The sequence below is a fragment of the Enterococcus sp. FSL R5-0957 genome, assembly GCF_038008005.1.
GTDB classification, from domain to species: domain Bacteria; phylum Bacillota; class Bacilli; order Lactobacillales; family Enterococcaceae; genus Enterococcus_B; species Enterococcus_B faecium.
The window spans coordinates 2,477,843-2,532,500 of record NZ_JBBOYG010000001.1 but is presented as its reverse complement, the minus strand read 5'-3'; the positions used below and the strand labels follow the sequence as shown (position 1 = coordinate 2,532,500).

Genomic DNA, 54,658 nt, shown 5'->3' with positions numbered 1-54,658 from the left:
ACTAATCGATCGAGGACTTAACCAATAGGTTAAAAGAAAAGAACTCGGAAAAAAACTTATGTGACTTCAAATCCAGTTTTGAGTGAACAAAATTTACTCAATAAAAGATAACACCACAGTGTGGTGGCGATAGCGAGAAGGATACACCTGTAACCATGCCGAACACAGAAGTTAAGCTTCTTAGCGCCGATTGTAGTGAGGGGTTGCCCCTTGTGAGAGTAGGACGTCGCCACGCTTAAGTTATCCATGGAGGTTTAGCTCAGCTGGGAGAGCATCTGCCTTACAAGCAGAGGGTCAGCGGTTCGATCCCGTTAACCTCCATATGAGCCGTTAGCTCAGTTGGTAGAGCATCTGACTTTTAATCAGAGGGTCACAGGTTCGAGCCCTGTACGGCTCATATTTTTGCGGGTGTGGCGGAATTGGCAGACGCACTAGATTTAGGATCTAGCGCCTTACGGCGTGGGGGTTCAAGTCCCTTCACCCGCATAATTTAAGTTTTACATGCCGGCTTAGCTCAGTTGGTAGAGCATCTGATTTGTAATCAGAGGGTCGAGGGTTCAAGTCCTTTAGCCGGCATCTTTAAACACGCGGAAATAGCTCAGTGGTAGAGCACCACCTTGCCAAGGTGGGGGTCGCGGGTTCGAACCCCGTTTTCCGCTTTGCCAAAGCAATCGCGCCGGGGTGGCGGAACTGGCAGACGCACAGGACTTAAAATCCTGCGGTGAGTGATCACCGTACCGGTTCGATTCCGGTCCTCGGCATTTCAAATATGCGCCCATAGCTCAACTGGATAGAGTGTTTGACTACGGATCAAAAGGTTAGGGGTTCGACTCCTCTTGGGCGCGTAGTCTTTTTTATTTTTTAAACGGGAAGTAGCTCAGCTTGGTAGAGCACTTGGTTTGGGACCAAGGGGTCGCAGGTTCGAATCCTGTCTTCCCGATTTTTTTTATCTTGCTTTTTGTTTTCAAATGATTTATAATTTTTTTAAATTGAATATGCGCCCATAGCTCAACTGGATAGAGTGTTTGACTACGGATCAAAAGGTTAGGGGTTCGACTCCTCTTGGGCGCGTCGATACGGAATAGTATATTCCGTATTTTTTTTTGTTGATTCTAAAGGATTTATTTAACAAAAAGCGTTCTTCTTTCTTTCTATTACCAAATTCGTTATAATTAAGGTCAATATTAGTCAAAGGGAATGAATAAGATGGCACGTCAGAATACCTCGGATTTAATTGAATCATATATAAAGAAAATTCTGGAAAATAGTGAAATGATCGAGATTCGAAGGATTGAAATGGCAGACCTCTTTAACTGTGTTCCTTCACAAATCAACTATGTGATTAATACCCGTTTTACCATCCAACGTGGTTATCTAGTAGAAAGCAAACGTGGTGGTGGTGGTTATATACGAATTGCAAAAGTAAGGATTTCAGATAAAAAACAATTACTTGAGCAGATAAATCAGTTATTTGATGATACAATCAGTGAGAAAAATGCTTTTGCTATTATTCAAAAACTTTATGAAGACCAAATAATTACAAAAAAAGAAGGAAACTTGATGTTGAGTGCAATTGCAAAAAACACATTGAATTTCAATGAATATGAAGATCATACACGTGCTCGGATTCTCCGAGCATTTCTGGAACGTTTAAGTTATGAAGATGGGAAGTGAGATTATAGATGGAAGAACTTTTTACTGAAAGAGCCCAAGCAGTATTAGAAATTGCACAAGAAGAAGCAAAACGATTGAAACATCAATCAGTTAGTTCAGAACATGTTTTACTAGCCTTAGTGGTCGAGCAAAATGGAATTGCTGGAAAAGTATTACGTGAAATGGATTTGAATGAAACGGAAATTTATGAAGAGATTGAACATCTGATTGGTTATGGTGGTATCCGTTCTTACCCTAAGGGAGTCTTTCTTCCATATTCACCAAGAATGAAACAAGTTTTTGCTTTAGCTAGCAGCGAAGTGAAGAAAACTGGTTCTCAAAAAGTTGGAACAGAACATATTTTGATGAGCTTATTAAAAGATGAAAGTATCATGGCTACTCGAATCATGATCAACTTAGGTATCAGCCTTTCAAAAGCCCGTCAAGTTCTGAAACAAAAAATGGGGCTAGCTGGTGATTCTGCTGGAAAAGGAATGAATCGTCGTAGAAATGTAAATGTACAAGATAAACGGCAAACACCACAAGGAACACCTACGCTAGATTCATTAGCACGTGATTTGACGAAATTAGCAAAAGAAAACAAGCTGGACCCAGTTGTTGGTCGTTCGAGAGAAGTGAAACGGCTTATCCAGATTCTTAGCCGACGGACAAAGAATAACCCTGTACTGGTGGGTGAACCTGGTGTAGGCAAAACAGCCATTGCTGAAGGGTTAGCTCAAAAAATCATTTTAGGTGAAGTGCCAGAAGACATGCAAGAAAAGCGCCTGATGATGCTTGATATGGGATCTTTGGTTGCTGGTACGAAATATCGCGGTGAATTTGAAGATCGAATGAAAAAGGTCATCGACGAAATCTATAATGATGGTCAAGTAATCTTATTCATTGATGAATTGCATACCTTAATTGGTGCAGGTGGAGCAGAAGGAGCAATTGATGCTTCGAATATCTTGAAACCGGCGTTAGCTCGAGGAGAATTACAAACGATCGGAGCAACGACCCTAGATGAATATCAAAAATATATCGAAAAAGATTCTGCATTAGAGCGACGTTTTGCTCGCATTCAAGTAGATGAGCCAACTCCTGAAGAAGCAGAAGTGATTCTTCAAGGATTACGTACAAGATATGAAGAGCACCATGGAGTGGAGATCACAGATGAAGCTGTACGAGCAGCAGTCAATCTTTCTGTTCGTTATATCACTTCTCGTCAACTACCCGATAAAGCAATTGATTTGATCGATGAATCAGCAGCGAAAGTCCGTTTGGATCAAACCGATCACTTAACAAAATCAACTGTGATCAAACTAGAAATCGATGAACTAGTACAAGAAAAGGAAGCAGCGATCCAAAAAAAAGACTTTGAAAATGCTGCTCAATTACGCAGACAAGAAAAAGCACTACGTAAAAAGCTGCAAAAAGTTTCTGCAATTGAAGCAAAACAGGAGCAAGGTTATTCTGATCGTGTAACAGAAGAAGATGTTGCTACAGTTGTATCGGAGTGGACTGGTGTCCCTCTACAGCAGTTGGAGAAAAAAGAAAGCGAACGCTTGTTAGAACTGGAAGGACTTCTGCATGAACGTGTCGTTGGTCAAGATGAGGCTGTCAAAGCAGTTTCACGTGCGATCCGCCGTGCACGAAGCGGATTGAAAGATCCTGATCGTCCAATTGGTTCATTCATGTTCCTTGGACCAACTGGTGTCGGAAAAACAGAATTGGCCAAAGCACTTTCAGAAGTCATGTTTGGAAGTGAAGATGCCCTGATCCGTGTTGATATGTCAGAATTTATGGAAAAATACAGTACAAGCCGATTAATCGGGTCTCCTCCAGGATACGTAGGGTATGATGAAGGTGGACAGTTGACAGAAAAAATTCGTCAAAAACCATATTCAGTGATTCTCTTAGATGAAGTGGAGAAAGCACATCCAGACGTTTTCAATTTACTTCTGCAAGTATTGGATGATGGTCATTTAACAGATTCTAAAGGTAGAAAAGTGGACTTTAGAAATACAATCATGATTATGACTTCAAATATCGGAGCGACACAAATTCGAGAAGAAAAAAATGTCGGATTCAATGTCCAAGATGTTACTAAAGATCACAAAGCCATGCAAAAACGTATCTTAGAAGAGTTAAAGAAAGCTTTCCGACCTGAATTCTTGAATCGAATTGATGAGACTGTCGTCTTCCATTCATTGAGTAAAGATGAAATCCATACAATCGTCCAAATCATGAGCAAAGCGATTATCAAACGATTGAAAGAACAAGATATTCAAGTGAAAATCACACCATCTGCAATCGATGTGATCGGGAAAGCTGGATTTGATCCTGAATATGGTGCACGTCCAATCCGTCGCGCACTTCAAAAAGAAATTGAAGATCGATTGAGCGAGGCGTTGCTTGGCGGAGAAATTCGTTTAGGTGACCACGTAACAGTAGGTGCTTCAAAAGGTAAGATCACATTGAATGTTCGCGGACCTAAAAAGGAAACAGTAGGTTCCCTATAGTTACTTGGCCTGTGTAGCTGAATTTTTATAATAGTAAGACTTGATTAAGAGGTTGTGACAAGATTTTTGTCACAATCTCTTTTTATATTTGGACAGAATATATCGAACTTCATTTTGATTTTTTGTGAAATAATTTTCAAAAATCCGACTTTAAATAGAAGAAGTATTGGAAAGTTTTTAGAGCTATGCTACTATTATGAAGTTGTAGGAGGAGAAAATTATGATCGAACTCATAACCACAGTAGAAACTATTGAACAAGCAGAACAGTTGCTTGCTGCAGGTGCAGATACACTATATTTCGGTGAAGAGCAATTTGGATTGCGTCTGCCTGCTTCATTTACACGAGAAGAACAGCGACAATTGGTAGAATTAGCACACAAGTATGGTAAAAAAGCGAATATTGCTGTAAATGGGATCATTCATCCTGAAAAAATGAAAAATGTACCTGAATATTTGGCTTTTTTAAAAGAAATAAACGTAGATGTGATCACAGTTGGTGATACAGGTATTATTTATACGATGAAAAAAAATCCTGAATTGCGTATACCGTATATTTATGATGCTGAAACATTAGTAACGAGCGCACGTCAAATCAATTTCTGGGCGAAAAAAGGCGCAGTTGGAGCAGTACTTGCTCGTGAAGTTCCTTTTGAAGAGATGAAGGCGATGGAAGAAAAACTCGATATTCCTGTAGAAACCCTTGTGTATGGTGCTACATGCATCCATCAATCCAAACGTCCACTGCTACAGAATTACTATAACTATACGAAACAAGACGAACAAAAAGATCGTGAAAGAGGTCTTTTTATCTCGGAACCTAAAAAAGAAGAGACACATTATTCTATTTATGAAGATAGTCATGGCACACATATTTTTGCCAGCAATGATCTGAATCTCTCGAATGAATTGAATGAACTTTATCAGCATCATTACTGTACATGGAAATTGGACGGATTATTTACTCCAGGCGAAAAATTCGTAAACATCACTCGACTATTCGCCGAAGCAAAAAAACAAATTTTAGAAGGTAGCTGGGATCAAGAAAAAGCGGAAAAAATGACTAGCGAAATCAGTAAATTGCATCCTGAAAACCGTGAATTAGATACAGGATTCTTTTATATTGATCCTTCTGCTATCAAATAAGGAGTATGATGAAAGAAATGACAGTAAAAAGAAAATTGAAACGACCAGAAATCCTAGCGCCAGCAGGAACACTGGAAAAGTTAAAAACCGCGATCCATTATGGAGCAGATGCAGTATATATTGGCGGGAATGCGTATGGTTTAAGAAGCCGTGCAGGTAATTTTACTTATGAAGAAATGGCTGAAGGAGTTGCTTTTGCAAAAGAACATGATGCGAAGGTATACGTTGCTGCTAATATGGTCACCCATGAAGGAAATGAAGATGGAGCAGGGGAATTTTTCCGCAGTTTGCGTGATGTCGGTATTTCTGCAGTAATTGTTTCTGATCCAGCTTTGATCGAAATTTGTGCGACAGAAGCACCAGGTCTGCCGATCCATTTATCCACTCAAGCTTCAGCAACTAATTTTGAGACATTGGAATTCTGGAAAGAAGAAGGGTTGGAACGTGTCGTTTTAGCTCGTGAAGTTTCAATGGAGGAAGTGGCAGAGATTCGTAAAAATACGGATATCGAAATCGAAGCATTTATCCATGGTGCCATGTGTATCTCTTATTCTGGTCGATGCACATTGTCCAACCATATGTCGATGCGGGATGCAAACCGTGGCGGATGTTCTCAATCTTGTCGCTGGAAGTATGGATTGTTCGATATGCCTTTTGGTCAAGAACGAAACAGTTTAACTGATACAGGCGAAGTGGAAGAAGAATTCTCGATGAGTGCAGTGGATATGTCAATGATCGAACATATTCCAGAATTGATTGAAAACGGCGTAGACAGCTTCAAGATCGAAGGAAGAATGAAATCGATCCATTATGTATCTACGGTGTCAAATGTCTATAAAGCGGCTGTAGACAGTTATATGGAAGATCCTGAAAACTATGTCTGCAAGCAAGAATGGATCGACGAGTTATGGAAAGTAGCACAACGAGAATTAGCTACAGGTTTTTACTACAATACACCAACTGAAAACGAACAATTATTCGGTGAACGTCGTAAAATCCCAGTATATAAATTTGTCGGTGAAGTATTATCTTATGATGAGGCAACACAGATTGCTACGATACGTCAGAGAAACTTGTTTTCTGTAGGAGATGAAATCGAATTTTATGGTCCAGGATTCAGTCATTTCAGTCAAACCGTTGAAGTTATGCATAATGAAGAAGGCGAATCCATTGACCGAGCACCAAATCCAATGATGATTTTAACTATGCCAGTCGCACAGCCGGTGAAACCTGGAGATATGATCCGAAAACGTAAATAAGGAAAAAGCTGATATATCCCTGTTTTAAGCATCTTCGCATACAAAATTCAAGAAAAGTGTTACACTTGTTTTCTGTAGAAAAAGGATCGTTAAATAAAGGTTTTGATTGATCTCTTCAATAAGGAGGAACAAAATGCAAATATATGATTACATCGTAATTGGTGGCGGCTCTGGCGGTATTGCTTCAGCAAACAGAGCAGGGATGCATGGCGCAAAAGTTTTGCTGATTGAAGCGAATGAATTGGGCGGAACATGTGTCAACGTCGGTTGTGTACCTAAAAAAGTTATGTGGCAAGCAAGTACGATTTTGGAAACAATTGAACGAGATGCCTCAAGTTACGGTATCCAAGCAGATTTAAAAAATGTTGATTTCGCCGGTCTAGTAGAAAGACGAGAAAAATATATTGATTTTCTACACGGTGCTTATCAAAGAGGATTAGATAGCAATCATGTCGAGGCTATAAAAGGTTACGCTACTTTTATCGATAGTCAAACGATCGAAGTAAACGGTGAAACCTATCGTGCTCCTAAAATCTTGATCGCTACTGGAGGCCGTGCAAGTAAAATGACCATTCCTGGTGGAGAATACGCCATTGATTCAAATGGATTTTTTGAATTAACAGAGTTACCTAAGAGAGCAATCGTTTTAGGTGCTGGATACATTGCGGCTGAACTTTCAGGTGTATTTCGTGGTTTAGGTAGTGAAGTCATGTGGGCATATCGAAAAGAACGACCACTTAGAACGTTTGATAAAATGCTTTCGGACAATTTGATCCAAATGTACCAAGAAGCTGGAATAAAAACTTACGCACATCATATTGCTAAAGAAATTACTAAAAACAATGACGAATATACGGTGCTATTTGAAAATGGTGAAACCTTAACTGGTGATTGTGTACTTTTTGCCGGTGGACGTGTACCGAATACCGAAAAATTAGGTCTGGAAAATACAAATGTGGAATTGGACAAAAAAGGGTTTATCAAAGTAGATAAATACCAAAATACAACGGATGAACATATTTTTGCTGTTGGTGATGTGATCGGTAAATTAGATCTGACTCCTGTTGCAATCGCAGCTGGTAGACGTTTATCAGAACGTTTATTTAATGGAAAGAAAGATTCTTATCTTGACTATAAACTTGTTCCGACAGTCGTCTTTACGCATCCACCAATTGCAACAATTGGTTTGACAGAAGAAGAAGCATTGGAAAAATATGGCGAAAATGAATTGAAAGTTTATCGTTCACGCTTTACCCCAATGTACTTTGCATTAAATGATTATCGCCAAAAATGCGAAATGAAATTGATCTGTGTCGGAAAAGAAGAAAGAATCGTCGGCTTACATGCTATTGGTGTTGGTGTCGATGAGATGCTGCAAGGTTTTGCCGTGGCTATCAAGATGGGTGCAACTAAAGAAGACTTTGACAATACAGTAGCCATCCATCCAACAGGAGCGGAAGAATTCGTAACGATGCGATAATTTAATATTAACAGTTCCAACAGCTTTTTATTGAACAAACCATGTAAAACCAGAAAATCAGTATACTGATTTTCTGGTTTTTTGTTTTTTAGTTATTTATGTAAGATTGCTTCGATAATTCTCAAAACGAAATAAGTAGGGAAGTTGGAGATTTTGATTATCTTCGTAACTGACGAAGAGTAAATGAATACATTTGGTATGCACTCTTAAGTTCAAAATATTGGTATCGATGTTTAAAAGAAATAGAAATGTATCGAAGAACAGATGATTAAAAAAGTGTGACTTTGTATAAATAAATTAGAAGAAGCAAACGAGGATGTTAAAAGAATACCATATAGTTACCAAACCAAGAAAGTTCTCGTCAAGTTCGCTGGTACGAATCAAATCAAGTGAAAAAAGGGACTGTGAAAAAAGTTGTGTCATAGTTAGTCACTTTTTCCGAACAAATGGTGTTCTCCTGCCAACTCCCAATCACAAGACACAATATTCATAAAACATGAGAAGCTGTTTTTTGAACTTGTTCCTTGCGACTCGGAGCTAAACGGCAGACTCACGACCTCTTTCTTAAACGGTGTACAATCAGCTGTCCTTCGGTATTAGCTCAAAAAACGGCAAAATATGAGGGACTATTTTTCCATTTGTTTCTCTAATACTCAGGACAAAACGCTGATTTTACAACCTCTGATAAACGGTGTTCAAAAGCCAGTTTCTCGGTATTAAGCCAAATTTATGCAAAAATGTGGAAAGCCATTTTCACAAAATTTTTCTTAATACTCGAAACTAAGCGACTTTTTCACAACCTCTCGATAAACGGTGTTCAAAAGCTTGCATCTGGGGTAATAAGCCCAACCAAACGAAAAATATAAGGAGCTATTTTTATTTGGCTGTTCTTATTACTTGATGCAGGGCAGCTTTTTCACAACCTCTTCATGCTGTTAAATGGCTTGCATAATGATTGTTAGTAATAGCCCCAATACATAACTGGCATTGAATAAGACCATATTTTTGATGGAATAGCTGAAACTGATAGGCTGGGGTAACGTTTGCTTGAATTGATCCAAATGCTTCTTCACAATTGGCAAAGTCAAGAAGGTGACTAAGATCGGCCATTCATAGATACCACTCAACAGTCCCATCAAAATCACAAAATAACAAGCATACATCAATAGTTGGAATAACACTGTCCCTGCAGGGCGTCCGATATAAAAAACTAGTGTATAGCGATGATTTTCAATATCACGGTCAAGATCCCGCAAATTATTAGCCAACATGATATTGGCAATCGTAAACACCAAGGGTAAGGAAGCTAATACGATTGCTGCTATAGCCCAAAGATTTCCTACCAAAGCAAATTGTCCAGATGAAAAGTTGACTGTCAGATCATAGACATCTGAACCGAATGTATTGACATAAACGACCATGGCAAAAATTCCAAGGCCCATAGTCACCCCACTGAAAATTTCCCCTAAAGGCATTCGAGATAAAGGAATCGGTCCGAATGTATAGAATACTCCAATAAAACAACAGATAAATCCCATCAAAAGTAAAAGCCAACCCGTATTGATCGTTAAAATAACGCCGATAACAAAAACAAATGCAATCATAGCTAAAATCATGTTTCGAATCAATACAGGAGATAGATTTCTGCGGCCAATGACATTTTCTTCATACTTATATACTTCAGAATGAGCCTTTTCATAATCCATGTAATTATTGATAGCGGTAGTCGCTAAATCAAAAACTAGCATTCCAATAAAAAATAAAAAAGTGTTTAGCCAATGTATCTCATGAAAAAAAGCGATAGAGAATAATACCCCTACCGCAAAAGGAAATACACTAGCCACCTTTGTTCGTATTTCAACTACTTCTAAAAAGATTTTTAGTGTCATGGTTCGTACTCCTTATTTTAGTTCAGAACGGTCACCCATCGTGTAATGGGAGTCCTCCGATAATTTGAAGGTGTCTTTGATTGGATCGGTCACATATACTTTATCGTCTTTTGTCACGAAGATCGCTTCCGTCCCGTTATTCAATTCGCTTTCGACGTATTCCAGTCCTTTTTTCACACCCATTGAAAAGACTGCTGTAGACAACCCGTCACCATCAATTGATTTATCTGTTATGATCGTGACACTTGCGATATCATTGTCGAACGGATAACCCGTTTTTGGATCAAACAAATGATGGTATTTTTTGCCATCTACTTCTAAATAACGCTCGTAAATTCCAGAGGTAACTAATGTTTTGTTCCGTTCTTTAATAGAACCTAAAACAGATCCGCGAGCCATGTTCGGATCTTGGATGCCGACTGTCCAGTCTTGGTTTTCGCCTCTTGGGCTGTGGCCTAAGACATAGACATTACCGCCCAAGTCAACGATGGCAGTGGTCACTCCTTGTTTTTTCAAGACTTTCACTACTTCGTCCGTAATGTAACCTTTGGCGATTGCACCTAAATCGATGATCATTCCTTTTTCTTTTAGATAAACAGTTTTTTCTTTGTCATTTAGTTCGATCTTATGATAATCCACTAATTTCAATGCCTGATCGATTTCTTCTTGGGAAGGTTTTCTGGCGTCATCAAAACCGATTCGCCATAATTGTGTGATTGCACCAATCGCCATATCGAATCCGCCTTGAGAATCTTGACTATATTCGTAGGCCCGCTTGACTAACGTGTAGACGTCATCAGAAACTTTTACTGGTTTGATCCCAGCTTGCTCATTCACTTCATCGATCTCAGAACCTTTTTGATTGATCGTGATTTTATCACCAAGTTCTTTTACTCGATCGAAGGCAGGTTTCAATGCTGATTCTTTGCCTTCATCATACACACGGATACGAACGTAAGTCCCTAACAAGAACTGTTCATCAGAATATGGATCTTTCAATATCTTGGTAGCTGCAGAACTTTCAGTGGTTGTTTTATTTGCTGAATTGCTGCATCCAGTTAGCACCATAAAAGAGATGCCCAGTGTGATTAAGGAAAATAATAGTTTTTTCCGCATTTTTTTCCTCTCTTCATTTTGAAAGGTGAGACGACTGCCTAATTTGGCTATCGTCCCACCCTCCAACTTTTATTAGTAAAATTATATGATTATTTTTCTGTTACGATATTATCTACTTCGATTGTTTGAGTGTCGCCTTTTTCAGCTGCATTCACTAATTGTTGTGCGTACATGATGAATGAATGTGAGCTGTGTGTAGCACCTGTAACAACTTCTACATCAGCAGGTGAGCCATCTTCTTCGCCCATTGCTTTGACGAATTCGTCGTTCAGAGTAGGGATGTAAGTTTTTGGTTCTGTACCGCTTTTTGCTTTCATATTTTCATTATATTCTGTATCATCTTGTTTTGATTTACCGTCTTTGTCGATATAATCAAAGTTTGATTCAGTTACTTTGCCGCCAGCAACTGTCATTTCGAATTGCACACGGTAGCCGTTAGAGTAGTTCTTTTCTTCAAGCTTGTAAGTGCCGTCTTTCAAATCAGCACCATTGTCGATTTCGATTGTATCTGTGTTACCAGCTTGAGCAGCTTGGATCAATTGTTGTGCGTAGTTTTGGAAGCTTTCAGATGAGTGAGTAGCTCCAGTTACGACTTCCACACCGCTTGCGCTTTGTGCTTTTAAGAATTGGTCGTTCAACTCAGGCAGGGGCAAGTGCCGGAGAAGCAGCGACTCAAGCTGCACATTTTGGTTTGAGTTATGCATACGGTGAAGAACCAATGGCTGTGATTGAGAAGTCACCAGACTGGTTCACAAAGATCATGCAAGTGATCATGCCAAACAATGATGTAGCAATGTTCTTCCAAAAATTCATGGTATTCTTTGAAATTGCCTTGGCATTAGCATTGATTGCTGGATTATTCACATGGTTATGCAGTGCGACAACGATTGTATTGGTGATCACGTTCTGCTTATCAGGCATGTTTTACTGGGTAAACATTTGGTTCATTTTTGTTGCTTTCGCATTGATGAACGGTTCCGGACATGCGATTGGGTTGGATCGCTGGGTAATTCCATGGCTACAACGTACACTAGGTAATTGGTGGTACGGTAGACCAAGTTCCCAGTACGGCAAGAAATAAATAGACAAAAATAGATGAACAACTTTACTTGAATGCAAGATTTCAATAGAAAGGGGCTGAGACAAACCGTCACAGCCTCCTTTTTATGTAAAATTAAAGGAATAAGATGCCCGAGATAAGCCTCCATGAGCAAGACACAGGTGTCGCAACCTCTGTTACAACCTCTTGTTATAAACGGTGTTCCAGAAGTAGCTTCTTCGAAAAATAAGCCGAAATTTCACAAAAACTTGAAAAGTAATTTTCGTAAATTCCTTCTTATTTCTTGAAGTTGCCCACTTCTGTCACAACATCTTGTTATAAACGGTGTTCCACCTGCTGCTTCTCGGTAATAAGCCCAAAGAATTAGAAAACATGGAAAGCTGTTTTCTATTCTTCGTTCTTATTACTCAAAGCAAGACACAGGTGTCACAACCTCTTGTTTTTATGCTAAAATTGGGTGAGTTAATCTGGAAAAAGGAGAACAAAAATGAGCCTTAAAGAATTTGCTGAAAAAAGTCTGCTCAAACCTTGGGATGTTTTTATTATTTTGCTTTTGACTGTTCTTTCTTTTTTACCAGTCATGATTTTTGGTCTTCAGCAAAACACCGCAACAGCAGAAAAAGAAGCGGTACTGCGTGTGGATGGCACAGAAATCAAAACATTCCCTTTGATGGCTGGAGAAGAGAGCTACACATATACTTACAAAGATGAACACGGAGATTATAACTTGATCGAGATAGATGGCGATCGAGTACGGATAAAAGAAGCAGATTGCGATGACCAGATCTGCGTACGTCGAGGCTGGGCAACGAAAAATGGCGAAACCATTGTTTGTTTACCACATAAATTAGTGATCGAGGTCCGATCAACAGATGGGGGTGACGAAGACAGTCTGATTTATTAGACCTTCACACACCATGAGTAAATTACAAAAAATGATTTATATTTCGCTACTTGTTGCACAAGGAGTGATCATTGGTTTATTGGAAAATATGATCCCTTATCCTTTTTCTTTTGCGCCTGGTGCAAAACTAGGCTTAGCCAATCTAATCACGATCGTTGCCATTTTTACCATGAAAAAACGAGACAGCTTCTTACTACTTTGGCTACGACTATTCCTGACTACTTTGCTAGGCGGAACGATTTCCACATTCCTTTATAGTATGAGTGGTGCTTTGCTTAGTTATTTTGGAATGTTATTGGTCAAGCAATTAGGACCAAAACGTGTCAGTATCATCGGAATTAGTGCGGCCGGCGGTTTCATGCATAATGTCGGACAGCTTTTGATGGCTTCTTTCATTGCACAATCATGGACAGTCATGTTGTACTTGCCAGTCCTTTCAGTTTTAGGGATTTTATCAGGGATTGCAATCGGGATCGCAGCGAATTATCTTTTACGACATGTGCAGACACTTCAACGATTCCAAAAAGATTATGAGCAGGGAACCAAACAAAAATGGAGCCCAATGTTTACCAAAAAATAATCGTCACACAAGGAGTTTTTTTATGAAGCTACATCCAATGTGGGAAAACTATCCTGCTTTAAGTAAAGAATTGACAGAAACACTAAAACGGATGGAAGAAACTGTCCGCCTGAAAAACAAACCTGTCGAACAAGCAATCAAAGAAACGATCCATGCCGGCGGAAAGCTGTTGCGTCCTGCCTATCAGCTATTGTTCTCACAATTTGGACCAGAGCAAGATCGAGACAAAGCCATCGCTTTGGCAGCTTCTATCGAAATGCTCCATACGGCCACACTGATCCATGATGATATCGTTGATGAAGCGGATCTGCGACGTGGTCAGCCTAATATCCGTAGTCAGTTTGGTAATGTCGTTTCTGTCTATGCAGGAGACTATTTATTTGTCTGTTGTTTTAAACTATTGTCTGATTACTCCACTTCCTTGAAAAGTCTCCAATTGAATTCTCGCAGTATGGAAAAAGTATTGAATGGCGAATTAGGGCAGATGGATGATCGCTATAATTATGAACTTTCTGTAAAAGAATATTTGGAAAATATTTCAGGTAAGACAGCTGAACTGTTCCAATTAAGTTGTTCTGTTGGCGCTTTTGAAAGTGGAACAAGCGAGCGCTTCGCAAAAAAAGCAGGAGATATCGGACTTTCTATCGGGATGGCCTTTCAGATTATCGATGATATTTTAGATTATACAAAAGAGAGCCAGGAAATCGGCAAACCTGTACTAGAAGACATGCGTCAAGGGGTCTATTCTTTACCGTTGATCTACTCTTTGCAAAAAAACAAACCAAAGCTACTACCTTATTTAGAGAAGAAAGCGGCAATGACAGAAGAAGATGTCGACGCCGTACGCAAAATCGTTGAACATACAGGAGGCGTGGAAGAAGCTAGGAAGTTAGCGGCCTCTTACACAGAAAAGGCTTTGAAGGAAATAAAGAAATTACCTGCCACCTCTCTTCGAACAAAAGAGAATCTCTTTTCCCTTACCCAACTGATTTTGGATCGCAAAGACTGAATAGGGAAAGGTTCGATACGTAAATAAATTTCTCAGAAGGAAATCTACGTGTTTTTTGACAAATTGAATTGTAGTTCTTGTATTTATGATAAAAAGCAAAAATAAAGAGCAACGTCCGTTAGCGACGTTGCTCTTTATTATCTTGAATATTTTTTTACCTTTTCGATTTCTTATAACTCATAAAAGTGATTCTTAAACCGATTACAAGTAATATAACGCCTGCGAGTGTTATCCAATTATTCGATTGACTTCCAGTTTTAGGAAGTGCTCTTTTTGATTTGTTTCCATTGTCATTGCTTGTTTTATTAGTTAAGTTAAAGTTCGTCCTGTTATCCGAACTTGTTTTTGAGAAGGAGACACTTGCATGACGTGTATCGCTTGTGGTAGACGACGTGTCTGTACTATCGCTTGAAGTTGATGAATCTGAGCTATCACTTGTGGTAGAGGTAGTATCTGTACTGTCACTTGAAGCTGACGTGTTCGTGCTATCACTTGTAGTGGTAGATGTATCCGTACTGTCGCTTGAAGCTGACGTGTCCGTGCTGTCACTTGTGGTAGAGGTAGTATCTGTACTGTCCACTTGAAGCTGATGTGTCCGTGCTATCACTTGTGGTAGAGGTAGTATCTGTACTGTCACTTGAAGCTGACGTGTTCGTGCTATCACTTGTAGTGGTAGATGTATCCGTACTGTCGCTTGAAGCTGACGTGTCTGTGCTGTCACTTGTGGTAGAGGGTAGTATCTGTACTGTCACTTGAAGCTGACGTGTCCGTGCTGTCACTTGTGGTAGAGGTAGTATCTGTACTGTCACTTGAAGCTGACGTGTCCGTGCTATCACTTGTAGTGGTAGTTGAATCTGAGCTGTCGCTTGTGGTTTTAGTACCTGTACTGTCGCTTGAAGCTGACGTGTCCGTGCTGTCACTTGTGGTAGAGGTAGTATCTGTACTGTCACTTGAAGCTGATGTGTCCGTGCTATCACTTGTGGTAGAGGTAGTATCTGTACTGTCACTTGAAGCTGATAAATATTTCGTTAGGATCCCAACGATTGGTAGCTGCATCTAAAATCACATTTGTCCCTATAATCGTTCCGTCTTGGTTTTGAGTAATGCGGATAGTAGCATTAGGCGCAAGGATTGTTCCTTGAAAAGGAGCACTGATTGTCAAATCAGTCATCTCATTTCCAAAATTCCAAGAGATATTCGCATCCGAAAAATCTTCTGTTTCATGATTTGAACGATCATTGTATTTGATTGGTGACTGTACGTTCAATGCAGAAGAACTGTTGATGACATTAAATACAACTACTTGATCATTTGGATTAATGATTTGAAGTGGCGTATTCATCGTTAACACTTCTGCATCGATATTTACCAATAAAAACCCGGTATCTGATAAACCAGTTAAATCGATTGTCCGATTGTTCATGTCTGGAAAATCTTCAGCAGTATATGTTTTCGCTGGAGTGATCGTTGCAAGATCATTTGCTGCTACATTCAATTTAGCAAATTCCTGCTCGAAATCAATATATTCATGCCCAGCACGATCTTTATAAAAATCATCTGGAGTTAAGTGATCAAGCCTGGATCCATTGACTGTAGGATGACCATCTTGAAGTGCTACATCCACGTTACTGCCAACGACAAATTTATTCATTCTTGTGCCACCTGTAGGTATGCCTGAAGAATTAGCGAAAGAATCAGTTTTTTGTATATAATTTATTTCTTGGTTCAATAAACCTTCATGAAGCTCTGTACCAAAATTATTTTTTTGCATCAAGTTCATGTGTTGCTATATTTCCGTCTGTATGTGCATTCACAGTTGTTTTATTTTTAGCAAATACGTGGAATTGACTAGCAATTCCTAACAAGCCATAGTTACCGGTTAGATCATTATAAATATTCCCAGGGTCTTTAGGAATGTATGTTTCCGCTGAAACGGCCACACCATACGAAAAGATATTGAACAACAAAGCAACTAGGACTAGTAAACTTGCCCTTTTTTTCATTTTTCCCCTTCCTTTCCTTTCAAACATTTTCCTATTATACTCTTTTTCTCCTAGGCTTAAACTGTTCGTTTGAAAAATCATTGTTTATTTAAAGAATATTAATGAAACGTTCATATTGTTGCTTCTTGTTCAATTGATAGTTCGACACTATCTTTTTCTTTCAATCTCCAAACTATTGATGATGGTGACTGTTAAAGTGTAAAAAATAAGGGTGTGTAGTAACATATAAGTAGGTATCCTAGAATTAGGAAAAAGTAAGTAGGATAAATAAAAAGGAGGAAAATAAATGGATTATTTAGATATGCTTTGCGAGAGTGTGGATCGGGCATACGATCGGTTTGAACGTTTGTTTGAAGGCGTCTCTATTGAGGAGGCCAATCGTTTTCCAGTGGAAGATAGAGCCCCGCAGATCAAATCAATGACTTGGCTGGCTTGGCATACCGCTCGAGAATTAGATTTCCAGATTGCTGATTTAGCAGGAATCTCTCCAATTTGGCATAGTCAAGACTGGGAAAGCCGGTTTCCGATGACGATAGCAGATAACGAACAAGATTGGAAGCATAGTCTGGAACAAGCAAAGCAGATCCAAGCTAATCAAATAGAAGATCTGCTAGGATACTTGCGAGGAGCTGCTGATTTTGCTATTTCTTACTTAAGAAGGCTGGAACCTTCCGAGCTAGATGAAGTAATTGACGAGAACTGGACACCACCAGTCACACGAGGAATGCGTCTCGTTTCTATTATTGATGATGCTGCTATGCACTCTGGTCAGGTGATCTATGCGAGACGTTTGTTGGGATTAAGAGATTAAGGCACTAGCTAAAAAAGAACTTACGGCAAAATAAGTCGCAAGTTCTTTTTTGTTTTTATCGTTACCCATGGTCTATCTATAAGATTGAAAAAGGAAGCGGTCTGCTATCTCTTTTGATCGTGTAAACTGATGACTCTCTTGTTTTTTGCATTGATTCATTTAAAGAAAGTGTACCATGCTTTATAGATATTTTTAGAATACCTTTTTCTAGAGGATAGAGAAACTGTCAGCTGATAGAATAAGGAGAGTCTTTTGAAGAGAATTCAGAAAAAAGGACACTGTATGAGATCAGGTGTCCTTTTGTGAAATCTGATAATTATTGCGTACGGATAGATGTGAGACTGATTTCGCCAGAAGACAAACTCATCTTCTGTTCATTTGTTTGGACGATCAGTTCGCCATGATCACCGATTTCTTTTGCAAGACCGACATAAGTCGTTCCTTTTTGATTGAACGACACGGTTTTTCCCAATACGAATGATTTTTCTTTATAGAAGTCCAACGCTTTTTCTGGGTGAGAAAGATAAGTGAACAATTCTTGCCAGATTTTGCTGATTAGCTGATTCCTTGTGACACTAGCTTGTCCGTCGGGAAAGACAGAGATGGCTTTTTCTTGGAGATCAGCTGGAAAATGATTTTGAGGAACAGAAAAATTAAGCCCGATCCCAATGATGATATGACTGATCCTGCCGCTTTCCATATCACTGACTGCTTCAGATAAAATCCCACAGACTTTTTTTCCATCCATGTAGATATCATTGACCCATTTGATCGAAGCAGAACGACCGGTTACAGATTCAATGGCTTTCACACAGGCACTGGCTGCGATGATCGTATATTGAGGCAATTCATCAAACCGTTTGTCTGGATGGAGCAAGAGACTCATGTAGATTCCTCGTCCAGGTTCAGCGAAAAAAGGCCGTCCAAAACGTCCACGAGCTTGTTCTTGTGTATCAGCAACAAATAACTTCGAAACAGAATCTCCTTGAGCTGCTGCCAGTTTGGCATCTTTCATCGTAGATTCAGAAGTCAACATCGTTTGTACTTTCAAATCAGGAATAAACGACCGTAGCTCTTGCTGGATTTCTTTTGCATCTAGTACGTCAGAGGGCAGGTAACGATACCCTGTAGGCCCGTGCTCAAAACGATAGCCTGCCTTTTCCAATTCTTTGATGACTTTCCAAATACTTGTCCGGGAAACTTCCAGTTGCTGTGCCAACTTTTCTCCGGAAAGAAAATCTGGTGTCTTTTTCAATAATTGAAGTACCTTGTCTTTCGTTGTCATGGCATCAAGCTCCTTTCCCATCCATTCTATCAGGAAGAAGGAGAGAACAAAATAGTTTTCGAAGAAACAACGGTTGATACATAAAGCAAAAACGAAAGAAGGAAAGAGAAAAAAGAAGAGGATGGGTGTTCATTTTTTGTCCCAGCCTCTTTCTGATTATGAAGATAAAAGTACTTGATCGTCTTTTAATGCCGTGCCGCTGTTTTGTTTGAACAACGCTAATAATTGGGGCACTGTGAGCTGCTGTTTTTCCTCTTGCTGGATATCTACGACGATCCTTCCTTGATGCAGCATGATCAGTCGATTCCCATAGCGGATCGCGTCTTCCATGTCATGAGTGACCATAAAAGCAGTGAGATTCTGCTCAGTGATCAGCTTTTCTGTCAATTCCATCACCGTTTTGGAAGTAGCAGGGTCAAGCGCTGCAGTGTGTTCATCTAATAAGATCAGTTCTGGACGCTGTAATGTGGCCATCAATAGCGTAATAGCTTGACGTTGTCCTCCAGACAGCAAACCGATTTCTGAGGATAAACGATTTTCCAACCCCAAATTTAGCCGAGCCAGCTGGTCTTTGAAAAATGTTCGGTCTTGTGGTTTGACACCACGGAAGAAGCCGCGTTTTTTTCCTCGTTTCATAGCAAGAGCAAGATTTTCTTCTACCGTTAAACGAACGGCTGTCCCTAGTTTAGGATCTTGGAATACGCGACTGATGGATTTCGAACGTTCGACAACAGATTTTTTCGTGATATTTTTTCCATTCAATAAAATTTGTCCCTGATCGACAGAAAATGTACCGGCGATGCTGTTCAGCAAAGTAGATTTACCAGCCCCATTTCCACCGATGATCGTCACGAAGTCGCCGGGATCTAAGGAAAGATTAATGCCTTTCAGGACATGATTTTCGTTGATCGTTCCTTTTTCAAAGGTATGATGGAGATTTTCCAATGTTAAGACGTCATTCATTTGACACTACCGCCTTTCTTTTTTTGAGGTAAATGGAATTTTTGCTGGATCTGCGGGAAAGAAAGACAGATCACTAGCACGAAAGCAGAAGCAAGTTTCGAATCACTTGGTTCAACATTCAGTTCGAAGACTAACGCCAAAATAAAGCGGTAAATGACCGCACCTAAAACGACAGTCAAGAGACGGAGAAATAGTGGCTGGTTACGTAACAAAACTTCTGCGATGATAATAGAAGCAAGTCCAATTACGATCGTTCCAATACCAGAATTCAAATCAGCAAAGCCGTTGTTTTGCGCAAGCAAGGAGCCAGAAAGAGCAATGCATCCATTAGAAATCATATAACCGATGATCTTCATATTATCTGTGTTGATCCCGTTTGCTTCGCTCATTGCCAGATTATCGCCAGTTGCACGAATAGCAAGTCCTGTTTCTGTACGTAAGAACAAAACAAGTAAACATACAACGATCAAAGCAAAAAGCAGACCGACGATCAGTATAGCGTTGTCTTTTGTTATGCCGAATGACTCGACCCAATGAAAGATCGTTGGCTGACCCAATAAAGAGATGTTCGGCGCACCCATCACACGGGATGTGACAGAATATAAACCAGTCATGGTGATGATCCCTGCAAGAAGGGCGGAAATTTTCAATTTTGTGTGAAGCAGTCCGGAAACAAGCCCTGCTGCCGCACCCCCTAAAAAGCCTAGAAGACAAGCTGTCAATGGATGATAGCCATTTGTAATACTTACTGCCGCGATCCCTGCACCTAAAGGGAAGCTTCCTTCAGCAGTCAAGTCGGCAATGTCCAAGATACGGAAAGTGACGTATACACCAATCGCAAGTAGGGCCCATAAGACCCCTTGCGATGCAGATGATAAGAAAAGAGAGAGCAAATTTGTCATGAGAATCCTCCTGTGTTTTATTCAGCTTCTTTGATGCTGTCTGGATTGATGCCTAATGCTTTGGCCATGTCTTTATTGACATACAGTTCCAAATCATTCGCTGTTTCGACAGGAAGTTCACTTGGCTTCTTGCCGTCTAAGATTTTTGCTGCCATGATCCCTGTTTGTTTGCCCAAGCTTTCGTAGTCGATTCCTACTGTTGCTAGACCGCCGTCTTTGACTTGATCAACTGCGCCAGCAACGACAGGTGTTTTTGTTTCTTTTGCGACTTCACCGACAACAGTTGCCGCACTTGCGAACGTGTTATCAGTAGGAATATAGATTCCATCTACATCTTTAGCTAGACTTTTCGTCACTTGTTGGACATCATTTGTGGAATTTGCTGTCAGTACTTTGACTTTGACGCCCGCTTTTTTCAATTCTTTTTCTGCCAAATCAGCTTGGATCTTAGAGTTTGCTTCACCGTTGTTATACATGATGCCGATTGTTTTGGCGTCTGGCACGATATTTAACAGTAAGCCGATTTGTTTTTCGATTGGCACCATATCTGTCGTGCCAGTCACATTGCCGCCAGGTTTTTCATTGGATGTGACTAAATGGGCTTGTTCCAAGTCTGTGACCGCTGTGACAGTCATCGGGATAGTGGTTGTTTCATTTAATAAAGATTGTGCCGCTGGAGTGGCGATCCCGAGTAGCAAATCAGGATCTTCTTTGACGAGTTTCTCACTCATACTTTTCAGGTTGTCTTGATTGTTTTGGGCATTTTGATAATCGATTGTTAGATTATCGCCTTCTTTATACCCTTCTTCTGCTAATCCTTCTTTATACCCTTCTTCTGCTAATCCTTCTTTGAATCCTTTATAGGCAGCGTCTAACGAGTTATGTTGTACAAGTTGCAATACGCCAATTGTTTTTTGTCCATCTGATGCCTCTGCGGAATTGTCTTTTTGTGCGCAACCTCCTAAAGCTAGTAGCAGGGCAGCGCCTAATCCGATGAATATATTTTTTTTCATTTCTTTTTCCTCCTTAATTTTGGGAAACAAAAAATCCATTCAGACAAAATGTCCAAATGGATTGAAAAGTCGGAAAATAAAGGCTCTATACTTTTTGATGTTGGTGGATGACACCAGCATCTTTTTTATTTTCCAAAACATATAGAAAAGACACCTTGAAATCCTTTAGAATTAATTTGGCGAACCAACCCAAAAGGAGGAATCAAGATGTCTTACACTCACCTTATCAAAGAAACATTAGATATTCTAGACTTATCAGTTACTTTTAACGAAAATTGTCTCACAAAAGAAAAATACAAAGGGCAAATCTGTCATATTTATCGTGGAAACTTGATTTATACAGCCCAAGAATGCATCCACTGTAAACACCAGATTGCTTCAGATATTGTGCGTTGGGGTACAACAACCGTCCGGTTGTTAATGAACGATGTTTCTGAATACCGTACCTACCTCGAATTGAAAAAGCAACGCTTCAAATGCAAAGCTTGTCAGCGGACCTTTGTCGCAGATACTTCTGTTGCGAAAAAACACTGTTTCATCAGTGAGAAAGTCCGCTGGTCTGTCGTGACTCGTCTGAAAAAAAATACCTCAATGACAGAGATCGCCGCTCAGAAAAATCTATCGGTCTCTTCTGTTTACCGTATTATGAAGCGATTTTATCGTCCGTTGAATCCTTTTCGGACACCGTTACCTAAGGTACTTTGTTTTGATGAATTCAAATCAGTTCGGGGTGTTTCAGGTGCTATGAGTTTCATCATGATGGATGGACAAACACAGCGCTTATTGGACATTGTCGAGAACCGACAACTGCCTTTTTTAAAACGTTATTTTAGTCATTTTTCACGAGAAATTCGTGAAGCGGTCGAATGGATCGTGATTGATATGTACGCTCCTTATGTATCGCTCGTTAAAGAGCTGTCTCCAAAAGCACAGCTGATTATTGACCGGTTTCACATCGTCCAACATATTGGTCGTACCTTTCGCAATCATCGAATCAAAGAAACGAACCAACTATTAAAAAGCAAAGAACAAAAACACTATCAATTAGGTAAGCAATTAAAAAGATACTGGAAACTTCTTCAAAAAGATGAACGCAAGCTTGATTATACTCGACGCCTTTGGCGACCTGGCTTCAAAGCTCATTTAACAGAGACCGATATTGTGGATCGCTTACTGAAAGGGAGCCCTGCTTTGCGTGTAGGCTATCAGTTATATCAAGACTTTCTTTACGCTGTAAAGGAACGAGACTACGTATCGTTTGAAGAACTACTTACCAATAATATCATGCTTCCCGAAGGCTATCAGACGACCTTGAGAACGTTCCAGAAATTTCTGCCACAAATCAAAAATGCTTTACAACAAAGTTATTCAAATGGCCCACTTGAATGTCTGAACAACCATATCAAAGTGTTAAAACGAAATGCATATGGCTTTCGTAGCTTTTATAATTTCAAATTGCGCATCATGATTCGTCATGGCAACGCATTGATTTTCAACTAAAAAAGATCAAGAGGAACTGATCCACTTGATCTCCAATTATTCTAAGATTTCTCTTTACCAACATCATTTGACAAAGAGTCAAAATAAATTGAAAAAGTAGAATGCTTGATACTTTTACTTTGTATTTTCACTGCTCAGCCACTTAGCATTTTGTCTACGTGGCTTTTTGCTGCAATACAAAGTTCTTTAGCCATCATAGATACAAACTGTCGTTTAACGTTTGTATCCATCATGATGAATACAAACCTATCTAAAGTAGCTAAAGTAAAAGTTATTCAGTTGTGTTGGTGCGATTTGGTTGATGTTGGTTCGCATAGAAGTTCCTCCACAAAATGAATTTTCTAAAGTATAACCGAGATAAAAAGGTCTGTCAATTAAGAATTGTCAGATAATTGAAAACATAAAATTGAAAACATTAAGAAAATATTGCGAAAAAGCAGAAGAAACGCCAGGAAGTGTTGACTTTTATAGAAAATAAGTGTAGTATATGAAGTTGCAAAAACTATCTGATGAAGAAAAGGCAGAAACGAAATATTGTCCGTTTCGGCTTTAATATAAGGAAACAAAAGTAGAAGCTCACGAAGTAAGGTTTCAAGAGAATGTTCTATTTTTGGTTTTTTTTTGCCTAAAAGCCGCAAAAAATGTCTGTTGTTACCTAAAAATAATATTTGAAATATTATTGTAACAATTGATCGGGTAGTCTTTTTGAATGACATTTTAGAGGGGTGAAGAGCTTGGCTGGACACGTAGTAAAATACGGAAAACATCGCGAACGTAGAAGTTTCGCAAGAATCAGTGAAGTGTTGGAATTACCAAATTTGATCGAAATTCAAACAGACTCTTACCAATGGTTCTTAGATGAGGGACTTAGAGAAATGTTTGAAGACATTTTGCCAATCGATGACTTCAATGGCAATCTATCTTTGGAATTTGTAGATTATGAATTGAAAGAACCAAAGTATACAGTAGCAGAAGCTCGTGCGCATGATGCAAACTACTCTGCACCATTACATGTAACATTGCGTTTGACAAACCGCGAGACTGGCGAAATCAAAGCACAAGAAGTATTCTTCGGTGATTTCCCATTAATGACAGAACAAGGAACATTCATCATCAACGGGGCAGAACGAGTAATCGTTTCTCAGTTAGTCCGTTCACCAGGTGTCTATTTCCATGGAAAAGTCGACAAAAACGGAAAAGAAGGATTCGGTTCTACTGTTATCCCTAACCGTGGCGCTTGGCTAGAAATGGAAACTGATGCAAAAGACATCTCTTATGTACGTATCGACCGTACACGTAAGATTCCTTTAACCGTATTAGTTCGTGCGTTAGGATTTGGTTCCGATGATACGATCTTTGAAATCTTCGGTGACAGCGAAACATTACGCAATACAGTCGAAAAAGACTTGCATAAAAACGCAAGCGACTCAAGAACAGAAGAAGGTTTGAAAGACGTTTACGAACGTTTGCGTCCAGGCGAACCTAAAACAGCAGATAGCTCACGTAACTTGCTGAATGCTCGTTTCTTCGATCCAAAGCGTTACGACTTAGCAAACGTTGGTCGTTACAAAGTAAACAAAAAATTAGATTTGAAAACACGTCTATTGAATCTGACATTAGCTGAAACATTAGTTGATCCAGAAACAGGCGAGATCATCGTTGAAAAAGGAACAGTTCTGACTCACCAAGTCATGGAAAAACTAGCTCCTTTCATTGATAATGGCCTAAATTCAGTGACTTACTATCCATCAGAAGACGGTGTGGTCACAGATCCAATGACTGTCCAAGTCATCAAAGTATTTTCACCAAGAGACCCTGAACGTGAAGTAAACGTGATTGGAAACGGCTATCCAGAAGCAGCTGTAAAAACGGTTCGTCCAGCCGACATCATTGCTTCAATGAGCTATTTCTTGAACTTGATGGAAGGTATCGGCAATGTCGATGATATCGACCACTTAGGAAACCGTCGTATCCGTTCAGTCGGTGAACTTTTACAAAACCAATTCCGTATCGGTCTAGCACGTATGGAACGTGTGGTTCGTGAAAGAATGTCGATCCAAGATACTGAAACATTGACACCTCAACAATTGATCAATATCCGTCCAGTTGTGGCAAGTATCAAAGAATTCTTTGGTTCTTCTCAGTTGTCTCAGTTCATGGACCAAACAAATCCTCTTGGCGAATTGACACACAAACGTCGTCTTTCAGCCTTAGGACCTGGCGGATTGACTCGTGACCGTGCCGGTTATGAAGTTCGTGACGTTCACTACTCCCACTATGGACGTATGTGTCCGATCGAAACTCCTGAAGGCCCAAACATAGGGTTGATCAATAGTTTGTCCAGTTATGCGAAAGTAAATAAATTCGGATTTATCGAAACACCTTATCGTCGTGTAGACCGCGAAACAGGTCGTGTAACCGACCAAATCGACTACTTGACAGCAGACATCGAAGACCATTACATCGTAGCCCAAGCAAACAGCCCATTGAATGAAGATGGAACATTTGCTCAAGACATTGTTATGGCTCGTGCTCAAAGTGAAAACTTAGAAGTATCTATTGATAAAGTAGACTACATGGACGTATCACCTAAACAAGTAGTTGCCGTTGCGACAGCATGTATTCCTTTCTTGGAAAACGATGACTCCAACCGTGCCTTGATGGGTGCCAACATGCAGCGTCAAGCAGTGCCGTTGATCAATCCTCAAGCACCATGGGTTGGTACTGGTATGGAATACAAATCAGCGCATGACTCAGGAGCTGCTTTGTTATGTAAACATGATGGTGTCGTTGAATACGTTGATGCTTCTGAAATCCGCGTACGCCGCGACAACGGTGCATTAGATAAATACGATGTAACGAAATTCCGTCGTTCAAACTCCGGAACAAGCTACAACCAACGTCCAATCGTTCATTTAGGTGAAAAAGTCGAAAAAGGGGATACTCTGGCAGACGGACCATCTATGGAACAAGGCGAAATGGCTCTAGGCCAAAACGTTTTAGTTGGTTTCATGACTTGGGAAGGGTACAACTATGAAGATGCGATCATCATGAGCCGTCGTTTGGTAAAAGATGACGTATACACTTCTATCCATATTGAAGAATATGAATCAGAAGCCCGCGATACAAAATTAGGACCTGAAGAAATCACACGCGAAATCCCTAATGTCGGGGAAGACGCATTGAAAGATTTAGACGAAATGGGCATCATCCGTATTGGTGCAGAAGTCCAAGATGGCGATTTGCTTGTAGGGAAAGTCACGCCAAAAGGGGTAACAGAATTATCTGCAGAAGAACGTCTATTGCATGCGATCTTTGGCGAAAAAGCTCGTGAAGTCCGCGATACATCATTACGTGTACCACATGGCGGCGGCGGGATCGTTCACGATGTGAAAATCTTTACTCGTGAAGCTGGAGATGAATTGTCACCAGGCGTAAACATGTTAGTTCGTGTTTATATCGTTCAAAAACGTAAAATCCATGAAGGGGATAAAATGGCCGGTCGTCACGGAAATAAAGGGGTTGTATCCCGTATTATGCCGGAAGAAGATATGCCATTCCTACCTGATGGAACACCAATCGATATCATGCTGAATCCTTTAGGGGTGCCTTCACGTATGAACATCGGGCAAGTATTGGAATTACACTTGGGTATGGCTGCACGTCAGTTAGGTATCCACGTAGCAACGCCAGTATTTGATGGTGCAAGTGATGAAGACGTATGGGAAACAGTTCGTGAAGCCGGTATGGCCAGCGATGCGAAAACTGTTCTGTACGACGGACGTACAGGTGAACCATTTGATGGACGTGTGTCTGTCGGTGTGATGTACATGATCAAACTTGCTCACATGGTCGATGACAAATTGCATGCACGTTCAATCGGACCTTACTCATTGGTTACACAACAACCATTGGGAGGTAAAGCTCAATTTGGTGGACAACGTTTTGGTGAAATGGAAGTATGGGCACTGGAAGCTTACGGTGCGGCTTATACTTTACAAGAAATCTTGACATACAAATCAGATGACGTAGTCGGACGTGTGAAAACATACGAAGCAATCGTCAAGGGTGAACCAATTCCAAAACCAGGTGTACCGGAATCATTCCGCGTATTGGTGAAAGAATTGCAATCACTAGGTCTGGATATGCGTGTCTTGGATATCGAAGAAACAGAGATCGAACTTCGCGACATGGACGATGAAGACGACGATTTGATCACTGTTGATGCTTTGACAAAATTTGCCGAACAGCAAACTGCCAAAGAATTAGAAAAGAAAGCTGCTGAACAAGTGGAAGATGAAAAAGACGATGTCATCCAAAACTTTGAAACCGCAGAAGATAATTTAGACTAATCCGGTCTATGAGCTGCAAGGCGGTCGAAGATCAGCCGTCTTGCGGTTTGCCATTAAATGAAATGGAGGGAACCCCTTTTGATCGATGTAAATAAATTCGAAAGTATACAAATAGGTTTGGCTTCTCCCGAAAAAATCAGAAGCTGGTCTTACGGTGAAGTAAAAAAACCTGAGACGATTAACTATCGTACCTTAAAACCTGAACGCGAAGGGTTGTTCTGTGAGCGGATTTTTGGTCCTACAAAAGACTGGGAATGTGCCTGCGGAAAATACAAACGTATCCGTTATAAAGGAATCGTTTGTGATCGATGCGGAGTGGAAGTTACTCGTTCGAAAGTTCGCCGTGAACGCATGGGACATATTGAATTAGCAGCTCCTGTTTCACATATCTGGTACTTTAAAGGGATTCCTTCACGTATGGGTCTTGTATTAGACATGAGCCCACGCGCTTTGGAAGAAATCATTTATTTTGCTTCATATGTAGTCATCGAACCAGGAAATACGAATTTAGAGAAAAAACAATTGTTGACAGAACGCGAATATCGCGAAAAACGTGAACAATATGGACAAGAATTCCAAGCTGCTATGGGTGCAGAAGCGATCAAACAATTACTTGATAATGTTGATCTAGATGCAGAAGCAGCCGAATTGAAAGAAGAATTGAAATCTGCACAAGGACAAAAACGTACACGTGCAATCCGCCGTTTGGATATTTTAGAAGCATTCCGCGCTTCAGGAAATCAACCAAGCTGGATGGTTATGGACGTTATCCCTGTTATTCCACCAGATTTACGCCCAATGGTTCAATTAGAAGGTGGACGTTTTGCAACAAGTGACTTGAATGATCTTTACCGTCGTGTAATCAACCGTAATAACCGTTTGAAACGTTTGTTAGACTTGAATGCACCTGGAATCATCGTTCAAAATGAAAAACGTATGCTGCAAGAAGCAGTAGATGCATTGATCGATAACGGTCGTCGCGGACGTCCAGTTACTGGACCAGGTAACCGCCCATTGAAATCTCTTTCTCATATGTTGAAAGGGAAACAAGGTCGTTTCCGTCAAAACTTGCTAGGTAAACGTGTCGACTACTCCGGTCGTTCCGTTATCGTTGTTGGACCTTTCTTGAAGATGTACCAATGTGGACTTCCAAAAGAAATGGCTATCGAATTATTCAAACCATTCGTGATGCGTGAGCTTGTTCAACGCGAACTAGCTTCAAACATCAAAAACGCTAAACGTAAAATCGAACGTCAAGAAGACGAAGTATGGGATGTCTTAGAAGACGTAATCAAGGAACACCCAGTATTGCTGAACCGGGCACCTACGCTTCACCGACTTGGTATCCAAGCATTCGAACCAGTTTTAGTACAAGGACGCGCAATCCGTTTGCATCCACTTGTATGTGAAGCTTATAATGCCGATTTCGATGGAGACCAAATGGCTGTCCACGTGCCATTGAATGAAGAAGCACAAGCAGAAGCACGTATGTTGATGTTAGCTGCTCAAAACATCTTGAACCCTAAAGATGGTAAACCAGTTGTTACTCCTTCTCAAGATATGGTTCTAGGTAACTACTACTTGACAATGGAAGAAGAAGGACGCGAAGGCGAAGGAATGGTCTTCAGAGATCAAAACGAAGCCGTTATCGCATGGCGCAACGGATATGTTCATTTACATTCACGTATCGGTGTGAACCCTAACTCATTAGGTGAAAAACCATTTACTGAATGGCAAAAAGAACGTACGATGATCACAACAGTTGGTAAGATCATCTTCAACGAGATCATGCCTCCTGAATTCCCTTATCTGAATGAACCAACAGACTTCAACTTGACCGTCCAAACACCGGACAAATACTTTGTTGAAGCTGGTACTGATATTCCTGCACATATCAAAGAGCAGGAATTAGTATTACCGTTCAAGAAGAAAAACTTAGGAAACATCATCGCAGAAGTCTTCAAACGATTCAAAGTAACAGAAACTTCTAAGATGCTTGACCGTATGAAAGACTTAGGGTACAAACATTCAACACATGCCGGTATCACAGTAGGGATCGCTGACATCAGTGTACTGAATGAAAAACAAGAAATCATTGAAAATGCCCATAAACAAGTTGAAACTATTACAAAACAATTCCGTCGTGGTCTGATCACAGATGACGAACGTTATGAACGTGTCATTGCTGTTTGGAATGCTGCAAAAGACAGCATCCAACAAAAACTGATGGAAGGTTTGGAAGCGAAAAATCCAATCTTCATGATGTCTGATTCTGGAGCTCGTGGGAACATTTCCAACTTTACACAGCTTGCCGGAATGCGTGGTTTGATGGCCGCTCCTAATGGTCGAATCATGGAATTGCCAATCATTTCGAACTTCCGTGAAGGACTATCCGTCTTGGAAATGTTTATCTCAACTCACGGGGCTCGTAAAGGGATGACCGATACAGCCTTGAAGACTGCCGATTCAGGTTACTTGACTCGTCGTCTGGTTGATGTGGCCCAAGATGTAATCATCCGTGAAGAAGATTGCGGTACTGACCGAGGTCTTGAAATCCAAGCAATCCGTGAAGGAAATGAAATCATCGAATCATTAGAAGATCGTTTGGTGGGACGTTACACTCGTAAAGAAGTACGTCATCCTGAAACAAATGAATTGATTATCGCAGGAAACCAATTGATTTCCGAAGACATCGCAAAACAAATCGTTGATGCAGGTGTCGAAACAGTGACAATCCGTTCTGTCTTCACATGTAATACAAAACATGGTGTCTGCAAACATTGTTACGGACGCAACCTTGCAACTGGCTCTGACGTTGAAGTCGGAGAAGCAGTTGGTACGATCGCCGCTCAATCAATCGGTGAACCTGGTACTCAGTTGACGATGCGTACATTCCATACGGGTGGGGTTGCCGGAGACGATATCACTCAAGGTCTTCCTCGTGTCCAAGAAATCTTTGAAGCACGTAATCCGAAAGGGCAAGCAGTGATCACAGAAGTAACAGGGGATGTCATCGATATCTCAGAAGATCCTGCAACACGTACCAAAGAAGTAACAATCAAAGGAAAAACAGATACACGTACGTATACTGTTCCTTATACAGCACGTATGAAAGTAGTAGAAGGCGATATGATCCACCGTGGTGCACCATTGACAGAAGGATCAATCGATCCAAAACAATTGTTGCAAGTCCGCGATGTATTATCTGTTGAAAACTACTTGCTTCGTGAAGTACAACGTGTTTACCGTATGCAAGGGGTAGAAATCGGCGACAAGCATATCGAAGTAATGGTTCGTCAAATGCTGCGTAAAGTTCGTGTAATGGATCCAGGTGATACAGATATCTTACCAGGTACATTATTAGACATCGCAGACTTTAAAGATCAAAACTACAATACGCTAGTCTCAGGAGGCGTTCCTGCAACTTCTCGACCTGTCTTGCTAGGTATCACAAAAGCATCATTAGAAACAAATAGTTTCTTATCTGCTGCATCATTCCAAGAAACAACTCGTGTCTTGACGGATGCTGCGATCCGCGGTAAGAAAGATCCTCTTCTTGGTTTGAAAGAAAATGTTATCATCGGTAAGATCATCCCAGCTGGTACTGGTATGCAACGTTACCGTGACATGGAACCAAAAGAAGTCGGTGTAGCAAGCGAAAATGTCTACAGTATTTCAGATATTGAAGCGCAAATGGCTGCAGAAGACGCAATGAACAATCAAACAAAATAGATATTTTACAAAAGAGGTTGTGACAAATTATTGTCACAACCTCTTTTTTGGTTTGTCTAAAATAATTTGTCTAACTAGAAGAAAAGTGGGAAAGGATCTTAACAACATCGGTTCGTATCCAATTAAGGTATCGGAACGATCAACTTCCTAGAGAAGTCAATCAATAAAAATAAAGATAGATCATTTTTTGAATGTAAAATAAATTCATGGGAAGATAGAGTGGTTATTTTTAATATTTTGCTAGCTATTAGTGAATAATTCCTCGAATAAAACAAAACCAGTAGACATAACTGTTATTCTATTTATGTTTTAGAGATAAGTATCCCCAAATAACATGGATTGAAATAAGGGTAAATGAGTTTGAAAAAATGAACTATAAAAACTTATACACAACGTGGTTAAAAATAGTTTTTTCTTCCCTGTGGAAAAAATAGTTTAACACAAACATTATAGTTATCCACAGCTATCTAAAACAGATGGAAAATAAAGAAAAATCCGCTAAAATACCGGGAGGGGGTAATGGGGGGTGAGTGATTGAAAAAAGAACAGAGTAACTGACTTATCCTCAGTGTTTCTGTTCTTTTATAAATCTGCCCTACATTTCTTGTTGTTGGATCGAATCTGTGAGAGTAATCTCGGTTGAAAGAATGATTCTTTTTTCTTCTGGGTATTGGTGATGGATCAATTGGAATAAAAGTTCTGTGGCTTTGATTCCTAACTGATTTGTTGGAATGTCTATCCGAGTCAGCTGTGGCGAAAATAGGGAGGACAATAAGGGATCACTGAATCCTGCGATCGAAAGATCATCAGGTATCTGCTTTCCAGTTTGTTCTGCAACTTTGTAAATACTCAATGATTTTAATGCATCGGTAGAAAAAATCGCAGTTGGTCTTTCTCGCAGCTTCATTAAATCATTCATTGCTGCCATGCTGTCTTCTAAGCGAAAGCCACCGTCTATGATCCATTCATTACGGATATCTAGGTGATGATCAAATAAGCATTGACGGTAACCATTGAGACGATCATTGGATACATAAACTTCTGTCGGAGCATGGAGACAGCCGATATGACGATGTCCATTCTTGATCAGTGTTTCCACCAAATCGTAACTATCCTGGAAATTATCCGTGTCCACTGAGTAGATGTTCGTGTAGTCGTTTCCGACTTTTCCGATTACCACAATAGGAATATTGTATTGATCCAATTCAAAAAGAAGTGTTTCATCCATCGTAGAGCTTAAAATAATAATTCCTCGAATCATTTTTTCTTGGATCTTTTTCGCGCATTTTTCTAGCTCTTCTTCTGGTGTTTTTGCCGTTTGTAGAATCAAGTCGAAGTTATTTTGTTCAGAAACGGCAGAAATGGATTGAATAACATCTGAAAAAAAAGGATTGCCATAGGTCGTATGAGAAGTACGATGAGATAATGTTAGAATCGCGTCAAAACCATTTCCTGACAGTCCTCTTGCAATTTTGCTCGGTTCATAATTCAATTCTTTGATTGCTTGAAGTACACTTGCTTTTGCTTTATCAGAGATATTTGGCTGGTTATTTAATACTCTGGAGACAGTTGATTTGGAGACATTGGCTTTGTTCGCAATGTCATAAATAGTAGGTTTCAATTTTATATGCACCTCCTTTTTGGGAGCGTTTTAGAATAATTCCATAGTACAATAGACATTCTTTTTTGTCTATGATTTTGAAAATTTAGGAATAGCTTGCATGATCATGAGAGACCATATTTTTTTAAGAAGCTATTAACTATTGATACATAAGCTTTCTTATTTGTATTTTTTGTATATCAAAATTATTTAAAAAAATGCTATTGACAGTAAGCGTTTTCCATAATATGATCAAATCGTTGGGAACGCTCCCAAAAAAGAAAGGGGAATCCGATGTATACAAAACTTTTACAAGCGATTTATCGCGACTCAGATTTGGCTGAGAAAACCGCCTCTATGATTGAACAAAAAGTCAGTGATTATCAGCAGAAGAAAGGCCAGGCAGGCAAACTGCATTGGGACGAAGAAGATATTTTCTTGATTACTTATGGGGATCAATTTTTTGAAGAGCAGCAACCAACTTTGCGTACATTTAAGAAATTTTATCAAAAGTATTTGGCAGATACATTTAGAGTTGTACATTTCTTGCCATTTTTCCCATATACATCTGATGATGGTTTCTCCGTTGTAAATTATCAGGCAATCAACGACCGTTTGGGCACATGGGAAGATATAGAAGAAATGAGAAGCGAAACACGGTTAATGTTCGACTTTGTCTGCAATCATATGTCTGCCGAAAGTACTTGGTTTCAGGAATATTTAAACTTGAATGATACGTACAAAGATTTTTTTATTGATTTGCCACTGGATACAGATACAAGCAGCGTGACTAGACCAAGGACTAGTCCACTACTTACAACTTTCATCGACAAAAACGGGAAAGAAAAACATGTATGGACGACTTTTAGCGAAGATCAAGTAGATTTGAATTTTAAAAACCAAGAAGTTTTATTGAAAATGATCGATATTCTTTTGTTTTACCTAGAAAAAGGCGCTTCGTTTATTCGTTTGGATGCTGTGGGGTTTTTATGGAAAGAACTAGGAACTTCTTGTATACACCTGCCAGAAACGCATAAGATTATTCAGTTATTCCGTGCAATCGTTGATGAAGCAGCTCCAGGAACGGTATTGATCACCGAGACAAATGTGCCACATAAAGATAATATTAGTTATTTTGGCGATGGCAGGAATGAAGCACAGATGGTCTATCAGTTTTCACTGCCACCTTTGACTCTTCACGCGATACGCTCGGGAAATACAAGTAAGTTGAAAGAATGGTTAGAAACAATCAATTTTACATCGAAATAAACGACCTTTTTTAATTTTTTAGCTTCCCATGACGGAATCGGATTAAACCCGATAAGAGGTATTTTGCCGGAAAAAACGATCCTTGAATTAGTGGAACAGCTGAAGAAAGAGGGTGCCCGAGTAAACTACAAGAAAAACCCAGATGGAACGACCAGTCCATATGAGATAAACGCTACGTATCTAGATGCGTTAAGTTCTCCAACAGATACGACGGAATGGAGAAGCAAACGCTTTTTAGCAGCTCATTCATTTTTGGTAACGTTACCAGGTGTGCCGGCAATTTATATTCAAAGTGTGCTGGGAAGTCGAAATGATTACAAAGGCGTAGAAAAAACAGGAGAGAATCGAAAAATCAATCGGCAAAAATTTTTGTTAGCAGATATTGAGAAAGAGTTGCAGACAGATCCATTAAGAACAGCAGTATATGGTGAATTGACCCAGATGCTATCTATTCGAAAAAAAGAAAAAGCCTTCCATCCGAATAGTTTGATTTACTTACTGGACTCAGCAGATTCTTTTATCAGTTTTATTCGCGAAGCGAAGGAAGAGAAAGTCTTAGTTATCCATAATTTTTCCAATCAATCAGCAGGTTATCTTTTACCAAAAGGAGATTACCTAGACCTGTTTTCTGGACAAATTATCCATTGCAGTCAAGAACGAAAGTTGATATTCCAGCCGTATGAATATATGTGGCTGAAAATAATAAAATAAGAGGTGGAAAAAAATGAAAAAAATTATTGTTACTACCTGTCTGCTAGCTACTGGATTTCTTCTTACTGCTTGTGGTGAAAGTCAAAGCTCTAACGAATCACAACAGACAACGATTCAATTCATGCACTCTTCTGTCGAACAGGAACGATTAAGTGTGATCAATGAACTGGTTGCTGATTTTGAAAAAGAAAATCCAGACATCAAAATCAAGCAAGTGCCGGTAGAAGAATCAGCGTTCAATACGAAAATCGTTACGTTAGCTCGTTCCGGTAAATTACCAGAAGTAATGGAAGTCAGTCAGGATTTTGCTAAAGTGATGGATAAAGATGAACTGATTGATCATACGGCAGTCCAAAACGTTATCGAGGAAGCTGGAGAAGATAATTATTATGACGGAGCCAAAAACCTTGTTCGTTCAGAAGATGAAAAAGCTATATTGCTGCACCAATTAGCGGCTGGGTTCAAGGTATTTGGTATGACAAAGAAAAATTATCAGAAGCTGGTTTTTCAGAACCAGAAAATTGGGATGATATTTTAAAAATTGATCAACATTTCACAGATAAAGAGAATAAACAATATGGAATTGCTATGCCTACTGCTGAAGGAACAATGAGTGAGCAAGCGTTCTCTCAATTTTCTTTGTCAAATGGAGCAAATGTCTTGGATGATGAAGGCGAGGTAACGATCGATACGGAAAAGATGAGAGAAGCATTGTCGTTTTATCAAAACTTATCCCAATACACGATGCCAGGCTCTAATGATGTGACAGAAATCAAAGATGCTTTCATGAATGGAACAGCACCAATGGCAATCTATTCAACTTACATTTTGCCTTCTGTTTATGAAGCGGGGAACTCAGAAAATATCGGTTTTGCTATCCCAACACAAAAAGATCAAGCTGTCTATGGAACAGTATCTGGATTGACGATTTCTTCTGGTCTAGACGAGAAACAAAAAGAGGCTGCTGAAGCATTCACAGCTTTCTTATCTCAACCGAAAAACATGGAAAAGTGGGTCTTGATGTCTCCTGGGGGTGCTCAACCAGTGAATAAACAAGTAGTCGAACTGGATGGTTACAAAGAAAATGAAGTCATCAAGTCTTTTGGCGAGCTGCCATCTGAGATTGCTAGTGCTTTTGATGAAGTACAAGTCTTTGGACTAGTCGGGGGAAAGAATTTCACGAAAATGGGAGATATCACAAGCTCAGGTGTGATCGGAAAAGCAGTGAACCAAGTAACTGTCGGAAACGAAGATGTCGATCAAGCTTTAGCTGACGCACAAAAAAATACGAAATAACAAGAAGTTCTGCCAATGGTGTTCGAAAAAAGCAGATAGCTATTGGCAGATTATCAGGGGGAGGTTTCAATGAATCGTCCAAGGAAACATTCTGACTTAAAATTAGCCATGGGACTTTTAGCACCAAGCATGCTTTTATTAGCTGTTTTAGTGCTGATTCCAATGCTTTCCAATATTCAGATCAGTTTTTTCGATATGCCGCTGAATCCTAACTTAGACGCCGTTTTTATCGGATTAAGCAATTATCTTGAAATTTTAAGTGATAGTGAATTTTATCGTTCTTTAGGTTTAACAGTTGCTTACACATTCTTAGTTGTAGCAGGCAGTACAGCTTTAGGATTAGCCGTAGCTATTTTGCTTAACCGCAAGTTCAGATTTAGGAAAACGGTGCGTTCACTGATTTTATTAAGTTATGTTACGCCATCTATTTCTTTGATTTTTGCTTGGAAATATATGTTCAATAATAGTTATGGAATCGTCAATGATCTGTTAGTAGATAGATTGCAGCTTTTCAACGAAGCACCGCTGTGGTTCGACCAGCCAGTTGCTAGCTTCTTTATGGTCGTTTTGTTTGCTATCTGGAGATACTATCCGTATGCGTTTATTTCATTTTTGGCTATTTTGCAAACAGTCGACAAAACGCTTTATGAAGCAGCTGAAATGGACGGTGCAAATGCTTGGCAGAAGTTCAAGATCGTGACACTGCCGGCAATCAAACCAGTACTAGCAACTGTGATTGTTTTACGATCTATCTGGATGTTCTATATGTTTACAGATGTCTATCTACTGACGAATAAAGTCAATATCTTAGGCGTTTATTTGTATCAGACAGCCTTTGCGTTCAATGATCTTGGAAAAGCAGCAGCTATATCTATCCTATTGTTCATCATTATTGCAGCGGTCGTCTTGCTCTCACGAAAGAAGGTGGACTTGAAATGAAAAATAAAAAGAGCAGGAAAATCTTATTTTACGCGACGATTTTGTTGCTATTAGCTGTCAATTTGTTTCCATTTTTGATCATGCTGATGACATCATTCAAGGATTCACAAGAAGCAATTGCAACGACACAAACTATTTTTCCGAAAGAATGGACTTTTGAACATTATCAGGATATTTTCAATGCTGAGATTTTTCCATTCATCATGTATTTCAAAAATAGTTTAGTGATCTCCTTGATAGCCTCCGTAACTGCAGTAGTGATTGGGATCAGCGGGCATACGCTTTGTCAAAACTACGCTTCAAAGCTCGCTCGAAAATCAATGCTAGCTTTTATACCGTCTATATGTTTTCCGGTATTTTGATCGTTGTTCCATTATTTAAAATCATTTCCAGTCTAGGTTTGTATGATACCAATACAGTACTGATTATCACGATGGTCGTTCAAACACTTCCTACTGCGATATTCATGCTAAAAAGTTATTTTGACACGATTCCGACTGATATTGAAGAAGCAGCAATGATCGATGGTCTTAGCCGGATCCAAATCATTATTCGGATCATTATACCATTGGCTATTTCTGGAATCATTTCTGTCTTCGTTTATTGTTTTATGGTTTCGTGGAATGATTATTTATTTGCTTCGATTTTCCTGTCGACCTCCGAAAAATTTACTTTACCAATCGGTTTGAACACATTATTCAGTACACCAGACTACATTTGGGGACGAATGATGGCCGCTTCATTGGTGACCGCTTTACCAGTCATCATTATGTATGCGTTATCTGAACGATTCATTAAAGGTGATTTAGTCGAAGGCGGCGTAAAAGGATAAAAAGAAAAGAAAGAGGAAAGAAAAGATGAAAAAATTAGTTGCATTAGAACCAAGAATAGCCGGATTCAAAGATTACGAAGACCGTGAGATCGAAAAGAACGAAGTACGTATCCGAGTAATTTTCGCTACTCCAAAACCAGGAACAGAAATTGTCGACTTTAGAGGATTAAGTCCATTTATCGATGAAGAATTTTCAGAAGAATGGCGCCTATTCTTGCCAAGAGAAGAAGGAAGCCAACGCGGTGTGGTATTTGGCGAATTTCAATTAGGAAATATGATCGTCGGTACGATCGAAGAAACGGGCAGTTTGGTGACAGAGTATCAAAAAGGAGAGTTAGTCTGCACTTATGGACCCATTCGTGAAACACTAATTACAAACGGTGTTGATAATTATAAACTACGTAAACTTGATCGGTTGGATCAATGGAAAAATGCAGTATGTTACGATCCTGCTCAATTCGCTTTAGGTGGTATCCGGGAAGCACATGTTCGAGCAGGTGATGCTGTAGCAATTTTCGGTTTAGGCGCTATCGGACAAATTGCGATTCAATTAGCTAAAAAAGCAGGTGCCACTACCATCGTTGGGATCGATCCCATAGCGCAGCGTAGAGAATTAGCAGAAAAATACGGTGCCGATTACACGCTAGATCCTATGAAAGCAGATATCGGTTTTCGTCTAAAGGAATTAACAGATAAACGTGGAGTAGATTCAGTTATTGAAACGAGTGGCAGTGCTGCCGCATTACAAGCTTCTTTAAGAGGGATCGGCTATGACGGGATCATTTCTTATGTTGCCTTTGCTAAACCTTTTCCAGCTGGGTTTAATCTTGGTCGCGAAGCACATTTCAATAATGCAAAAATCGTCTTTGCTCGAGCATCTAGTGAACCAAACCCAGATTACCAAGATGGAACCGTAAACGAATCGAGGACACATGTTGGGAATTATTGATGAACGGTTACTTGGATTGTGAAGAAATCATTGATCCAGTTGTGCCATTTGCAGAAAGCGCAGAAGCTTACATGCGTTATGTAGATCAGCACCCAGAAGAAAGTATCAAAATGGGTGTTCAAGTACAAGGAGGAGAACAATGAAATTCGGTACGCAAGATCAAGCATTTTTCCCAAGAGACATTTTAGAAAAATTTAGATTTATCAAAGACTGTGGATTTGAAGAATACGAAATCGACGGTAAGTTGTTAATAGAAAATATCGACACAGTCAAACAGGCAATCAAAGAAACAGGGATCCCAGTAGTGACAGCTTGTAACGGATACGATGGGTGGATCGGTGACTTCATCGAAGAACGGCGTCTTAATGGTGTACGTCAAATTGCTGAGATTTTGCGTGCACTAAGCGAGGCTGGCGGCAAAGGAATCGTTATCCCAGCAGCTTGGGGAATGTTCACTTATCGATTACCGCCGATGGTTTCACCCCGAAGCAAAGAAGGAGACTATAAAGCAGTCAGCGAATCACTTCGTTATTTAGATAAAGTAGCCGAAGAAACAGGTACGGTTATTTATTTGGAGCCTTTGAACCGATACCAAGACCATATGATCAATTTGTTAGCGGATGCGCGTCATTATATTGACTCTAATCAATTGAAACATGTGCAGATCATCGCTGATTTTTATCATATGAATATTGAAGAAGATGATATTTCAAAAGCATTGACTACGCAAAAAGAGTATGTGGGTCATATCCATTTAGCAGATAATCATCGCTACCAACCAGGATCTGGCGCAATTGATTTTACTCGCCATTTTCAAACGCTACTTCAAAATGAGTATGAAGGTTATATGGTATATGAATGTCGTTTGCGAGGAGAAAATGAAGTGAAAATTTATCAGGAATCATTGCAATACTTGAAAAACTGTCTGGAAACAGCGCGTCATTTAAATGATTTAGAGAAAGAAAAACAATAAGTAAATAAGCAAAGGAGGGAGAAATAAATGAAGAAAGTAGCAATCATAGGCGCTGGACAAGTAGCAGAAAAAGTACATGCTGCTTATTATCAAAAAAGATCAGATGTCTTAGAATTGGTCGCTGTGGTTGATCCAGTCAGCCAGCGAGCAGAAGACTTTTGCCGACGTACAGGATTTTCTCATGCGTATACATCAGTTACACAAATGCTGAATGAGATTTCTCCCGATATCGTGAGTGTCTGTACACCCAATCGCTTTCACTTCGAACATGTATTGGCTGCCCTCGAAGCTAATGCTTCAGTGATGTGCGAGAAACCACCAGCTATGACAGCTGATCAAGCAAGAAAGATGGCAGAGACAGCCGATAAACACGGGCAGATTTTGGCTTATGGATTCCAGCATCGTTTTTCTGACGAAGCAACAATGATCAAGAATCATCTTGATGTTCTCGGGGATATTTATTATGTCGAAGCGAATGCGCTTCGTCGGTCTGGTGTTCCAGGCTGGGGAACGTTTATCGACAAAGAACTTCAAGGAGGCGGGCCTTTGATCGATTATGGCATTCACATGCTTGATGCAGCGATGTATATTACTGGATTTCCTAAAGTAAAAAACGTTCGGGCGTACAGCTTCCAAAAAATTGGTACGAAAAAAAATTCAGGGAAATTCGGGAAATGGGATCCAAGCAAATTCACAGTAGAAGATGCAATTTTTGGCACACTGGAATTAGAAAACGGCAAGATCATCCAACTGAATACTTCGTTTGCTTTGAATATTAGAGAAGACAAACTGAATGTGGCTTTTTGTGGCGATCAGGCAGGTGCTAATCTGTATCCAGGCGAACTATTCGAAGATGTAGATGGAAAGCTGGTTTCCTTACAAAAGACCACACCAGTTAATGACCCACATGAACTAAGTATGGCTCATTTTGTGAATCGGGCGCTCGGTGACCAGACTCAGATGATTGCAGATGGCTGGCAAGGATATGTCATCCAGAATCTGGTGGAAAATTTATATCGTTCGGCAGAAACAGGAGAAGTTATTATCTTATGAAAGTAGAAGAAAAACAATTTGATTTAGAGTATATCAATAAGTATGCGAGTCAGATGACCATTGGAAATGGATTTTTTGGTATCAGAGGAAGCCAGGAGGAAGACTATCGGAATCAAGTAAGGGGAATGTTTGCAGCTGGTGTATATAACCGACCTTTAGGAGCAGAATCAACCGAGTTAGTGAATCTTCCAGATGTCATCAGATGGGAAATAAAAATCGACGGTGAACATTTTTCTCTTGAGACGATGAAAGTTCTTGCATACGAGTGGGCACTAGATTTAGAAATGGGAGAGCTTAAACGCTATGCGCTCATTGAAACTGCTCAAGGAAAAAAAGTGGAAGTCATTACTTGTCGTGTTGCTGATCAAAATAATCTCCATCAGGCAGCCCTGAAAGTGGTCACCAAGCCGTTGACCGAAGACTGCCAAGTAGATGTGAAAACGGGTATTGATGGACAGCAAACCAATTTTGGTACACAGCAGTTGGTTGAAAAAGAACTGCGAGTATTTGGTGACGATTTGATCAGTGCATCCTACCAGACAACAGAAAGTAAAATTGATATTGGGATTGCAGCTAAATTCAATAAAGCAGGTGTATTCCAAGCAAAAAATCGCCGGATCACCGCTTCCTTTTCAGAAAAGATCAGAAAAAATACGTCCTTTACGCTGGAGAAGATCATCGTGCTCTCTACCTCTCTTCAGCAAACAGACCCGTTTAAGAAAAGTATTGCCCAAGCCCAGAAAAGCGTTAGTTATACAGAAATTTTAGAGCAGTCGATGTCTTATTGGACAGATTTTTGGCATCAGCATCGGATAACGATCCAAGGCGATTCTTCTTTCGATCAGTTAGCGATGGACTTCGCTGCTTACCATTTACAGATTATGACTCCCCGCAATGATCCAAGTGTTAGTGTAGGGGCGAAGGGACTAACTGGCGAAGGTTATAAAGGGCATGTTTTCTGGGATACGGAAATTTTTATCCTGCCTTTCTTTTTATATCAGTTTCCTGAAGTAGCAAAGAATTTGCTGCTGTACCGTTATGATCGATTAGAAGGCGCACGGCAAAAAGCAAGAGATTATCACTATCAAGGTGCACTTTTCCCATGGGAGAGCGCACACACTGGTCAGGAAGAGACACCCAAATTTGCTGCATTGAATATCAAAACCGGAACAAGACAAGAAGTTGCTTCAGCTGCCGCAGAACACCATATCAGTGCAGACCTTGCTTATGCCGTTCAAGAGTATGTCCAAGCAACAGAGGATCAATCGTTTTTAGAAACAAAGGGAAAAACGCTTATTCATGAAACAGCAGCTTTTTGGCTGAGCAGAGCTGTAAAAGTCGATGATCATTTAGAGATACACAGAGTCATTGGTCCAGATGAATACACAGAATATATCGACAATAATGCATATACGAACTATCTGGCGCATTATAATGTGGCCTTAGCTGTTAAATATCAAGCTGGCGATCCGCTTTTTTTGAAAGAATGTCGAAATTTTTTAGATAAGTTATATTTGCCAGTGCCTAACAAAGAACAGCTGATTCCGCAAGATGACACGTATCTCAGTAAGCCAGTTATTGATTTGACCACTTACAAAGAACGTCCTGGCAGCCAGTCTATTTTACTTGATTATGCCCGTAGCGAAGTAAATGAACTCCAAGTCAGCAAGCAAGCAGATCTTGTCATGCTGTTATACTTATTACCTGAGTATTTTTCTCAACCAATCGTTTCTAAGAATTTGCATTACTATGAAAACAAAACAATCCACGACTCATCGTTGAGTAAAGCGATTCACGCCATAGAGGCTTGCCGTATCCAAGAAATGGAATGGGCGTATCATTTATTCCAAGAAGCGTGCCTGATTGATTTAGGACCAGATCCGCATTCATCAGATGACGGAATTCATGCTGCTTCATTAGGAGCACTATGGCTAGCAGTTATATTTGGTTTTTCAGGTATTACAGTAACGAATGGAACTCTTTCTATTTCTCCAAGACTTCCTTCAGCATGGGAAAAAATTTCTTTTCCTTTTATTTGGAAAAATCACAGGTTGCTATTTGTTTTGACAAAAAAACAAATAGTAATAAAAAAAGAGACGAAAGAAACATTACCTATTTTTGTCAATGGAGACCAATACCAGCTGGAAAAAGAACTGATCTTGGAACGGAGGGAAAAATAATGCGTATTCTGATTGCGCCAGATTCTTTCAAAGAAAGTCTGACAGCCGTAGAGGCAGCACAAGCCATTCAATCAGGTTTTCAAGAAGTTTTTGTTCAGGCTGAATATGATCTGCTACCTATAGGCGATGGAGGAGAAGGAACGGTTTCATCATTAGCAGACAGTTTAAGGTTGAAGCGGCAAACAGCAGTCGTTACTAATTCATTTGGCAAAAACAAAGAAATCCAGTACGCTTCAGACGGTCAAACTGCGATTTTTGAAATGACAGAAATCGTCGGATTGAAAGATGTCCCACTAAACCAACGACAGCCACTTAGGTTATCCACGCGAGGAGTAGGAGAACTGATACGACAATTGTTGCAACAAGGTGTTCGACACATCATCATCGGCGTTGGCGGAAGTAGTACCAACGATGGCGGCATCGGCATGGCAGAAGGTCTAGGTTATGCTTTTTACGATCAAGATAATCAAAAAGTAGAAGCACTGGGAGAAAACCTAGGTAAAATTGCTACAGTTGATAAAACGAACGTGCCTATTGAGCTGATTAAAGCCAAAATCACTGTCATTACTGATGTTACTAATCTTTTATGCGGAAAAGAAGGCGCTTCTTTTGTTTTCGGACCACAAAAAGGTTTGAAAGAAAATGAATTAGCAGTGGCTGACCAAGCCATGCATGATTTTTATATGAGATTCGCCCCTCAAGTAATCGAGGCATCGGGCAGTGGTGCTGGTGGTGGCATGGGTGCAGGACTATTAGCATTTGCTTCAGGGAAAATAGTCTCTGGCATCGACTACGTATTGGATTTGCTGGAGTTCGATAAACGGGTACAGCAAGCAGACCTCGTAATCGTAGGCGAAGGACGTCTAGATGGACAAAGTCTAAAAGGAAAAGCGCCAGTTGGGATTGCTAGAAGAGTACCAGAGGGCGTTCCTGTGATAGCTATTTGCGGAAGTGTTGGTAAAGGAAGCGAAAAAGCAGCAGATGTTGGCATTTCGGTCGTTTTTCCGATCCTTCCTGCAGCTGTGCCTTTACAAGAAGCTTTACAGCAAGCCACTGATAATCTTCATCGCACAGCTAAAAACATCGCATCTTTACTTCAAGTCGTTCATTTTCAAGGAGGTAATCGATGAAAATCAAAGCAGCACTATTCGATTTAGATGGCGTTCTTGTAGACACAGCTCGTTATCATTACGAAGCGTGGCTGGTTTTAGCTAACCAGCTGTCTATTCCATTCACTGAGAAAGAAAACGAGCAACTGAAAGGAATATCCAGAACCGAGTCACTGGAGCGATTGCTGTCATTTGGAAAAATGGAACAGAAATTCTCAGAAAAAGAGAAATCAGCCTTTGCTGAGCAAAAAAACAATCTATATCTTCAAGCGATTCAAAAAATGGATGAAACATCCGTTTTGCCTGGTGCAATAGCTGTTCTTGAGTACTTGAAAAAAACAAACATCAAGATCGGATTGGGATCAGCAAGCAAAAATGCACGCCTCATTTTAGAAAAAACGAATTTGACAAGTTATTTTGATGTCCTTATTGACGGCACGCAAGTATCAAAAGCAAAACCTGATCCGGAAGTTTTTCTCAAAGGAGCACAGCAATTGAATGTACCGCCAAATGCATGCTTGGTCATTGAAGATTCAGAAGCTGGCTGTCAAGCAGCTTTGGCTGGTAACATGCATGTATTGGGAATAGGTGAAAACATAAATCTTCCTTCTGCTGAATATGTGATTCCTGATTTAACCGTTTTTGATCAAGTACGTTCGTTTTGGCATTTATCAGAAGCCGTATCACGTATATAATAGTTTCCGTTTTTTCTGTCACAAGCAAAACGTTATCCTCCTTTTGGAAATCAAGGTATGATGAGAAAAAAGGGGGATTTTATATGACAAAAAAAGCAGTTTTCGCAGGCGGATGCTTTTGGTGTATGGTCAAACCATTTGAAGAGCAGCCAGGGATCATTTCTGTGACATCCGGTTATACTGGCGGGCATGTACCAAATCCAACTTATGAACAAGTGACAACAGGCACAACAGGGCATACAGAAGCAGTAGAGATCGAATATGACCCAGAAGTTATTTCTTATGATCAGTTGGTGGAAATCTATTGGCAGCAAACCGATCCGACTGACGCGTTAGGACAGTTCGCTGATCGTGGTGATTCTTATCGACCAGTGATCTACTATAATGATGAAGAAGAACGAAACATTGCAGAGCGTTCAAAACAAGCATTGCAAGACAGCGGGCGATTCGATAAGCCAATCGTGACAAAAATCGAACCAAGAAGCGAATTTTATCCTGCAGAAGATTACCATCAGGATTATTACAAGAAAAACAAGCTCCATTACAATCTTTATCGAGAAGGTTCTGGACGTGCCGGTTTCATTCGTCGACATTGGGGCGGAAAGAAATAAGAAGCCGAAAAAGCTACTTCTGGAATACCGTATATCAGAGATTGTGAAATCAGCATTTTGAGCTAATACCGAGGGTCAGCTGATTGAACACCATTTAGTGGAGAGGTTGTGAACCTGTCGCCTAGCTCCAAGTCACAAGGATTTGGTAAGAGAACACTATATATCAGAGGTTGTGACAAGTCGTTTGTCACAACCTTTTTTCAATACCTAAGATGAAGGACAATCAGCAACGCACTGCTCAAAAAAGGAATGAAAGGCAGTTTTTCCATCTTTTTTTTATGACAGATAAAGTAAACAGAAAAAACGGATATTCCAAACAGACTAGCAAGAAACAAGATCTGAAGCAACTCTTCCAGAGACAAGCCACCACTCCAAGAAAGCATCAACAGAGTATCGCCAGCTCCGAGATAGGATTGACCATAGCGAAGGCACACACCGCCTACGATAAACGTTAACAGCACACTTTGCCATTGGAAGACGCCGGCCTGCAACCAAAAAATCCATAAAATTGCCCAAGAACAGAATAGCGTGTGAGAATGGACCATGAAGTAAAATAAATCCATCAACGAAAATAGCAAAGCCGAAAGCATCCATATGAACGTCGAATAATTTCCTGCAGAAGAAAAAGTAAAGAACCAGACAAAAAGACCACCACATAAGGCTTCTGCCAACAAATAGTAGAAGGGCAACCGACACCTGCAATAGCGGCAGCGAAATCGTTGGACGATGATCGAGAGAATCGGAATCAATTCATACCAAGAAAGCGAACGACAGCATTTGACACAATGGGATCTAGGATAAATAATAGAGTGACCTAACGGAATCCGCTGGGCGGTTAAACATAAAAATGATCCGATACAGCAACCAATGATAAAATAAAGTAACACGCCATCTCCCCCTTTTCAAAACCAAGATACGCAAGCTTAAACTAAATTTTTGTACATACATAAAATTTGAGGTGAAAAAATGAACGTTTCAATCGGATTAGATATCGGAACCACACAAACCAAAGCAGTTGCTTTCACAGATGAAGCCCAAGAAGCAGCATCCGCTTATTTTCGCTACCCTTTGATCCAAGAAACACAAGGGATGGCAGAACAAGATCAGGAATTGATCTTTCAAGGTGTCTGCACCGTTATAAAAGAAGTAATTAAACAGTTGCCTTCAGACACCATCATCCAATTTGTCTCCTTCTCCTCTGCGATGCATGGCCTGATATTGTTGGATGAAGAGAAAACACCGTTATCTCGAATGATCACTTGGGCAGATAACCGAGCAGCGGACGAAGCAGAAAAACTGAAATATACCGTGCTTGGCAAAGAATTTTATTGGCAGACTGGGACGCCGATTCATCCAATGACACCATTGAACAAAATCAAGTGGCTACAAAACAGCCAACCTGAATTATTCAAAAAAACTGCTTATTTTGTCGGCATCAAAGACTATATCTTTTATAGATTGTTTGGCGAACTGATCAGCGACTACGGAACAGCTTCAGGAACTGGATATTTTGATATCCATGAATTCCAATGGGCAGAAGAAGTACTTGACTACTTGGACATTCGGATAGAACAATTGCCGCAAGTACTTCCTTCCACCTATCAAGTAACAGGTCTACCGTCAGAAACAGCAGCAGGACTAGGTTTACCAAATGATATATCATTTATTTTGGGAGGGGCAGACGGGCCGCTTTCTAATCTAGGGTTAGGCGCTTTTGGTGATACGATCGCCGCTTTGACCGTAGGAACGAGCGGAGCACTTCGTTTTATTACTACTCAGCCTCAGTTCCATCCAGAAATGGAGACGTTTTGTTATGTTCTGGATCAGAAACATTGGGTAGTGGGAGGAGCGACTAGCAATGGTGCTGGCATCTTTGATTGGGCAGGGCATACATTTTTACAGGAAGTCGTTCAATCTGCTAAAGAAAAAGGAGAAAATCCATATGATGCACTGCTTTCGGCTATCGCTTTTGTGCCAGCGGGTGCCAATGGTCTGATTTTTCATCCCTATTTACTTGGTGAGCGAGCACCGCTTTGGGACGCAGATGCGTTTGGCAGTTTTATCGGTTTACAGCGGCAACATACAGAAAAAGAAATGATGAAGGCGATTCTAGAAGGGATCTGTCTCAATCTTTATCGGATTTTAAAAGGAGTTTGCCAGGAAAATCAGCTCACAGAGATCCGTGCTACAGGCGGGTTTGCTCAATCTCCGATTTTTCGTCAGATGATGGCTGATGTACTGGGTTACCCACTTGTTTTCCCTACTGTCACAGAAGCATCCGCATTAGGAGCTGTGATTTTAGGCTGGAGAAGCATCGGAAAGATCCAAAGTATTAGTGAAGCACAGGAATTGATAGAATTGAAAGAGCAAGTTGGAGTACAAGAAACTGATCATAAAAAATATCAGAAAATCTATCCATTATTTGTTTCGACACAAAAGCATTTAGCACAGACTTATCAGCAATTTGCTCAACTGCGAGAAGAATTAGCTGATTCTGAAAAATGATTGGCTTTACGGATAAAAAAGCGAACTGAAAATCGTTCTCAGGTAAATGATTTTGTTGTACTTTTCATTGAAAGTCTACTATTATTTTAAGTGTAAGAAAATGTTAGGAGGCAAGAAAGATGAAATTCCAACAAACCAAAGAAGTATTAAATCAATTAGTTGCAGATCTAAGCCAAATGTCTGTTGTTGTTCACCAAACACATTGGTACATGAGAGGACCAGGTTTCCTTACATTGCACCCAATGATGGATGAGTTCATGGATGATTTGAACGCTCAGTTAGATGAAGTATCCGAACGCTTGATCACATTAGACGGTTCACCTTATTCTACATTGCGTGAATTTGCAGACAACACGAAAATCCCTGATGAAGTAGGACGTTGGGACCGCACGATTCCAGAACGTTTGGAAACACTTGTTGCAGGCTATCGTTATCTAGCAGATCTTTACCAAAAAGGAATCGAAGTTTCTGGAGAAGAAGGCGACGATCCAACACAAGATATCTTTATCGAATTCAAAACAGCCACAGAAAAACGTATCTGGATGATCCAAGCTCATTTGGGCAAAGCGCCAGAGATCGACGCGTAAAAACTGTTGTTGAACTTGACCGAAAAAGAGGTTGTGAAATCAGCGTTTTGACCTGAGTATTAGAGAAACAAACGTCAAAATAGTTCCTCATATTTTGCCGTTTTTTGAGCTAATACCGAGGGTCAGCTGATTGAACACCGTTTATTCAAAATAAGAGGTTGTGACAAGACTTTTGTCACAGCCTCTTTTTGTTTTTTATTTTGACAGGAAACGACCCTTTTATATAAAAGAAAGAAAAAGAAGTAAAGTTTCATATAAATTTTTCAATCAAGCAGAAAAACGTTGACATTGACTAGATTAGCGGGTAATATGTTAAATGGTATTGTTTGCCCCACAAAGAGCCCCGGAAACTCGAAGTGTATGTCAAACATCAGAACTTAAATTGGAGGAAAATAACGTGCGTACAACATATATGGCCAAACCAGGCGAAGTAGAACGTAAATGGTATGTAGTAGACGCAACTGATGTTCCATTGGGACGTCTTTCAACAGTTGTTGCATCTGTACTACGTGGTAAAAATAAACCAACTTTCACACCTCATTTGGATACTGGCGATTTCGTCATCGTCATCAATGCAGACAAAGTGAAATTAACAGGTAAAAAAGCGACTGACAAAATTTATTACCGTCACAGCAACTACCCAGGAGGATTGAAATCAATCACTGCTGGCGAATTGCGTGCTAAAAATTCTCGTCGTTTGATCGAAACTTCTGTAAAAGGTATGCTTCCTAAAAACACTTTAGGCCGCAAACAATTTACAAAATTGAACGTATACGGTGGAGCAGAACATCCACATGCAGCACAACAACCAGAAGTTTTAGACATCACAAACTTAATCTAATAGGAGGGAATTTCATTGGCACAAGTTCAATATATCGGCACAGGCCGTCGTAAAAACGCAGTTGCTCGCGTACGTCTAGTACCAGGAACTGGCAAAATTACTGTAAATAAAAAAGATGTTGAAGAATACATTCCACATGCTGACTTGCGTGAAGTAATCAATCAACCTTTCGCTGTTACTGAAACAAAAGGCGCATATGACGTATTTGTTAACGTAAACGGCGGAGGATACGCTGGACAATCAGGAGCTATCCGTCATGGTATCGCTCGTGCATTGCTAGAAGTTGATCCTGACTTCCGTTTAGCGCTTAAACGTGCTGGCTTGCTTACACGTGACGCACGTATGGTCGAACGTAAAAAACCAGGTCTTAAGAAAGCTCGTAAAGCTTCACAATTCTCAAAACGTTAATTGCGATTATCGTTCGAGTTCACGAGTTACGAGAATCGTACTGGGCGAAGCAATGCTGAGCGCAGTTACCTTGAACCTAACTTTTCTGGCACTTTCCACAATTTGGAAAGTGCCTTTTTTGTGCTTTTAGCTATGTTAATAGGTAGGATTCTTGGTCTATAATATCATTCGATCTATAAACAAACGGAAAAAAGATAAAGTATCATCAAACAATATTATTTATCCGCTTCTGAGGTTGTGACAGAAGTGGTCAGCTTCAAGAAATAAGAAGGAATTTACAAAAATTGCTTCTCATGTTTGATGAAGATTGTGACTTGTGACCGAGGAGTTGGCAGGAGAACACCGTTTATTCGGAAGAAGGGATTGTGAAAAGTCTTTTGTCATAACCTCTTATTTGGTAGCTAATTGTAAATCCCAAACGGCATGTATTATTTTTCATAAGTCCGTTTTTAAGGATTAATGTTTTCTTTTGCTTTTTATATGGACTAGCTTCAGTGAGAAGTTCCAACGCATATACAAGGACGTCTGATGTCAACGATAACAACGATTACCATGGTGGCCAGTCCACATGGATTAGCACTGTTTGGTGCGCTCTTTGATTGGAAGACAACGCAACCACGTCTGCGAGACAGTCTGATTTTTCTGGGAGGGAGTCTTGCTATAGTTATCCTTATAACCGGTCTGGTAAAATTACTCAAGCTTGATCTGAAAGAAGCAAAAATTTTCAGTGAAGAGGAATACAGAGAAACGACTTTGGTCGAAAAGAAAGAATCAGGAAACTGATACAAGCGTATAACAAACTGCCTGATAATAGGAAAGACACGTATTGTCCGATTGTTTTTTTTGACATTCAATTGGAAAATTTACACTTTCTTTATACATTTCTGGCTGCTTTCTTTATACCCGTCAACTATACTTCACTTATCAATAAGAAAGAAGGATAAGTATGGATTTTGGAAATGAAACGGTCTTGAAAGCAACTGGTATAACCAAAAAATACGGTGCTGCCAAAGCATTAGATAAAGTATCGATCGAAATCAAACGTGGAATGATCTATGGTTTGATTGGGGAGAATGGAGCGGGTAAGTCTACCTTTATGAGAACTATTATGGGTTTGATCTCGATTGATGAAGGTTCGATCGAATTATTTGGAACGACGGATTTGCAGGCAGCAAGACGACGTATGGGTCAATCGATTGAAACCCCTGCTCTTTATCCAGAATTAACTGCAAGAGATAACCTACGTATCCAAGCAGCGAACGGCGGTGTGTCGGATAGAGAAATCGAAGACCTGCTGAAAATGATGCGATTGGAAAATACAGGGAAAAAGAAAGCAAAGAATTTCTCTTTAGGTATGCGCCAGCGTTTAGCTATTGCAAATGCACTGATCACGAATCCAGAATTTTTGATTTTGGATGAACCGACGAATGGGATGGATCCAGCAGGGATGGCAGAAATGCGAGAAATCATCCAACGTTTGGTAAAAGAACGGGGCATCACCGTCTTGCTTTCTAGCCACTTGCTAGATGAATTGTCACAGATCGCCACTCACTATGGTATTTTGCATGAAGGACACTTGATCAAAGAATTATCGAAAGAAGAATTGGCACAAGAATCTCGTCAATTTATAAAAATTGACACTTCGGCGACGGAACAAGCAGTAACGGTTCTCGACTCTCTTGGTTATAGGGATTATTTTGTCCAATCTAGCCGTGTTATCCAGCTTTTTGAAGGAATTGACCAAGTAGCAGCCATCAATCAAGCATTGGTAGAGGCAAAAGTTCCTGTGGATGGTATCCACCTAGTTGGGCAAAAACTGGAAGATTATTTCTTACAATTAACTGGAGGCAATCCACATGTTTAATCTATTAACTGCTGAAAAAATAAAAGTATGGAAGAGCCGTAAAATGTGGGTCTCACTAGGACTGATGGTCGTACTTCCGCTTTTTTATTCTTGGAACGAATGGTATATGCATACAAAATACGGCAATGAATTAAACCAAGCAACGGATACAGTCATCAACGGTGCAACAGGGATTTTAATGGTGGAAAAAATGGCTGCATGGATTCTTCTGGCTTTCGCAGCATTTGCGTGCTTTTATATTGGGGAAGAATTTCAAAACGGTACGATTCGCAATACGTTATCTTTAGGACGGAATCGAATGACTTATTATGTGTCGAAACTTCTCGTTACGCTTTTGATCACAACACTTGGCGTGGTTTTGATTACGGGGCTAGCCATGATTGCTTACACACTTGCTTTCGGATTTGGTGAAGTTGAGGGAATCAAAAACTATGGAAATTATGTTCTAAAAGTATTTCCTGTATTGCTTCTGCTGACATTAGGGACATTATCTGTTCCAGTGGCTTTGACATTCATCACTAGAAGTACCAGTGTCAGTTTGCTTCTTTCTTTTCTTTATATCATTGGAACGGCCTTCGTTCCCGGTGTTTTCGCAAAAATCAAAGGCTTGGAATTTCTAACGGAGTGGTTTACGGAAACGTGGCTCATGTATACGGACTTTGCGCAACAAGCAACTTATTCGCAAGCACCGAAAATGATTCTGGTCAGTCTAGTAACAATCGTGGTATCATCAGCTCTAGGAATGTTTATTTTCCAAAAATCTGACATTAAGTAGGTGGTCCTGCTGGAAACTATTTTGATTATCGAAGACGATGAAGCTGTTCATTCCTTACTGGAGGAGGTTCTTGAACAGAGATACAAGCTTCTTGATGCTTATTCAGGTACGGAAGGAAAATTATTGTTAAGCACATATCCTGTCGATTTGATCCTTCTAGATCTCATGCTTCCAGGGCTTTCAGGTGAAGCATTGTTAGCAGAAATCCGACAGACATCGAATGTTCCGATCATCGTTCTTTCAGCAAAAAGCGATCAAAGAGATAAAGTTTCCTTGTTGGCAGCAGGAGCGGATGACTATGTGACGAAACCATTTAATATCGAAGAACTTTTGTTACGAATCGGCATCCAACTTCGTCATCAGACTTCTGTCCAAGTAAAAGATCTGTCGCAACGCATCTATTACAAGGAAATCTTACTGGACAAAGAGTCGAGGGATGTAAATGTGAATGGTGTGGCTGTCCATTTGACAGGAAGAGAATTCGATCTGCTGAAGCTTTTTTTAGAACATCCGAAAAAAGTATTTTCGCGAGCAAATCTTTATGAAACAGTTTGGCAAGAACCATATTTTGATAGTGAGAAAACAGTGAATATGCATATTTCCAATCTTCGAGGGAAACTAGCAAAGGCACATGCTGTGTATATTCATACGGTGTGGGGAGTGGGGTTTAGATTTGATTAAGTGGCTGTTGCTTCTCGTTGTTATCTTTATGGGAAGTTTTATTTTCTTCCTGCAAAGGGAAATCAAGAGATTAATTAAGAAAATCGCCACTCTTTCTGAACGACAAGAATATGGTGGTCGTCTTTCAGTCGAATTTCGAGAAAAGAATCTAATGGACCTAGTAGATGCACTGAATACATGGGTGGATGAAAATGAACAAAAAGGACAAGCATTTCAAGAAATGGAAGAAAACATCAGACTATCGATCGTCGGCCTTTCTCATGATCTCAGAACTCCTTTGACTGCTATTAACGGTTATGTACAATTACTGGAACAGGTAGAGGATACGGAGAAACGGGAGAAGTATTTAACGATCATCAAACAATCTGTTGCAAGATTACTCAGTATGACGGATCAGTTTTATGATCTTGCTCGAATAGAGACGAAGCAAAAAGAAATGGATCTCCATACGCTTTCTTTTTCTAAAGAGGTGGAAGAAGTATTTTTCTCTTTTTATGAACAATTTTCTGAGAAAAATATCCAGGTAGCGTTCGCTGAACACTCGATAAATACAACTGTATTAGCAGATCCGCTCATGTTGCTGCGAGTGCTGCAAAATATCATACAGAATTTATTGCGTTATGCAGATGGACAAGCAAAGGTGACATTTTCAAAAGAGGATCCATTCATTCGATTAACAGTGGCCAATCCTATCAAACCAGGAGCGCAAACCTCTGTTGAAAAAGTCTTCCAGCGTTTTTATACCGAAAATACCAGCCGCACAAATACGGAATCTAGCGGAATCGGGCTTTACCTGTCAAAAAAATTGGTGGAAGGAATGGGAGGAGAGATGACCGCTAGATTAGAGGGGGGCATCTTCTCCATCTCCGTCAAGTTGCGGAGGGTTTAATTGGCTCTAATTTACCTGAAGTGAATGACAAAAAATTGTATCTCGTTTTAAAGACATCTTCTTTTTTGGAAGGTGTTTTTATTTTGGTGTGATTGATACGAATTAGGTAACGAAGATAGTTATTTTTGTACCCCCTTTTCAAATATCGCAACAGTGCTATACTAAAACTAACAAATCAAGGAACGGAGAGGGATATGGGCCAAAGAGAATTTATCGTTTTAATTATTATTTCAGTTGTTATTTTATTAGTTGTTTTAGACATTTTTTCACGTTTGAAAGTAAAGGAAACAGTTCGTAGTAATTGGGGAAAAATTCCTTATCAACCGAGATTTGATAAAGAAGAAAGTTTGAAGGATGCGTGGCTCACGGAGAAAAAATTCCGTTCATGGGATAGTGAAATCGACGATCTTACTTGGTATGACCTGGATATGTTCGAAGTATTTGAAGGGATCAACAGTACCTATTCTAGTGTAGGTTCAGAAGCGTTGTATCAGCGTTTACGCAGCTTTGATTTTGCAAAACAATATCTAGCGGATGGAAAAAGTAAAAAGATTGGACGCGTAGGTTTATTTATTTTTCTTGGCTTGCTTCCGCTGGTGGGTGTAGGTTTGCTTCTTTTAGGGCAAGTACTAGGAATCTATCTAGCAATCGGTGGCTTAGTATTCAATACGGTCTATTATCTAGTGAAGAAACAAACACTAGAAACAGAGCTGA

General features: G+C 40.0%; 37 protein-coding genes, 9 tRNA genes, 2 rRNA genes and 7 pseudogenes (2 of these 55 cut by a window edge). 45 read left to right on the top strand and 10 right to left on the bottom strand.

Annotated features, from left to right (window positions below; all coding sequences use genetic code 11):
- The 16 genes from MKX69_RS12355 to gor all read left to right on the top strand — a co-directional run.
- Positions 1-25: ribosomal RNA gene (locus MKX69_RS12355) — 23S ribosomal RNA — on the top strand (it extends 2,890 nt beyond the left edge of the window).
- Positions 26-119: 94 nt separating this feature from the next.
- A 5S ribosomal RNA gene (gene rrf / locus MKX69_RS12350) occupies positions 120-235 on the top strand.
- A gap of 13 nt (positions 236-248) precedes the next feature.
- Positions 249-321: transfer RNA gene (locus MKX69_RS12345), tRNA-Val, on the top strand.
- 3 nt (positions 322-324) lie between these two features.
- Positions 325-397, top strand: a tRNA-Lys gene (locus MKX69_RS12340).
- A 7-nt stretch (positions 398-404) separates the two neighbouring features.
- Positions 405-486: transfer RNA gene (locus MKX69_RS12335), tRNA-Leu, on the top strand.
- 17 nt (positions 487-503) lie between these two features.
- Positions 504-576: transfer RNA gene (locus tag MKX69_RS12330), tRNA-Thr, on the top strand.
- 11 nt (positions 577-587) lie between these two features.
- Positions 588-659: transfer RNA gene (locus MKX69_RS12325), tRNA-Gly, on the top strand.
- 16 nt (positions 660-675) lie between these two features.
- Positions 676-761: transfer RNA gene (locus MKX69_RS12320), tRNA-Leu, on the top strand.
- 10 nt (positions 762-771) lie between these two features.
- Positions 772-845, top strand: a tRNA-Arg gene (locus tag MKX69_RS12315).
- A 21-nt stretch (positions 846-866) separates the two neighbouring features.
- A tRNA-Pro gene (locus MKX69_RS12310) sits at positions 867-940 on the top strand.
- Between the two features lie 57 nt (positions 941-997).
- A tRNA-Arg gene (locus MKX69_RS12305) sits at positions 998-1,071 on the top strand.
- A 135-nt stretch (positions 1,072-1,206) separates the two neighbouring features.
- Positions 1,207-1,674, top strand: coding sequence for a CtsR family transcriptional regulator (locus MKX69_RS12300; RefSeq protein ID WP_341010441.1), 468 nt, complete (start codon positions 1,207-1,209; stop codon positions 1,672-1,674).
- Positions 1,675-1,682: 8 nt separating this feature from the next.
- Complete coding sequence (locus MKX69_RS12295) at positions 1,683-4,175, top strand: ATP-dependent Clp protease ATP-binding subunit (RefSeq protein WP_341010440.1); 2,493 nt, start codon at positions 1,683-1,685, stop codon at positions 4,173-4,175.
- Between the two features lie 220 nt (positions 4,176-4,395).
- On the top strand, positions 4,396-5,319 hold the full coding sequence (locus tag MKX69_RS12290; protein WP_002289033.1) for a peptidase U32 family protein: 924 nt from the start codon (positions 4,396-4,398) through the stop codon (positions 5,317-5,319).
- 5 nt (positions 5,320-5,324) lie between these two features.
- Positions 5,325-6,578: a peptidase U32 family protein gene (locus MKX69_RS12285; RefSeq protein ID WP_002318037.1), complete on the top strand. Its 1,254-nt coding sequence runs from the start codon at positions 5,325-5,327 to the stop codon at positions 6,576-6,578.
- A gap of 133 nt (positions 6,579-6,711) precedes the next feature.
- Positions 6,712-8,058, top strand: a complete 1,347-nt coding sequence (gor, locus tag MKX69_RS12280; RefSeq protein WP_002289031.1) for a glutathione-disulfide reductase — start codon at positions 6,712-6,714, stop codon at positions 8,056-8,058.
- Between the two features lie 935 nt (positions 8,059-8,993).
- Here gor and menA read toward each other — a convergent pair.
- The 3 genes and pseudogenes from menA to MKX69_RS12265 form a co-directional block, all read right to left on the bottom strand.
- A complete protein-coding gene (gene menA / locus MKX69_RS12275; protein WP_002289029.1) occupies positions 8,994-9,947 on the bottom strand; it encodes a 1,4-dihydroxy-2-naphthoate polyprenyltransferase in 954 nt (317 codons plus the stop codon).
- A 12-nt stretch (positions 9,948-9,959) separates the two neighbouring features.
- The gene (locus MKX69_RS12270; RefSeq protein WP_002294811.1) at positions 9,960-11,063 is read right to left on the bottom strand and encodes an FAD:protein FMN transferase; all 1,104 of its coding nucleotides are present in this window, start codon (positions 11,061-11,063) and stop codon (positions 9,960-9,962) included.
- 89 nt (positions 11,064-11,152) lie between these two features.
- Positions 11,153-11,710: pseudogene (locus tag MKX69_RS12265) on the bottom strand (FMN-binding protein); the annotation flags it as partial.
- Between MKX69_RS12265 and MKX69_RS12260 the strand changes: the two are divergent.
- From MKX69_RS12260 to MKX69_RS12245, 4 genes and pseudogenes are all read left to right on the top strand, one after another.
- Positions 11,707-12,144: pseudogene (locus MKX69_RS12260) on the top strand (NADH dehydrogenase FAD-containing subunit); the annotation flags it as partial. The pseudogenes MKX69_RS12265 and MKX69_RS12260 overlap by 4 nt on opposite strands.
- A 466-nt stretch (positions 12,145-12,610) precedes the next feature.
- A complete protein-coding gene (locus MKX69_RS12255; RefSeq protein WP_002298268.1) occupies positions 12,611-13,027 on the top strand; it encodes a NusG domain II-containing protein in 417 nt (138 codons plus the stop codon).
- Between the two features lie 13 nt (positions 13,028-13,040).
- Positions 13,041-13,607 carry a Gx transporter family protein gene (locus MKX69_RS12250; RefSeq protein WP_002289378.1) on the top strand — a complete coding sequence of 189 codons (567 nt, stop codon included), beginning with the start codon at positions 13,041-13,043 and terminating at the stop codon, positions 13,605-13,607.
- A gap of 22 nt (positions 13,608-13,629) precedes the next feature.
- The gene (locus MKX69_RS12245; protein WP_002289380.1) at positions 13,630-14,616 is read left to right on the top strand and encodes a polyprenyl synthetase family protein; all 987 of its coding nucleotides are present in this window, start codon (positions 13,630-13,632) and stop codon (positions 14,614-14,616) included.
- 154 nt (positions 14,617-14,770) lie between these two features.
- Here the strand turns inward: MKX69_RS12245 and scm are convergent.
- Positions 14,771-16,619: pseudogene (scm, locus tag MKX69_RS12240) on the bottom strand (collagen-binding MSCRAMM adhesin Scm).
- 286 nt (positions 16,620-16,905) lie between these two features.
- Between scm and MKX69_RS12235 the strand changes: the two are divergent.
- The gene (locus MKX69_RS12235) at positions 16,906-17,430 is read left to right on the top strand and encodes a mycothiol transferase (RefSeq protein ID WP_002300075.1); all 525 of its coding nucleotides are present in this window, start codon (positions 16,906-16,908) and stop codon (positions 17,428-17,430) included.
- 316 nt (positions 17,431-17,746) lie between these two features.
- Here MKX69_RS12235 and MKX69_RS12230 read toward each other — a convergent pair whose 3' ends face one another.
- The 4 genes from MKX69_RS12230 to MKX69_RS12215 form a co-directional block, all read right to left on the bottom strand.
- Positions 17,747-18,715: a biotin--[acetyl-CoA-carboxylase] ligase gene (locus MKX69_RS12230; protein ID WP_341010436.1), complete on the bottom strand. Its 969-nt coding sequence runs from the start codon at positions 18,713-18,715 to the stop codon at positions 17,747-17,749.
- Positions 18,716-18,871: 156 nt separating this feature from the next.
- The gene (locus MKX69_RS12225) at positions 18,872-19,678 is read right to left on the bottom strand and encodes an ABC transporter ATP-binding protein (protein ID WP_002328805.1); all 807 of its coding nucleotides are present in this window, start codon (positions 19,676-19,678) and stop codon (positions 18,872-18,874) included.
- Positions 19,675-20,580 (bottom strand): ABC transporter permease, encoded by a 906-nt coding sequence (locus MKX69_RS12220; protein ID WP_341010434.1) that lies wholly within the window; start codon positions 20,578-20,580, stop codon positions 19,675-19,677. Before MKX69_RS12220 ends, MKX69_RS12225 begins: the two co-directional genes overlap by 4 nt.
- A gap of 17 nt (positions 20,581-20,597) precedes the next feature.
- Positions 20,598-21,593, bottom strand: coding sequence for an ABC transporter substrate-binding protein (locus tag MKX69_RS12215; RefSeq protein WP_341010432.1), 996 nt, complete (start codon positions 21,591-21,593; stop codon positions 20,598-20,600).
- Between the two features lie 207 nt (positions 21,594-21,800).
- On the opposite strand from MKX69_RS12215, the gene MKX69_RS12210 reads away from it, so the two are divergent.
- From MKX69_RS12210 to rpoC, 3 genes are all read left to right on the top strand, one after another.
- Positions 21,801-23,093, top strand: a complete 1,293-nt coding sequence (locus MKX69_RS12210) for an ISL3 family transposase (protein ID WP_341008367.1) — start codon at positions 21,801-21,803, stop codon at positions 23,091-23,093.
- 734 nt (positions 23,094-23,827) lie between these two features.
- Entirely contained in the window at positions 23,828-27,445 is a 3,618-nt protein-coding gene (rpoB, locus tag MKX69_RS12205) for a DNA-directed RNA polymerase subunit beta (protein ID WP_341010430.1), read from the top strand.
- Between the two features lie 78 nt (positions 27,446-27,523).
- Positions 27,524-31,177, top strand: coding sequence for a DNA-directed RNA polymerase subunit beta' (gene rpoC, locus MKX69_RS12200; RefSeq protein ID WP_341010428.1), 3,654 nt, complete (start codon positions 27,524-27,526; stop codon positions 31,175-31,177).
- A gap of 595 nt (positions 31,178-31,772) precedes the next feature.
- Here rpoC and MKX69_RS12195 read toward each other — a convergent pair.
- Entirely contained in the window at positions 31,773-32,798 is a 1,026-nt protein-coding gene (locus tag MKX69_RS12195) for a LacI family DNA-binding transcriptional regulator (protein ID WP_341010425.1), read from the bottom strand.
- Between the two features lie 273 nt (positions 32,799-33,071).
- Here MKX69_RS12195 and MKX69_RS12190 point away from each other — a divergent pair.
- The 11 genes and pseudogenes from MKX69_RS12190 (at position 33,072) to msrA (ending at position 45,394) form a co-directional block, all read left to right on the top strand.
- Positions 33,072-34,757, top strand: a pseudogene (locus MKX69_RS12190) (alpha-amylase family glycosyl hydrolase).
- A gap of 13 nt (positions 34,758-34,770) precedes the next feature.
- Positions 34,771-36,053: pseudogene (locus MKX69_RS12185) on the top strand (ABC transporter substrate-binding protein).
- 69 nt (positions 36,054-36,122) lie between these two features.
- The gene (locus MKX69_RS12180) at positions 36,123-36,992 is read left to right on the top strand and encodes a carbohydrate ABC transporter permease (protein WP_002302347.1); all 870 of its coding nucleotides are present in this window, start codon (positions 36,123-36,125) and stop codon (positions 36,990-36,992) included.
- Positions 36,989-37,824 (top strand): annotated as a pseudogene (locus tag MKX69_RS12175) (carbohydrate ABC transporter permease). The gene MKX69_RS12180 and the pseudogene MKX69_RS12175 overlap by 4 nt, the downstream one beginning before the upstream one ends.
- Positions 37,825-37,849: 25 nt before the next feature.
- Positions 37,850-38,916, top strand: a pseudogene (locus MKX69_RS12170) (zinc-dependent alcohol dehydrogenase).
- The gene (locus MKX69_RS12165; protein ID WP_341010423.1) at positions 38,913-39,746 is read left to right on the top strand and encodes a sugar phosphate isomerase/epimerase family protein; all 834 of its coding nucleotides are present in this window, start codon (positions 38,913-38,915) and stop codon (positions 39,744-39,746) included. The pseudogene MKX69_RS12170 and the gene MKX69_RS12165 overlap by 4 nt, the downstream one beginning before the upstream one ends.
- 27 nt (positions 39,747-39,773) lie before the next feature.
- Complete coding sequence (locus MKX69_RS12160; RefSeq protein WP_341010420.1) at positions 39,774-40,799, top strand: Gfo/Idh/MocA family protein; 1,026 nt, start codon at positions 39,774-39,776, stop codon at positions 40,797-40,799.
- A complete protein-coding gene (locus tag MKX69_RS12155) occupies positions 40,796-42,979 on the top strand; it encodes a glycosyl hydrolase family 65 protein (protein ID WP_341010418.1) in 2,184 nt (727 codons plus the stop codon). The genes MKX69_RS12160 and MKX69_RS12155 overlap by 4 nt, the downstream gene beginning before the upstream one ends.
- Complete coding sequence (locus MKX69_RS12150) at positions 42,979-44,109, top strand: glycerate kinase (RefSeq protein WP_341010416.1); 1,131 nt, start codon at positions 42,979-42,981, stop codon at positions 44,107-44,109. Before MKX69_RS12155 ends, MKX69_RS12150 begins: the two co-directional genes overlap by 1 nt.
- Positions 44,106-44,783 (top strand): beta-phosphoglucomutase, encoded by a 678-nt coding sequence (gene pgmB, locus MKX69_RS12145; RefSeq protein WP_002288121.1) that lies wholly within the window; start codon positions 44,106-44,108, stop codon positions 44,781-44,783. Before MKX69_RS12150 ends, pgmB begins: the two co-directional genes overlap by 4 nt.
- Before the next feature lie 83 nt (positions 44,784-44,866).
- A complete protein-coding gene (gene msrA / locus MKX69_RS12140) occupies positions 44,867-45,394 on the top strand; it encodes a peptide-methionine (S)-S-oxide reductase MsrA (protein ID WP_081156784.1) in 528 nt (175 codons plus the stop codon).
- A gap of 200 nt (positions 45,395-45,594) precedes the next feature.
- Here the strand turns inward: msrA and MKX69_RS12135 are convergent, their stop codons facing one another.
- Entirely contained in the window at positions 45,595-46,281 is a 687-nt protein-coding gene (locus MKX69_RS12135; RefSeq protein ID WP_341010413.1) for a prepilin peptidase, read from the bottom strand.
- A 79-nt stretch (positions 46,282-46,360) separates the two neighbouring features.
- Between MKX69_RS12135 and MKX69_RS12130 the strand changes: the two genes are divergently transcribed.
- The 10 genes from MKX69_RS12130 to MKX69_RS12085 form a co-directional block, all read left to right on the top strand.
- The gene (locus MKX69_RS12130; protein ID WP_341010411.1) at positions 46,361-47,899 is read left to right on the top strand and encodes a gluconokinase; all 1,539 of its coding nucleotides are present in this window, start codon (positions 46,361-46,363) and stop codon (positions 47,897-47,899) included.
- Between the two features lie 119 nt (positions 47,900-48,018).
- Positions 48,019-48,486, top strand: a complete 468-nt coding sequence (locus tag MKX69_RS12125) for a Dps family protein (protein ID WP_002310545.1) — start codon at positions 48,019-48,021, stop codon at positions 48,484-48,486.
- A 412-nt stretch (positions 48,487-48,898) separates the two neighbouring features.
- The gene (gene rplM / locus MKX69_RS12120) at positions 48,899-49,327 is read left to right on the top strand and encodes a 50S ribosomal protein L13 (RefSeq protein ID WP_002323724.1); all 429 of its coding nucleotides are present in this window, start codon (positions 48,899-48,901) and stop codon (positions 49,325-49,327) included.
- 15 nt (positions 49,328-49,342) lie between these two features.
- Positions 49,343-49,735, top strand: coding sequence for a 30S ribosomal protein S9 (gene rpsI, locus MKX69_RS12115; protein ID WP_002287505.1), 393 nt, complete (start codon positions 49,343-49,345; stop codon positions 49,733-49,735).
- Between the two features lie 528 nt (positions 49,736-50,263).
- On the top strand, positions 50,264-50,518 hold the full coding sequence (locus tag MKX69_RS12110) for a hypothetical protein (RefSeq protein ID WP_341010408.1): 255 nt from the start codon (positions 50,264-50,266) through the stop codon (positions 50,516-50,518).
- Between the two features lie 163 nt (positions 50,519-50,681).
- Positions 50,682-51,599: an ATP-binding cassette domain-containing protein gene (locus tag MKX69_RS12105; protein ID WP_002287502.1), complete on the top strand. Its 918-nt coding sequence runs from the start codon at positions 50,682-50,684 to the stop codon at positions 51,597-51,599.
- A complete protein-coding gene (locus MKX69_RS12100) occupies positions 51,592-52,374 on the top strand; it encodes an ABC transporter permease subunit (protein WP_341010405.1) in 783 nt (260 codons plus the stop codon). The genes MKX69_RS12105 and MKX69_RS12100 overlap by 8 nt, the downstream gene beginning before the upstream one ends.
- Entirely contained in the window at positions 52,375-53,055 is a 681-nt protein-coding gene (locus MKX69_RS12095; protein WP_341010402.1) for a response regulator transcription factor, read from the top strand.
- Complete coding sequence (locus tag MKX69_RS12090; RefSeq protein WP_341010400.1) at positions 53,048-53,944, top strand: sensor histidine kinase; 897 nt, start codon at positions 53,048-53,050, stop codon at positions 53,942-53,944. The genes MKX69_RS12095 and MKX69_RS12090 overlap by 8 nt, the downstream gene beginning before the upstream one ends.
- Positions 53,945-54,138: 194 nt before the next feature.
- Positions 54,139-54,658 carry the 5' end (the start) of a MutS-related protein gene (locus MKX69_RS12085; protein ID WP_341010398.1) on the top strand. Its footprint extends 1,019 nt past the window's final position, so only the first 520 of its 1,539 coding nucleotides appear in the window; it begins with the start codon at positions 54,139-54,141; the stop codon falls past the right edge of the window.

Bases quoted from the DNA above. Each gene is read 5' to 3' on its own strand.
- MKX69_RS12235 (WP_002300075.1), top strand. From the start codon at position 16,906: ATGGATTATTTAGATATGCTTTGCGAGAGTGTGGATCGGGCATACGAT.
- MKX69_RS12285 (WP_002318037.1), top strand. From the start codon at position 5,325: ATGATGAAAGAAATGACAGTAAAAAGAAAATTGAAACGACCAGAAATC.
- MKX69_RS12250 (WP_002289378.1), top strand. From the start codon at position 13,041: ATGAGTAAATTACAAAAAATGATTTATATTTCGCTACTTGTTGCACAA.
- MKX69_RS12180 (WP_002302347.1), top strand. From the start codon at position 36,123: ATGAATCGTCCAAGGAAACATTCTGACTTAAAATTAGCCATGGGACTT.
- MKX69_RS12155 (WP_341010418.1), top strand. From the start codon at position 40,796: ATGAAAGTAGAAGAAAAACAATTTGATTTAGAGTATATCAATAAGTAT.
- rplM (WP_002323724.1), top strand. From the start codon at position 48,899: ATGGCCAAACCAGGCGAAGTAGAACGTAAATGGTATGTAGTAGACGCA.
- MKX69_RS12105 (WP_002287502.1), top strand. From the start codon at position 50,682: ATGGATTTTGGAAATGAAACGGTCTTGAAAGCAACTGGTATAACCAAA.
- MKX69_RS12290 (WP_002289033.1), top strand. From the start codon at position 4,396: ATGATCGAACTCATAACCACAGTAGAAACTATTGAACAAGCAGAACAG.
- MKX69_RS12100 (WP_341010405.1), top strand. From the start codon at position 51,592: ATGTTTAATCTATTAACTGCTGAAAAAATAAAAGTATGGAAGAGCCGT.
- MKX69_RS12125 (WP_002310545.1), top strand. From the start codon at position 48,019: ATGAAATTCCAACAAACCAAAGAAGTATTAAATCAATTAGTTGCAGAT.
- menA (WP_002289029.1), bottom strand. From the start codon at position 9,947: ATGACACTAAAAATCTTTTTAGAAGTAGTTGAAATACGAACAAAGGTG.
- msrA (WP_081156784.1), top strand. From the start codon at position 44,867: ATGACAAAAAAAGCAGTTTTCGCAGGCGGATGCTTTTGGTGTATGGTC.
- MKX69_RS12165 (WP_341010423.1), top strand. From the start codon at position 38,913: ATGAAATTCGGTACGCAAGATCAAGCATTTTTCCCAAGAGACATTTTA.
- MKX69_RS12245 (WP_002289380.1), top strand. From the start codon at position 13,630: ATGAAGCTACATCCAATGTGGGAAAACTATCCTGCTTTAAGTAAAGAA.
- gor (WP_002289031.1), top strand. From the start codon at position 6,712: ATGCAAATATATGATTACATCGTAATTGGTGGCGGCTCTGGCGGTATT.
- MKX69_RS12225 (WP_002328805.1), bottom strand. From the start codon at position 19,678: ATGAATGACGTCTTAACATTGGAAAATCTCCATCATACCTTTGAAAAA.
- MKX69_RS12110 (WP_341010408.1), top strand. From the start codon at position 50,264: ATGTCAACGATAACAACGATTACCATGGTGGCCAGTCCACATGGATTA.
- MKX69_RS12255 (WP_002298268.1), top strand. From the start codon at position 12,611: ATGAGCCTTAAAGAATTTGCTGAAAAAAGTCTGCTCAAACCTTGGGAT.
- MKX69_RS12210 (WP_341008367.1), top strand. From the start codon at position 21,801: ATGTCTTACACTCACCTTATCAAAGAAACATTAGATATTCTAGACTTA.
- MKX69_RS12160 (WP_341010420.1), top strand. From the start codon at position 39,774: ATGAAGAAAGTAGCAATCATAGGCGCTGGACAAGTAGCAGAAAAAGTA.
- MKX69_RS12300 (WP_341010441.1), top strand. From the start codon at position 1,207: ATGGCACGTCAGAATACCTCGGATTTAATTGAATCATATATAAAGAAA.
- MKX69_RS12215 (WP_341010432.1), bottom strand. From the start codon at position 21,593: ATGAAAAAAAATATATTCATCGGATTAGGCGCTGCCCTGCTACTAGCT.
- MKX69_RS12150 (WP_341010416.1), top strand. From the start codon at position 42,979: ATGCGTATTCTGATTGCGCCAGATTCTTTCAAAGAAAGTCTGACAGCC.
- MKX69_RS12130 (WP_341010411.1), top strand. From the start codon at position 46,361: ATGAACGTTTCAATCGGATTAGATATCGGAACCACACAAACCAAAGCA.
- MKX69_RS12230 (WP_341010436.1), bottom strand. From the start codon at position 18,715: ATGACAACGAAAGACAAGGTACTTCAATTATTGAAAAAGACACCAGAT.
- MKX69_RS12220 (WP_341010434.1), bottom strand. From the start codon at position 20,580: ATGACAAATTTGCTCTCTCTTTTCTTATCATCTGCATCGCAAGGGGTC.
- MKX69_RS12270 (WP_002294811.1), bottom strand. From the start codon at position 11,063: ATGCGGAAAAAACTATTATTTTCCTTAATCACACTGGGCATCTCTTTT.
- MKX69_RS12295 (WP_341010440.1), top strand. From the start codon at position 1,683: ATGGAAGAACTTTTTACTGAAAGAGCCCAAGCAGTATTAGAAATTGCA.
- pgmB (WP_002288121.1), top strand. From the start codon at position 44,106: ATGAAAATCAAAGCAGCACTATTCGATTTAGATGGCGTTCTTGTAGAC.